Here is a 57,671-nt window from a genome sequence, read left to right on the forward strand (position 1 = left end):
GCATCGCCGCAACCGTCATCTTCTGGCTGCCGCAATGAGTCCTGACCCTACTTGATTATGCCATTTTGGACTAAGTTAAACAAATTTTTTACAGTTTGGCGCAGTTTGCGATTTCTTGCACGAAGAAAGCCGAACCGGTCAGGTCGGGGTGTTCATACGCAAGGTAAAGTTTTCCCGCTTTCTTGGGCAGTTTAGAGGATGAGCCAAGCCAATCCCGGTTGTTGTTTATGCTGTCCAATTGCCCGGTCATGCCAGCGGGGCAAGGCTGCCCAGCACGATACGCACCAGATCTGCCTGTCCCTTGGCGCCAGTTTTGGCGTAGATCCGCTTCGAATAATTGCGGGTCGTCTCGTCGGTCAGGTGCAGGGCGCGGCCCGCTTCGATCAGTGACTGGCCCTCGCTGATCCGCACCGCCAACGCTGCTTCACGAGAAGAAAGGCCGAAGGCTTGCGCCAATACCGCAGCCGCACCCTGCGGCAGTTCGGCAGGGGCCCGGCGAGCGGCGACAAGCGCGCCTTGATGCCCGGGAAGTGCCCTCAACACCGCGATATCCTGCCCAATCGGCGCAACGCATTGTGCGTCAGGCCTGCCAAGGAATTCGGTCACGGCGGGCGTCGGAGGACGCAGTGACTGCCACAGCGGATCGGCCAGCAACACGGCGCCGTCCTCGCCCACCACGGCCTGCGCGATGCCCAGTCTTGCCAATGCGCCTTCTGCGATGTCGGCGCGCAGGCGGAGCAGCCGGGCGCGCTCGATCTGTGCGGCGGCAATGGCGATGGCGGGAACGAGTTTCGCGATGAGCGCGCTATCTGCAGCGCCAAGGGTGCCCTGCGCCGCCAGCAGCACCAGCCACAAGGCAGGCGCGCCTGCTCCGATCCGCACCATGCGCGCGTCGGCAATATCTGCTGCCGCCAGCGCCGCATCCTGCGCGGCGCGCTGTTCGGGTGGCAGTGGCAACAGCTCCTCCAACGCATAGACCCGGCTGGGACGCAGGGAGGACGGGGGACCGCCGATGGCGCGCAGTTCTTCGGCGGCCGCATCGGCGGGGAAGCCGCGCACCGCCACCCGGCGCTGCCAACGCGGTGCAGCGGCGCCGGCGCGCTCGATCAGGTGGACCCGGTCAGCCCCGGTTCGCGCCAGCAGGCGAAGGAGGAAGGTGTCCCACGGCGCATCATCCAGAAACTCCCGGAACAGGGGCAGCACCAGATCGGCCTGATCGGAATCGATGATCGCCACAGAGTTTGCTCCCATATGGGAGTAGGACAGTCAAGCCTACCCCTCCACTCAGCCACTCAAGCCAAAACCGGAGTGCCCTTGTGAGCGATATCCCGCGCCAAACCCTCACCCACCTCGAGCGCCTCGAGGCCGAGGCGATCCATATCATCCGCGAGGTCGTGGCCGAGGCGGGCAAGCCCGTCATGCTCTACTCCGTGGGCAAGGACAGCGCAGTGATGCTGCATCTGGCGCGCAAGGCGTTCTACCCCTCGCCTCCGCCCTTCCCGCTGCTGCATGTCGATACGACCTGGAAGTTTCAGGACATGTATGCACTGCGCGATACCATGGCCGCAGCGTCAGGCATGGAACTGCTGGTCTACCAGAACCCCGAAGCCGCAACACGCGGAATCAATCCCTTCGATCACGGGTCGCTCCACACCGACATGTGGAAGACCGACGGGCTGAAGCAGGCATTGGACAAATATGGCTTCGATGCAGCTTTCGGCGGCGCGCGGCGCGACGAGGAAAAAAGCCGCGCCAAGGAACGCATCTTCAGCTTCCGCACCGCCAGCCACGGATGGGACCCGAAGAACCAACGCCCGGAATTGTGGAACCTTTACAACGCCCGCAAGAACAAGGGCGAAAGCATCCGCATCTTCCCGATCAGCAACTGGACCGAGCTCGACATCTGGCAATATATCCAGCTTAACGACATCCCCATCGTGCCGCTCTATTTCGCGGCCGAACGCCCGACTTACGAGTGGGAAGGCCAACTGTTCATGGCCGATGATATCCCCCGGCTGGAACAGGTGCTGGGCCGCCGTCCGGAGATCACGATGAAATCGGTGCGCTTCCGCACGCTGGGCTGCTTCCCGCTGACCGGCGCAGTGGAAAGCACCGCCGCGACCTTGAGCGAGGTGATCCAGGAAACCCTGCTCACCACCACCAGCGAACGTCAGGGCCGCGTGATCGACAAGGATGCAGGCGGTGCCGGCATGGAGAAAAAGAAGCAGGAGGGATACTTCTGATGGAACCCGTCTACCAGACCGACGCCCTTATCGCCGAGGATATCGACGCCTATCTTGTATCGCACCAGCACAAAACGATGCTGCGCTTCATCACCTGCGGCAGCGTGGATGATGGCAAATCGACCCTGATCGGGCGGCTGCTGTACGATTCCAAGATGATCTTCGAAGATCAGCTCGCCGCGCTGGAAAGCGACAGCAAAAAGGTTGGCACGCAGGGGCAGGAGATCGACTTTGCCCTGCTGGTGGATGGTCTTGCCGCAGAGCGCGAACAGGGCATCACCATCGATGTCGCTTACCGGTTTTTCAACACGGAAAAGCGCAAGTTCATCGTCGCCGATTGTCCGGGGCACGAACAATACACCCGCAACATGGTGACCGGCGCGAGCACGGCCGATCTGGCGGTGATCCTCGTCGATGCGCGCAAGGGTGTGCTGGTGCAGACCCGGCGCCATTCCTACCTTTGCCACCTGATCGGCATCCGCAACATCGTGCTTGCGGTGAACAAGATGGATCTGGTGGACTACGATCAGGCCGTGTTCGACGGGATCGTCGCCGATTACGCTGCCTTTGCCAAAAGCATCGGCATTACAGGCTTCACCGCCATGCCGATTTCGGGCTTCAAGGGCGACAATATCACCGCGCCTTCTGCCAACACCCCGTGGTATTCCGGCCCCAGCCTGATCGAACATCTTGAAAGCGTGGAGGTGCTGTCCGCCGCCGATCAGGCCCAGCCTTTACGGATGCCGGTGCAGTGGGTGAACCGCCCGAATCTTGATTTCCGGGGCTTTTCCGGCCTCATCGCCAGCGGCAGGGTCAAACCCGGCGATGCCATCCGCGTGTTGCCTTCGGGCAAGACCAGCACCGTCAGCCGGATTGTCACCTTCGATGGCGACATTGATCAGGCCGTCGCAGGCCAATCCGTCACGCTCTGCCTGGCAGACGAGATCGATTGTTCGCGCGGCGATGTGATTGCTGCGGCTGACAGCCCGCCGCAGGCCGCCGACCAGTTCGAAACGACATTGGTGTGGCTGAATGACGAAGCGCTGCTGGTGGGCCGCTCCTATTGGCTGAAGCTGGGCACGCAGATGGTTTCTGCGACAGTGCAGGAGCCCAAATATACGATAAACGTCAATACGATGGAGAAGATGGCGGCCAAGACGCTCGATCTCAATGCAATCGGGGTGGCCGAAATCGCCACCGACAAGCCGGTGGTGTTCGAACCTTACAGCGAAGCCCGCGCGCTGGGCGGGTTCATCCTGATCGACAAGATCACCAATGCCACCGTGGCGGCGGGGATGATCAATTTCTCGCTGCGCCGTTCGCAGAACATCCACTGGCAGCCGACGGATATTACCCGCGCCGATCATGCCGCGCTGAAGAACCAGACCCCGCGGGTGCTGTGGTTCACCGGGCTTTCGGGCAGCGGCAAATCGACCATTGCCAACGAGGTGGAAAAACAGCTCAACCTGATGAACCGCCACACCTTTCTGCTGGATGGCGACAATGTGCGCCACGGGCTGAACCGCGATCTGGGTTTTACCGAGGCTGACCGGATCGAGAATATCCGCCGCGTGGGCGAGGTGGCCAAGCTGATGGCGGATGCGGGCCTGATCGTGCTGACCGCCTTCATCAGCCCCTTCCGCGCAGAGCGCGAAATGGTGCGCGCCATGCTGCCCGAAGGCGAGTTTGTGGAAGTCTTCGTCGACACCCCGCTGGAGGTAGCCGAAGCGCGCGATGTGAAGGGGCTTTACAAGAAGGCGCGCAGCGGAGAACTGAAGAACTTCACCGGGATCGACAGCCCCTATGAAGCGCCGGTCAACCCCGAAATCCGCGTCAACACCGTGGAAATGACCCCGCAGGAAGCCGCGGAATTGATTGTCCGCAAGCTGTTGCCGCTGAAGTGAAAGGCGCCGCTGCAATGCCATCTGCAATGACCGACGCCGCGCTTGCCGCGCATCTTGCCGAAGTGGCGGGCCGCCTGCTGCTGACGGTGCGCGATTCCGGCGTCTTCTCGCCTGCGATGCTGGGCAAGGCCGGGGATCAGACCGCCAACCAGTTCCTCGTCCATGCCCTGCGTGATCAGCGGCCCGATGATGGCCTGCTTTCCGAAGAGGAAAAGGACAATCCGGCCCGCCTCGCCAAATCGCGGGTGTGGATTGTCGATCCGGTCGATGGCACCCGCGAATATGGTGAGGCGCGTGATGATTGGGCGGTGCATGTCGCACTGGCGATTGACGGTGTGCCAGCGGTGGGCGCGGTGGCGCTTCCGGGGCCGGGTGTGGTTCTGCGCTCCGATGCGCCCTACCCCGTTCCGCCCGCACCGGAACGCTTGCGCATGGTGGTCAGCCGCACCCGTCCGGCGGCTGAGGCAGTGGCGGTGGCAGAGGTGCTGGGGGCTGATCTCATCCCAATGGGCAGTGCCGGGGCCAAGGCGATGGCGGTTGTCCGGGGAGAGGCCGATATCTACCTCCATTCGGGCGGGCAGTATGAATGGGATTCCTGCGCGCCTGTCGCCGTGGCGCTGGCGCACGGGCTGCATGCCTCGCGCATTGATGGAACCCCGCTGTCCTACAACCAGCGCGACCTTTATATGCCCGATCTGCTGATCTGCCGGAAAGAGCACGCGGCGCGCGTGCTGGCCGAGGTGGCCAAGCTGTAAAATGCCCGGATGTTTCACGTGAAACATCAGGCAACACAGGGGCTGGAGGGGGTCTAACCGGGGTCTGGAAAGGGTCTGGGCCAGCCAGCGCGGGGTGGGCCGCGCCGCCAGCTTTACAGTCAGAAGTAACGCGCGCTGGCGATTTCAGCGCCTTGCGCCAACGCTGCAAGCTTGGCCCAGACGATTTCGGGATCGAGCGCATTGCTGCCCGCGTGGACGGAAAAGCCGCAATCCACGCCCGCCATCACCCGCTCGCGCCCCAGCAAATCGGCATAGCGGCCGATGCGCTGGGCGATCAGTTCGGGGTGTTCGATGTAGGGCGATTGCGGTTCGACCATGCCGGGGCACAGCACCTTGCCGTCGGGCAGCGGGTTTGCCTCAAAGAACGCGAATTCATGCGCGTGGCGCGGGTTGGCGCCTTCGATCAGCACCGTCTGCGGCTTGGCTGTCCAGACGATATCGGCGATTTCTGCCAAGGCCACATCGCAATGGTGCGGCCCGGGGTAATTGCCCCAGCACAGGTGCATACGGAGCTGTTCGGCGGGAATGTTCTGCACCGCATGGTTCAGCGCGGCGATGTTCATGCCGATGCGCTTGCGGAAGTCTTCAAGGCTGAGATGCGTGAACTGCACGTGGCGGCCCATGGCAAGGTCGGGGCAATCGACTTGCAGGGTGATGCCCGCCGCCGCGATCGTTTCGTATTCGTGGCGCAGCCCCTCGGCGAGGGCGAAGACATATTCCTCGTCACTGGCATAGAACTGGTTGGGGAAGAACAGCGCGGTGACGCCGGGCGATGCTGCCGACATGAAGGTGGCGTGGCCATTCGCAAGCCTGACAAGCCGTTCCGCGTCGATGCGCGGCGCTTCCATGTCGATTACTTCGATCGGCGCGGTGCAGGCGGGCGCGGAACGCTTGGCCCGGCCCTTGTTGCCGAACACCTGTGCTTTTGCGCCGGGGAATGCTTCGAGATCGGCGAATTCATACTGCCCCGCCTCGCCGCCGAAGCCCGACAGGCGGTGCTTGATATAGGTGGCGTAGCTGGGCTTGGACTGTTCGCCATCATTGACGATTGCAACGCCCGCTTCGATCTGGCGCTTGATCACATAGGCCGTGGCTTCTTCCACCGCTGCATCGAAATCAACCTCGGGCACAGCCTCCCCGCCCTCGCGCCTGAACACCAGATCGAGCAGGGCTTCGGGGCGCGGCAGGCTGCCGACGTGGGTGGTGAGAAAGCGGGTCTGGGTCATGCGGGCGGGCCTTACTTGGAGTCTGTGCAGGTACGCAGGAACTGGCATACCAGCCGGTTGAAGCGCAGCGGATTATCGGCGCTGGCAAGGTGGCCCGCGCCTTCGATCAGGCCATAGCGCCCGCGCGGTGCGGCTCTGGCAAGCGCCTTGGCACAGGCGCGGCGCCACGCGGTATCGTGTTCTCCCGCCAGCGCCAGCACCGGCACGGCAAGCGCGCGCAGGGCTTCGTCCGGCAGGCCCGGCGGCGCGGAGGGGCTTTGCAGGTCTCGCCCGTCGTAATCGGCCAGCATCGCAGACAGCAGTTTGCGCGCTTCGGGCGAATGGGTCTGCATCAGCGGGTGACGCGACCATTGGCTGCGCAAGGCTGCCATGTCGCCAGCTTCGGCCAGCGTGCGGTAGCGTTCCAGATCCAGCGGCTCGTCACGCTCGACCAGACCGGGCAGCGGCGCGCCCGATACCACCACACCCGTCACGCGCGATGCGAACTTGCGCGCCGCATCCAGCGCCACTACCGCGCCTTGCGACAGGCCGACCAGTGCGAAGCGTTCGAACCCCAGAAAATCGGCAATGGCGATCACGTCATCGGCCTCTTGCGCCAGATCGGCAGGTGCAGTGGCCGCCCCGCAGCCGCGGCGATCCGGCATGACGCAGAAGAATTGCTGAGACAGGGCGGCGATCTGCGACTGCCACATGCGGCGATCCAGCGTCCAGCCGTGCAGCAGGATCACCGGCGGCGCTTCGCCGTCCACTTCGCAGGCCATGGCGATCGGCAGGGTACCGCCCTGCACGGCTACTTCGCCATGCCACACGGAATCATTTTGCGGGGAGCGGGTGGCGAGCCTCATCAACTGCTCCCCCGGCAGATCATGCTGCTTCTTCGGCGCGGAACGGGTTGTTGTTGTGGTGTTGCCCGGCCAGCCAGCGCTTCAACTCGCCATGCGCGGCAGCGCGGCGGCCGGCATCGAGCGGCTGCGCACGCGGATCATCATGGGTAAACTCGATGATCATGCCGTTGGGATCGGTGACATAGAGCGAGCGGCAATAGCCGTGTTCGAGCACATAGGTCTGCGGCTCGGCAATTCCGGCAGCGGTAATGCGGCGCTGCAATTCGGCCTGCGCATCGGCATCGACATCCAGCGCGATGTGGATGAAGGGGCTCGACGGCATTTCGGGGCCGAATTCGGCCTGATCGTCAGGATCAGCGAACTGGAAAAAGGCGAGCGCGCTGCCATCGGCGAGTTCGAAGAACACGTGGCAATAGACGCGTTCCTTGCCGAACAATTCGTCTTTCTCGCAATAGGTCGCCATCAGCGGGAAGCCGAGCACGTCCTCGTAGAAGGCGCGGGTCGCCTCCAGATCCTTGGTCACATAGGCAGTGTGGTGCAGGCGGTTTGCGAGAATCTTTTGCGTCATCGTGCTCTCTCCCTCAGTGCGTCAAACTATCAAGCGGCCAGCTTGCCCGCGATGGTCGCAACATGCGCCCCCTGGAAATGCGCCCCGGCCAGTTCATTGTCGCTCGGCATCCGGCTGCCGTCATTACCAGCCAACGTGGATGCGCCATAGGGGGTGCCGCCGCTGATTTCGCCCATCTCGGAATTGCCCTCGAAGGTATAGGGCAGGCCGACAATCACCATGCCATGATGCAGCAGCGTGGTGTGGAAGGATGTGATGGTGGTTTCCTGCCCGCCGTGCTGGCTGGCGGTGGAAACGAACACGCTGCCCACCTTCCCCACCAGCGCCTTGGCGAACCACAGTCCGCCGGTCTGGTCGAGGAAGTTGCGCATCTGCGCCGCCATGTTGCCAAAGCGGGTGGGTGTGCCGAAGATGATGGCATCGTAATCCGCCAACTCGTCCGGGGTCGCAATCGGAGCGCCTTGGTCGGTCTTCATTCCTGAAGCCTCCGCCACCGCCTCCGGCACCAGTTCGGGGACACGCTTTACGAAAACCTCGGTGCCGGGGACGCTGGCAGCGCCTTCGGCAACCGCAGCGGCCATGGCCTCGATATGGCCATAGCTCGAATAATAGAGCACCAGCACCTTGGTCATCGTCTTACCCCTTAGAACCTGAAGCCGACTTCGACGCCGTAGCGGCGCGGACGGGCGCGGAACACGAACCCGCCGGGCGAAAATTCGGCATTGTAGATTTCGTTGAACAGGTTGCTGGCAAAGGCGGTGATCGACACGCCGTTTTCCAGCTTCACACCCGCGCGCGCATCGACGATGTCGATCGGATCACGCACGGTGGTGTTGAACGGTTCCCACCAGGTCTTGCCGGTGCGGCGGTAATCGATCCGCAGCAGGCCATCTAGCGTGTCCGAAATCGGCCCGGCATATTGCGCGCCGAGGTTGAGCGTATAGTTCGAGACCTGCGGCGCCTTGTTGCCGATCACCGATGGATCGGGGAACTCCTTGATCTCGCTATCGGTCACGCCGATCGCGGCGTTGATATCGAAGAACGGCGCGATGCGGGCGGTGGCTTCCAGTTCGAACCCGGTCAGGCGCGTTTCGGGAATATTGCCGAGGTTTTGGGTCGAGGATTCAGCCAGGAACACGAAGAAATAGCTGTTCTTCGACAGGGTGGTATAGGCCGCCCCTGCCAGACGCACCGGGCCAAGCTGGGCCTTCGCGCCGATTTCAAATGTATCGGCGGTTTCCGCGCGGAAGATATCGCCCACGCCCACGATCCCGTTGTTGACCGCTTCTGCGCCAACGCCGGTCTGGTTGAACCCGCCCGAACGGAAGCCGCGGCTGTATCCGCCGTAGATCGTCAGATCGCGGGTCGGTTCATAGGTGAGGGTAATCTTGGGCTGCCAATCGTCGAAGATCGCGGTGCGCACTTCGCCGCTTTGCGCCACCGGCACGCCCGGCACCACCGGCAGGAAGGCCTGCGGGGTCAGCGTGGTCTGTTCGCGCTTGTCACGGTCGTACCGCAGGCTGGCATCCACGCGCAGCTGATCGGAGAACTCATACCCCGCATTGGCAAACAGCGCCCAGGCGAAGTTATCCTGACCATCGGACAGGAAGCTGAACTGCGGGTTCAAGGGATTGGTCGAAGGGCTGCGGAACACCGGGAACACGCCATTGCCGGTATCGATCATGTTGCCGGTGGAGATGAAGCGCGTGGTATCGATCAGATAGCCGCCCGCCATCCAGTTGAACTTGCGGCCATCCTCGGGCGAGGCAAGGCGCACTTCCTGACTGAACGCCTTGACGTTGAGATACTGGCTCTGGTTGAGGTCAAATCCGTTGCCGGGGCCGAACAGGAATTCGAACAGGTTGAAGAAGAAGCTGTCTTCGATCGGCAGGAAGTCGAAGGCATCGCCGGTCAGCACTTCCTTGACCGTGTCGTAGGATGATACCGAGGTGAACACCGCGTTATCGCCCGCATATTCGATCTTCAGCGCGGCATTGTAGATGTCGCGATCGTTCTGGCCGGGGTTGTTGACCCGCACCGGCGCGACCGTGTTCACGTCGCCGACGATGTTGTAATAGAGCCCCTGCGTGCGCAGCTGATTCATCGAACCGCGCAGGTCGAAGGTCAGCCTGTCGGTCGCCTCCACCAGCAGATTGGCGCGAAGCGAGAAATCCTCGACCGGATCGGCCTTTTCATTGAGGAAAGTATTATCGATGAAGCCATCGGTATCGTAATATGATCCGGCGATGCGGAACTTGACGTTTTCGGCCAGCGGCCCGCTGATCCCGCCGCGCAGGTAATAGCCAAAGCCATTGTCCACGCCTGCGGTGATGTTGCCGGCGAACTCATCGGTCGGCGCCTTGGTGGTGATGATGATCGCCCCGCCGATAGCGTTGCGACCATACAGGCCGCCTTGGGGTCCTTTCAGCACTTCGATCTGCTCGATATCGAACAGTTCCTGGTTGAATTGCGCAGGGTTTACTTGCTGCACCCCGTCTACAATCACTGCGACCGAGGGTTCGGAGTTGCGGTTCTGGGTGATGCCGCGAATGATAACGAAGGCGTTGCCCGCGTTCTGGGTTTCGACCAAATTGACGTTGGGGGTCAGCGCGATGAAATCGGCCGGACGCTCGATCCCGGCATTGGTGATCGTCTGCGCATCAAACGCGGTGACGGCGGCGGGCGTATCCTGAAGGGTCTCGGACCGGCGCAGGCCAGTGACGACGATGCCCTGATCCTCAACCGCGTCTGCAGAAGAAGCATCCTGCGCGGCAAGCGGCGCGGCGGCCAGTGTTGCAGCGGTCAGAGCAGTGGTGCTGACCAGAGCGCGGCCCCAATTCGCACGGCTGGCGCGGTTCATGCCCGAAAACTTCATATCTCTCTCCCCTGTGGGCGCGCAAACGCGCGTCGCTCTTTCTGGCGATCCCTCCCAATAGCGGGTTAGAAACTTCGCAATGCGAAGTCAACTTCGATATGCGAAAATGCAATTGTGTGGCTTCGAGGCCACGCAGCGCGGATTCTGGGCGCGGCTCGGGGTGCGCCTGGCTGGTTCAGGAGCGCGGGCGGCGGGCGCGCCAAACGTTACTCCGGACTTGATCCGGGGTGACGCTTGGGGACTGCGAGTGCCCCTCGCCCATCATTGGCGATTGGTCGGTTGGTGACGCGTGGCTTGTCTGGATTGAGCGCGATCAAGCCACAAAGCTTGCCGGCGAGACCGGGCTAATCCTTGACCTCGGCGGTGCAGGGCAGGCCATCGGGGCCCAGACGGTCTGATGGCATCGGCTGGTCAATCAACTGCGGCGGGCCGGAACAGCGGCGCATCGCAGGCAGATCGTCAGGCAGTTCCTCAAGCCGGTTGCCGCCCCCGGCTTTGACCAGATCGAAGCCGTCATAAAGCACGCCGGTGTTCAGGTATGCGCGCAGGCTCAGGCGACCGGGCGCAATATCGATCACCTGGAACAGGCTGGTATCTTCGGCTGCCCGGTCAGGCTGGGTGTCGGCACGGTCATTGAGGCCATACATCTTCGCGCCCGCGACAGAGACCATGTAAACCGGCCCCTGCATTGCCCCGCCCGCGCGGGCCTCGATCCCCGCATCGCGCCCGGCCTCCGCTGTGAGCCTGCCGTAGCAATGGTCATGGCCCTGCAACACCAGATCAACCTTGTGCTTTTCGAACAAGGGCTTCCACGCCGCCTTCAGAACCGGCGTGTCGCCGGGCCGCGCACAGGTGAAGATCGGCTGGTGGAACAAGACGATTTTCCACGGCCCGGGCGCTTCGGCGAGCCGCGCATCAAGCCACGCCGTCTGGCTTTCCAGACTGCCCAGATCAAGCGCCGATGTGCCGTCCAGCACCACGAACCGCACACCCTGATAATCGGCAAAATATGTCGTCAGCGGCGCTGCCTCTGCGCCATTGCCGGGCAGGTTGAACATGACCGGCCAGTGTTTGCCAAGCTGGCGGGTCTCGCTGCCATCGGGTTGGACCACATCGACATATTCGTGATTGCCTGCCGCCGGAAGCTGCGGGACAGTCGCCAAAGCCCATCCGCCGGTCGCTGTCCATTCGCCCCATTCGTCGTCATGGGTCATGTCATCGCGGCTGGCGACCAGATCGCCCGCGTGCGCCATCAGCGCCGGATTGCCCGCCTGCAGCAGCGCACGCCGCCACCCGATCGAACCGATATCAAGGATGCGGTTCTGGGTATCGCCCATGTAGATGAAACGGAACGGCGCGGTTCCGGCGCTGGCGGTGCGGAACTGGTGCCATTCGGAAAAGCCCGCCGATCCCTTTACGCGGTAGGCATAGGCCGTGCCCGGCTTCAGCCCGGCAAAGCGCACCTTATGATAAAGCGCCGTGCCATTTTCACTCAGCGTGCTGACATTATCGCCGCTTACCTGCTGCGCGCGCAGCCCGAAATTGGGGGCGGGGACAAGCTCGGCCAGCTCGGCCAGAGTTTCTCCGGCTGCCATGTCCGTGCGCCAGGATACGCGCATTTCCGTCGCCGGATCGCTGCCGGGCGACAGGATGATCCGGTCAGGCAGGTTGCGCGCGGCATAGGGCTGGCCGGGCGCTGCGGGGGCGGCCTCGCCGCCAAGATCAATCGGCACGTCAACCGGCGGGTTCTGCGCCCCGCCAGCCGCTGCCAAGGCAGCGGCCAGCACTGGCGCAAGTCCAAGCTTCAAAAAACGGCAGACCGGGCGGCGGCTAGTTATAAACAAGACTACATAACCTTTCTGCTGGCCGCCACCTTTGATTGGTGCCTGCAAGTTACCAGGCAGGCACCGGATCAGAAGTTCACCCGCGCGCCGATGAAGTAGAAGGCACCGAACTTTTCGAATTCGGTCACACGGCCCGGTGCGCCAGCATAGCGCACACCCGCCGTGTTGGTGAGGTTCTTACCTTCGAAGAACACATTGAGATTGCGGTTCACATCGTAGCTGGCCGTGACATCCAGCTGGCCGCGGCCTTCCCAAAAGGTGTCGAGCGCCGGGTCGCCTGCAAATTCATCGATGTAATCGGTGCGCTTGGTCCATGCCAGACGCGTATTGAACCCGCCCTTTTCGTAGAACAGCGACGCATTGTAGGTCCAGTCCGACTGGTTGGGCAACGCGGCGCGGGTGGGGCGGCCATCCAGCGAGGCAGGCAGATCGATACGCGCATCGGCATAGGCAACGTTGCCGAAGAACCCGAAGCCGGACAACAGACCCGGCAGGAAGTCGAACTGCACCTGCACATTGGCTTCGGCCCCCAGGATACGGCCTGTTCTGGCATTGAGCGGTTCGGTGATCACCACATTTCGTCCACCGAGATTAGCGATCTGGCGCAATGTGAATTCGTAGTTCTCAAGGTCCTTGTAGAACACGTTGAAGCCGATCAGGCCCAGCGGGCGGAGGTAATATTCGATCCCGGCATCCAGATTGTTGGCAACGGTCTGGCGCAGGTTCGGGTTGCCGCGTTCGATATTGCCGTCTTCGTCAATCGTCTGACGCGGGACAGCATCGCGGAAGTTCGGACGCGCCGTACCGCGGGTCGCCGCAAAGCGACCGATCAGATCCGGTGTGAACTCATGCCGGATGGTCAGGTTGGGGAAGAAATCGGTATATTTGCGATCGACCTGACCGATGACAAGGGTTTCGGTATCAAGGTCGAAAACGGGTGCGCTGCCGCTGAACTGCGTGTGTTCGACACGCGCGCCGATGATCACATTCGTCTTGGGAAACTGGATACGGGCCATCGCGTAACCGGCGTAGATATCTTCGTTCGCTTCGTAATCGGACGTGATCGAATTTTCGACGCGGCGAGTGCCATCGGTCTGCGCTACACCGCTGATCTGGGCGAAGTAGGGGAGTACGAGATCGGGATCGAGCTTGTTTCCTAGGAAGTAGTCAAAATTCTGCGATTCAGTCGCCGAAAGCAATTGCGCCAGCGGCTGATCGGGGCGGCTTGAAGCGCGGCGATCACGCCATTGTTCGTTATCGGTGGTGATATCGGCAAGTCGTGCCTTGCCGCCGAACTGGAAGGTGGAAGGCGCACCGAACAATTCGGTCGGAATGGTGAGGTTGGCGGTAAGGGCCCACTCGCTTTGAAAAGTGTCCTGCTCGCGGAATGTTACCTGCCGGAAAGCAAAGCGATCGGCCTGCAGATGTTCGCCAGTGGTGAAGATCGAAAATTCGGGCGCTTGCGGGTCGGTGAAATCCTGCGTGATCGCTGGTCGCAGATTGCTGCGGAACAGCAACTGCGCACGGATCGGGAAGGTCTGTTCCGCTTCGGTATAGGCGACCGAATAATCGAGGCTCGCCTTGGTCCAGTCATGCTTGCCGCCGGCACTCACCACAAAGGACTGGTCGCGCACAACGCGGTGACGGAATTCCTTTTCGATCCGGGTATTGTTCCAGGTCGCCTGCGTCTCGGATGAACCGGGCTGCAAGGCGCCGTCGCTGTAGATGATCGCCAGAAGATCGCGGAATTCGTCATCCGTGCGGCGATTGAAATTGCCGCGCACGAAGAAGGTCGAAACATTGTCAGGGCGGATTTCCAGCGCGCCTGACAGCGTCAGACGTTCGCGCTTCGTCTCGTAATCCTTGAACTCCTGTTCAACCACGCGAAGCCCTTCGCCGCCTTCGGGAAGATCGGTGAAGTCCCACACGGATTCGAAGTTATCGACCCGGCGATCGGTTTGCGAAAGGCTGCCCGACAGCGTCAGGCCGACCGGGCCGAACACGTTGGAAAGCGTGGCGCCGCCGCGGTAATCATTGGTGTTGCCGAACTGGTTGAAGCTGAGGCCGCCATTGCCGGTAATCACAAGGCGCGGCTGGTCAAAAGCCGAACGGGTGGTGAGGTTGACCGAACCGGCGATCGAATCCGCGTCCTGCGAGGGCAGCAGCGTCTTGGACACTTCGATCGAGGCGACCAAATCCGACTGGTAGGCCCCAAGATCGATTGCGCGGGTATCCGGGCTGCTGGAACGCAGGGTAATGCCGTCCACCGTCACGGCGGTGAATTCCGAAGGCGCACCGCGGATCGATATGAAATTGCCTTCACCCTGATCGCGCTCGACACCGAATCCGGGGACACGCTGCAAGGCTTCGGCGATGTTGGGATCGGGGAAGCGGCCGATTGCGTCCGATGAAATCACATTGGTGGTCGCATCGGCGTTCTTCTGGCGGTTCAACGCACGGGCGATCGGATCGGTGATCCCGCCCAGAACCACAATCTCCGCATCGCGGCGCAAGGTGATGGTGACATTGTTGCCAGAACCCGGTGCGACCTGCACTGTTTCGGTGGCTTCGCCAATCCCGCGATAGAATATGTTGAGCGTCGCCTGTCCCTCGGCAAGCGAAGGGATGAAAAACCGGCCCTGATTGTCAGTGATGACGCGCTGGCCGGTTTCGACGATATTGACCTGCGCACCGGGCAAAGGATTGCCGTTTTCGTCAACGACATTGCCCGTCACCGCGTTCTGCGCGATTGCTGCAACCGGCGCGATCATGGCGGTGGCCGCCAGCAAAGCGGTGCGGTGCGAAAATTTGATCGAAAGATACTTGGCCAGCGACATAGTGCCCCCCTGTCATGTTGGCATGATCAGGGGCGTTCCCCTGTTGGGGCGGCGTTTAGTGCGGGATCGCTACAGTCTTTTGACGTTTACGTGCGATTTTGATGACAGCAGAATGGCAGTTTCATGACGTTCGCCGGCGCCGGCGGACAGTTGATTTTTTTCGTTCCGGATCATGCTGTTGCATGAGTGTGATCGCCAAGATCCGGATGGACGGAATTCTCACACCAGTTCGCGACCATGCATTAATGGCTTTGTGGCCGGACCAGTGATGGTTTTGTCACACTTCGCCCGCCACCAACGCGGCCGTCGGGCACGATCGCCCCTCAAGGCCGTAAGCTTGCCTCCAGCGCAGGCCAGCGCTTCAGCGCAGCCTCGATCTCCCCTGCCGCATTGCGCAGCAGTGGCAGGCGTGTGCGCACCAGCTCGTCCTGCGAGATGCGGGTGGTGGAAGTGGAGCAGTTGATGGCGGCAACCACCCGCCCGCCGCGCCCGAAAATCGGCACCGCGACCGAGACGATGCCGTAGTCCAGTTCGTCCAGCGCCGAATCGTAACCGCGTGTCGCCACCAGCGCGAGGCGCTCGGTCATCGCTGCGCTGTCTGTAACGGTGCGTTCGGTAAAGCGCTGGAACGGTGCGCCTGCCAGCAATGCATCACGCTCGTCATCGGGCAGATTGGCCGCCAGCGCCTTGCCCAGCGATGTCGCGTGGAAGGGAAAGCGCGTGCCCACCCCTGCCGCGACACGGAAGCGCCGGTCGGTCGAAACGTGGGCCACGTAAAGAATATCCGCGCCCGACAGCACGGCAAGGCTGGCGCTGTCGCCGGTCTGGTCACGCAGCCCTTGCAGCGGAGGCAGCACCACCTGTTCGATCTGCATCGAGGCGAGGAAGGCCGAACCGATCGTCAGCACCGCCGGGCGCAGCAGGAACTTGCGTTCATGCTGGCCGACATAGCCCAGTTCCACCAGCGTGATCAGGCAGCGCCGCGCCACGGCTGGCGGCAGGGCGGTACGGGCCGCGACTTCCGACAGGGTCATTTCGGGGTGATCCTCGTCAAACGCCTTCAGCACGCGCAGGCCGCGTTCCAGCGTCGAGAGGTATTCAGGGTTCTTGTGCCCCCCCTCTTTGTCAGGCGTTTCAGCCCCTGCGGATCCCATGCACCGGCCTTTCGATGGAGCGGCGGACAGCCGCGTCGTCCGCTCCCAATAGGGGCGGCGCGGTGACGCTGTCCATCCGTTCGCCATCGAAGGATAGGGGGAAACGGATCGTGCGGAATTCCCCCTTCGGCCCGTCCGGATCGGTGACTTCGATGCCGAGCACCTTGGCCTGCTCGGTCGCCAGCACTTCGGCGCTGTCGTAAACTGGCGAATTGGGCACTTCGAGGCGGGTCAGTTCCGCCGTCCAGTGATCGCGTGGCTGGCCGGCGAAGATCGGGGCGAGGAAGGCCACCACATCTTCGTAATGGCTGATGCGTGCGTCCCGGCTTTCGAATGCGGGCAGGCTCAGCATGTCGGGCTGGCCGACGGCGGTGGCAAGGTTCTCCCAGAACTTGGGCGGCGATGACATGTGCAGCGCCAGCCACTTGCCGTCGGCGCACTGGAACACGTAGCTCTGGCTGACGTGGGGGCGCGAATACGGCCCCATCACCTGATCGGCGGACAGCAGGTGGGTGAAATCATCGAGGTTGAAATGGCACATGGCCTCGAACATCGAGGTTTCGACCACGCGGCCCCGCCCCGTGGTGTGGCGTTCATTGAGCGCGGCGAGGATGCCGAGCGCGGTGTAAAACCCGGTCATGGCATCGGCGATGGCGGGGCCAACCACGCGCGGGTGCTGCGGGTTGACCAGCAGGCGCAGAAAGCCGGATGCGGCCTGCGCGACGGTATCGAAAGCGGGGCGATCCCGCTCTGGCCCCTCGCTGCCGAAGCCGGAGATCGAGGCATAGACCAGCGCGGGGTTGATCGCCTGCAATCGCTTGGCATCGACATTCAAACGGTCTGCCACGCCGGGGCGGAAATTCTGGATGAAGACATCGGCGCCTGCCACCAGTTGATCGAGGGTCGCCAGATCATCGGGGTTCTTGGGATCGATGGTGATCGACCGCTTGTTGCGGTTATAGGTCTGGAAATGCGGCGAATAAAGCTCGCCCTTGAAGCTGCGGAACGGATCGCCGGTGCCGGGCTGTTCCACCTTGATCACATCGGCGCCCATATCGGCCAGCAGCATCCCGGCGGCGGGGCCGGTGATGAAGGTGCCCATTTCGAGCACGGTAACACCTGCGAGGGGTTTGGCCGTCATCCGCTTGATCCCACCTTGTATCTTGACAATGGGACGTTAGTATATTCTTCGCATAACGAAATCAACTTCGAATATCGAAAAAGGAACGCCCATGCGCATCGGCAAGCAGGATAACGCCGTCACCTCGATCTGCACCTCCGATGCGACGAGCATCACGGTGCGCGGGATGGATCTGTGCAGCGAAGTGATCGGTCATGTCGATTTCACCAGCTATTTCTGGCTGCTGGTGACGGGCACGATGCCCAGCCCGCCGCAAAAGGCACTGGCCGATGCGGTGCTGTGCGCGATTGCCGAACACGGTCTGGTGCCGAGTGTCGTCGCCACCCGCATGACCTATGCCGCCGCGCCCGAGGCGTTTCACGGCGCGGTCGCCGCGGGGCTGCTGGGCTGCGGTTCTGTGGTGCTGGGCAGCGCGGAAGTGGCGGGCAAGTTCTATGCGCATGTGGTGGCCGAGGGCGGTGATCCGGCCGCCGCCGCGATTGCCGCCATCAAGGCCTTGCGCGCCGAAAAGAAGGCGATCCCCGGCTTCGGCCACCCGCAGCATTCCGGCGGCGATCCTCGCGCGCACCGTCTGCTGGCGCTGGCCAAGGAACACGGCATGGAAGGCCCGCACATCGCCATGCTGCGCACCATCGAAACCGTGCTGCCCGAAGCGATTGGCCGCCCGCTGCCGATCAACGTCAACGGCGCGATCCCGGCGGTGATGCTGGACGCAGGCTTCCCGCTGGCGGCGCTGAAGGGCATTTCGCTGCTCGCCCGTACCGCCAGCCTGATCGCGCACCTGCAGGAGGAAACCGAGCGGCCCATCGGCTTCATCATGAGCGGCGCTGCGGCGGAGCGGATCGGATTTGACGACGGCTCGGAATAAGCCTGCTTGATCCCCCGGCAATGCCGCGCCACTGTCGGCGCGGCAACCAAGGGGACAGGCATGATCGGGCGGACATTGATGGCATTGGCGGCAGCGCTGACAGCGGCGCCAGCGCTCGCCGACACGCCCCTGCCCATGAGCCAGACCGAACAGGCCGCCCCCGCCCTGCCCAGCATCCTTGCTCCGCGCGAGCGGGCCGACACCGAAAACCGCATTCTGGCGCAGCGGCTCGATACTGTGCTGCCCGCGATCATGCGCGAACAGGGGATCGACCTGTGGCTGCTGGTGACGCGTGAGTATTTCGAAGAGCCGGTGGTCGCTTCGATGCTCGATGCCGAGAACATGCACGCGCGCAGGCGCACCATCCTGATCCTGCACGATCCGGGCGAAGGCCAACCGATCGAACGCCTTACTGTCAGCCGCTATGGCCTTGGCGGATTGTTCGAGCCCGCTTGGAACCCGGATGAACAGCCCAATCAGTGGCAGGCGGTGGCCGACATCATTGCCGCGCGCAATCCGGCCAAGATCGCAATCAATTCGTCAGACCTCACCCAATTCGCCGATGGCATGACGCTGAGCCAGTATGATCGCTTCATGGCGAAGCTGCCGCCCGCGCTGCACGAACGGCTCGTCAGCGGGGAGGGGCTGGCAATCCGCTGGCTCGAAACCCGCACCCCTGCTGAAATGGACCTGTACCCCAGCATCGTGCGCACCGCCCACGCAGTGATCGCCGAGGCGTTTTCGCGGCAAGTGATCACGCCGGGCGTCACCAAGGCCGAGGACGTGCAATGGTGGTACCGTGACCGGCTGATGCAGCTGGGCCTTGAACCGTGGTTCCACCCCTCGGTTGCAATCCAGCGGCAGGGTACAAAGGGAATGCTGGAAGGCGCAGAAGTGATCCAGCCGGGCGATCTGCTGTGGACCGATTTCGGGATCACCTACCTGCGGCTCAATACCGATACGCAGCACCTGGCCTATGTGCTAAAGCCGGGCGAGACCGAGGCTCCGGCGGGCCTCCGCGCGGGCCTGGCGAACAGCAACCGGGTGCAGGATTTCCTCACCCGCGCCTTCAAAGTCGGGCGGTCTGGCAACGAGGTGCTGGCGATCGCGCGCGCAGATAGCATTGCTGCGGACCTCGATCCGTCGATCTACACCCACCCCATCGGCAGCCACGGCCACGGTGCGGGACCGAGCATCGGGTTCTGGGACAACCAGAACGCCGACCCGCGCGGCGGCGGGTTGATCAATGCGAACACGGCGTGGTCAATCGAGCTGACGTCCTATGCGGCAGTGCCCGAATGGGGCGGGCAGCGGGTCGATTTCCGCACGGAAGAGGACGCCTTCTTCGACGGCGAAACCGTGCGCTTCATCGACGGCCGCCAGACGGAGATCACGCTGATCGCGTCGGATTAGCGGCTGGAAGAACCAGAGCCGCGCGCATTGGTCTTCACGTGATACACGTCGGTCAGCGCGCTGATGTAAAGCTCCGACAGGTCAGCCCCGCCCCACGCAAGATTGGTGGCGCGTTTGGGCGTGGCGAGCCGTTCAATCACCGCGCCCTTGGCCGGATCGATCACACAGATACCGCCCGGACAAGTGGTGTAGACACGTCCCTCTGTATCGACCCGCACCCCGTCAACCCGTCCCGGCGTGCTGTCGTCAGTCACATCGACCACCAGCCGCTTGCCCGATGCGGTGCCATCGGCGGCAAGGTCATAGGCCCACAGCGTCTGGGTCGCGGTGTCGCCAACATACAGCACCGTTTCATCGGGCGAGAGCGCGAGGCCGTTGGGGCGGGACAGGGCATCGTCGATCAACACCATCTTGCCCGTCGCCTCATCAAGCGCGAACACCCCTGAAAAACCTACCTCGCTTGTCCGCTCGCCAAGGCCATAGGGCGGGTCGGTGAACAGGATCAGCCCGTCGCTGCGCACCACCACATCATTGGGGCTGTTGAGGCGCTTGCCCCGATACGTGTCCACGATCACCTGCCGCCCGCCTTCCGGCGTCCAGCGGGTAATCGCGCCGCTGCCGTGTTCGGCGTTGATGAGGCGGCCTTGCAGATCGAAGGTGTGGCCATTGGCATTCGCGCTGGGGGTGTAGAGCACCTGCGGCGCGGCATCGCCGGGCGTCATGACATAGACCGTATCGCCCGGAATATCGCTGAAAATGATCCGCGCTCCGTCCCACGCCGGGCCTTCGGTAAAGGTGTATCCGGTGGCGGCCAGTTCGAGGCTGTCGGGGATTAGGATGGTGTCAGCCGCAGCAGTCTCGTCCTGCGCCATCAACGAAGCGCCGATCATCGCGCAGGCCACAGCCACTGCCGCGATCAGAGCGACCTGCACCACCCTGCCCTTGCTACTGCCCATCATCCGTCCCTTGTCCATCTCGTCGCAAGCACACCGTGCCCCGTCGCGCCTGCCGATGCCAGCACTTTTGAGGGGAGCCACAAGGGTTGCATGAGGCCCGCTCGGGGGGCATTGGGGCGGCAGAGACAGGAGACCTATTTCCATGCGCCAGATCGACCACTTCATCGTCGGCGACAGCCCCGTGCCCACCCGCAAGCACGCCATCTGGAACCCCTCGACCGGCGAAGTGCAGGCCGAAGTTGCCCTGGGCGATGCTGCGCTGCTGGCCCGCGCGGTGGAAACGGCCAAGCGCGTCCAGCCCGCGTGGGCCGCCACCAACCCCCAGCGCCGCGCACGGGTGATGTTCGCTTTCAAGGAATTGGTCGAAGCGAACATGCAGAGCCTTGCCGAAATGCTCTCGTCCGAGCACGGCAAGACCGTGCCCGATGCGCGCGGCGATGTGCAGCGCGGGCTGGAAGTGATCGAATATGCCTGCGGGTTGCCGCAGATCATGAAGGGTGAATATACCCACGGCGCCGGGCCGGGCATTGATGTTTACTCGGTGCGCCAGCCGCTCGGCATCGGGGTCGGCATCACGCCGTTCAACTTTCCGGCGATGATCCCGATGTGGATGTTCGGCATGGCGTGTGCTGCGGGCAATGCCTTCATCCTCAAGCCTTCGGAACGCGATCCTTCAGTGCCGGTGCGGCTGGCCGAACTGTTCCTTGAAGCCGGCGCGCCCGAGGGGCTGCTGCAAGTCGTCCACGGTGACAAGGAAATGGTCGACGCAATCCTCGATCACCCCGATATCGCCGCGATCAGCTTCGTCGGAAGCTCCGACATCGCGCAATATATCTACGCGCGCGGCACGGCGAACAACAAGCGGGTGCAGGCGTTTGGCGGGGCGAAGAACCACGGGATCGTGCTGCCCGATGCCGATCTCGATCAGGTGGTCAACGACTTGACCGGCGCGGCCTTCGGCTCGGCAGGCGAACGCTGCATGGCGCTGCCGGTGGTGGTGCCGGTGGGCGAGGAGACGGCGGAGCGGCTGAAGGAAAAGCTGCTCAAGTCGATCGCCGCCCTGCGCATCGGCGTGTCGAACGATCCCGACGCGGATTACGGCCCGGTGGTCACGCCCGAACACAAGGCGCGGATCGAACAGTGGATCACCACCGCCGAGGAAGAGGGCGCAGAGATCGTCGTCGACGGGCGCGGCTTCACGTTGCAGGGCCACGAGAAAGGCTTCTTCGTCGGCCCGACGCTGATCGATCATGTCACCCCGCAGATGACATCCTATCAGGAAGAAATCTTCGGCCCCGTGCTTCAGATCGTGCGGGCCAAGGACTTCGAGGAAGCCGTGCGCCTGCCGAGCGAGCATCAATATGGCAACGGCGTCGCGATCTTCACCCGCAACGGCCACGCCGCGCGCGAATTTGCCGCGCGGGTCAATGTCGGCATGGTCGGCATCAACGTGCCGATCCCCGTGCCGGTCGCCTATCACTCCTTCGGCGGGTGGAAGCGTTCCGGCTTCGGCGATATCGACCAGTATGGCACCGAGGGCCTGCGGTTCTGGACCAAGAACAAGAAGATCACCCAGCGCTGGCCCGATGGCGGCGGAGACGGATCGAACGCCTTCGTCATCCCGACGATGGGGTAAGGCGGCGCAAAACGCCCGCCCTGCATCAACGACAATACTGCAACACCTTCAGCTTATCTTGCGCAAAGCACGTTCTGGCGACTTGGAAATGTCATAAAGTCTCGCCTATGTGTCGAAACCATGGAGAGTTGCAGAAAAGTCACCGCGCTCGTCCTCGCGGGTAAGCGCGCGGGCGTGCTGGATCCACTGGCAGCGCGCGCAGGGGTGGCGCAAAAGGCGGTCGTGCCGATCAACGGTGTCCCGATGATCGAGCGGGTGGTGCGGCAGGTCGCTGCTTGCGACGCGGTAGATGCGATCCGGATCGTCGCGCATGAACGGGATGAAATCGCCGCGCTGCCCACGATTGCCGCGCTGGCGCAGAAAAACCGTCTGACAATTGTCGAGGGACGTCACAATCTGGTCGACAGTGTGGTCGGCGCAGTCGACGGTGCGGCCTTTCCGGTGATGATCACCACCGCTGACAACTGCCTTGTCACCCCCGATGGCTATGCCGAGTTCATTGCGGGGTGTCTTGCCGCCGGGGCAGAGGGCGCCGCTGGCCTTGCCCGCAAGGAAGATGTGCAAGCCGCCGATCCGCAGGGGCAACAGCGCTTTTACAAGTTCCGCGACGGCGGCTATTCCAATTGCAACCTGTATTGGCTGGGCAACACCAAGGCCGTGTCGGCGGCCGAGATCTGGCGCGAAGGCGGGCAGTTCGTGAAATTCCCGCGCCGCATCATCAAGGCGTTTGGCCTGCTCAACCTGCTGCGGTTCTGGCTTGGTAATGGCACCAAGGAAAAGCTGTTCGCGCAGATTTCCCGCCGGTTCGGCCTGCGGCTGGTGCCGGTGGTGCTGTCGGACGGGCATTTTGCCATCGACGTGGACAATGAAACGACCTATGCGGTGACCGAGAAAATCCTCAAGCAACGCGAAGGCGACGGGGCAACCGCGCCATTGCGCGCAGCCCGATAGGCTACCGACAGCACGCGCTATCCGATGAAGCAGATATTTGCCAATATGGGCTGGCTGCTCGGAGGCCGCGGGTTCAACGCAGTGTTAAGCCTGGTGTATCTCGCCATCGCCGCGCGCACGCTGGGCACCGAAGGCTTTGGCCACTTTGCGCTGATCATCGCGCTGGGGCAGGCGATCACCGGCTTTTCCAGCTTCCAGACCTGGCAGTTCATCGTACGCTGGGGAGCCGATCCCGATCAGCCCGGCGTCGATCTCCAGCGGGCGCGCGAGGCGACCGGGTTTGCGGTTGCGCTTGACGGGGTCTCGATCATCGTCGGCACGTTCGCCTCGGTGGCGCTGGTGCTGACGGCGCCCCTATGGCTCGATGTGCCGACCGATCTGATGTGGCTGACCTTCGGCTATTGCGTGATCTCCTTGCTGTCGATCCGCACCACACCGACAGGGATGCTGCGGCTTCATTCCGAATATGGCAAGGCGACCTGGGCCGAAGCCGTGCAGCCGATCATCCGCACCACCGGCGCGGGATTGGCGCTGTGGCTAATGCCCGATGTGACCGGTTTCATCCTGGCCTTCGCCGCGTCAGAGATCGCCACCGCGATCGCCCTGTGGATCGTCGCCGCGCGCGTGCAGCCGGTGCCGCTGTCCTCGGTCAGCCTGCGCGCCATTCCGTCGCGCCACAAGGATGCCTGGAAGTTTGTGCTGTCCACCAATATGTCTGGCAGCCTTGCGGTGGCGGGCAAGCAGGTGATGATCCTGCTGGTGGGCACCTTCGGCGGGGCCTATCTTGCAGGCGGCTTCCGCATCGCCAACCAGCTGGGCGTGGCGCTGATTGCGCTGGCGCAGACGATCTCCAAGGCGATCCTGCCCGAACTGGTGCAATCGCGCGAAACCGCGGTCGATATCGCCCGGCGGATGGCGAACATCGCCGCGATTGCCGGGGTGACGGCGGTGGTCACCGCGATCCTGTTCGGCCGCCCCGGCCTTGCCCTTGTCGCCGGCGAACAGTTCACCGGATTTTACTGGGCGATGATCATTCTCAGCATCGCTGGCGCGGTGGAACTGGTCGGCGCGAGTCTTGAATCGCTGTTGATCTCGGCCGGCAAGGCGCACGTCGCCTTCCTCGTCCGGCTATTCCCGACAGTGCTTGCGCTGGTGATGCTGGAAGCGGCGATCGGCTGGAAGGGCGCGCAGGGGGCAGGGTTTGCATTGCTGGGATCGAGCGTGCTGACCGTGGTCGGGTTCTATCTGGCGATTTTGAACCTGAAGCAGTTCCGGATCGTGGTGGTGCCGGACGAACAGGGGGCGGACACGGGGCCCGCCCCTCCCAAGAAATAGGTCAGTCCCGTTCGCCCTGAGCTTGTCGAAGGACTGCACTTCTTTTCTGCGGTCAGCGTTGACCTCAAGAAAAGACGGCCCTTCGACAAGCTCAGGGCGAACGGGGAACGTTGTCGCCTACCCCTCGTAAGCCAGCTTGGGCTTCCGCGCCGCGGCCGTTTCATCAAGCCTGCGCCGGGGTGCATAGTAAGGCGCCTGCTTCAGCGCCTCGTCCCCTGCCAGTGCCCGTTCCACCACCGCGCGGAAGGCAGTGATGAACTGGTCGATCGCCGCCTTGCTCTCCGTCTCGGTCGGCTCGACCAGCATTGCGCCGTGGACGACCAGCGGGAAATACACCGTCATCGGGTGGTAGCCTTCGTCGATCAGGCCCTTGGCGACATCCAGCGTCGACAAGCCTCCGCCGAAATCCTTGTCGCCGAACAGTGCCTCGTGCATGCACGGGCCGCTGTCAGCGAAGGGCGCGTGGAGAATGTCTTCCATGGAACGCAGGATGTAATTGGCGTTGAGCACCGCGTCCTCGGCCACCTGCTTCAGCCCGTCCGCGCCGTGGCTGAGCATATAGGTGAGCGCGCGGGTGAACATGCCCATCTGCCCGTGGAACGCGGTCATCCGCCCGAAAGTCGGCCCGCGTTCCTCGCGGTTTTCTTCCTCGACAAGATAAAATTCGCCCGCATCATTCTTGCGTACGAAAGGCAGCGGGGCATAGGGCGCCAGCGCTTCGGACAAGACCACCGGCCCAGACCCCGGTCCGCCGCCGCCGTGCGGGGTGGAGAAGGTCTTGTGCAGGTTGATATGCATCGCATCCACACCCAGATCGCCGGGGCGCACCTTGCCGACGATGGCGTTGAAGTTCGCCCCGTCGCAATAGACATATCCGCCCGCCGCGTGGACCGCATCGGCGATTTCGCGGAAGTCCTTTTCGAACAAGCCGCAGGTGTTGGGATTGGTGATCATCACCGCCGCGACATCGGGGCCAAGGCGGGCCTTCAGCGCCGCCACATCGACGCGGCCTTCGGGCGTGGCGGGAATATCCTCCACGCGGTAGTTGGCGAAAGCTGCAGTGGCAGGGTTGGTGCCGTGGGCGCTCTCGGGCACCAGCACCACCTCGCGCGCATCGCCGCGGGCTTCGTGCGCGGCGCGGATCGCAAGGATGCCGCACAGCTCGCCATGCGCGCCGGCCTTGGGGCTCATCGCCACAGCGGGCATCCCGGTGAGCGTGCACAGCCAATGGCCAAGCTGGTGGACGACTTCCAGCGCGCCCTGCACCGTCGATTGCGGCGCGAGCGGGTGGATATCGGCAAAGCCCGGCAGCCGTGCGACCTTCTCATTGAGGCGCGGGTTGTGCTTCATCGTGCAGCTGCCCAGCGGGAAAAAGCCGAGGTCGATCCCGTAGTTCTGGCGGCTGAGGCGCGTGTAATGGCGCACGGTTTCCGGCTCGGTCAGTCCGACGAGGCCGATGGGTTCGCTGCGCGCCAAGCCACCGAGGCGCGAGGGCGCAGCGGGATCAAGCGGCGGCAGATCGACACCGGTCACATCCTTGCGGCCGATTTCGAACAGCAGCGGTTCTTCCAGCATCAGCGCGCGGTTGCCGGTGGTGGTGGCGGGGCCGTTGTGCATCCCGTCTTCGGAGAGTTCCATTGCGGGCTTCCAGCCGCTCTTGTTGGGGGCGTTCATTGGACGGACTCCTTGATGCTGGCTTCAAGCTCGCAGGCGAGGCGCTCGATATCATCCTCGGTGGTGGTTTCTGTCACGGCGACAAGCAGTGCGTGTTCCAGCGCTGCGACACCGGGATAAAGCCTGCCCAGCGATACGCCGCCCAGCACGCCGCGATCCGCCAAATCGCGCACGATTTCGCGCGCAGGCTTGCCGCCGAGCATCAGGGTAAACTCGTTGAAAAAGCTGTTGTTGAGCACTTCCACACCGGGCACATTGGCAAGCCGGTCGGCAGCAAGGCAGGCCAGACGGTGGTTTTCAGCGGCAAGTTCGCGCAGGCCGCGCTCGCCCAGCAGCGTCATGTGAACGCTGAAGGCCAGCGCGCACAGGCCGGAATTGGTGCAGATGTTGCTGGTCGCCTTTTCGCGCCGGATGTGCTGTTCGCGGGTGGAAAGCGTGAGCACGAAGCCGCGCTTGCCCTCGGCATCGGTGGTCTCACCGCACAGCCGCCCCGGCATCTGGCGCACATGCTTGGGATCGCGCACCGCGAACAGGCCGAGGTATGGCCCGCCGAATTGCAGGCCGACGCCCAGCGATTGCCCTTCGCCCACCACGATATCGGCGCCCATCTCTCCGGGCGATTTGCACGCGCCCAGGGCCACAGGTTCGGTGTTCACCACCACCAGTAACGCGCCCCTGGCGTGGGCGGCTTCGGCCACCGGGGTCAGATCGCTGATGCGGCCCAGAATATCGGGATATTGCACCACCACGCAGGCGGTATCATCATCGATGCGGGCGATCAGACCACCCAGATCGGGCTCGGCGGTGATTGCGGGCATGGCATCGGCAATGGTGTCACCGGTGAATTTAGCCATGGTCTTGACCACTTCGGCATAATGCGGATGCAGCGCGCCCGACAGCACGGCGCGGCTGCGGCGGGTAACGCGGGTGGCCATCGCCACCGCCTCCCAGCACGCGGTCGACCCATCATAGAGCGAGGCATTCGCCACCGCGCAGCCATACAGACGCGCAACCTGCGTCTGGAACTCGAACAGCATCTGCAAGGTGCCCTGCGCGATTTCCGGCTGGTACGGCGTGTAGGCGGTCAGAAACTCGCCGCGCTGGATAATCGTATCGACGCTGGCGGGCACGTGATGGCGGTAAGCGCCTGCACCGAGGAAGAACGGCACATCGCCCGCCGCCATGTTCTTCGCAGCCAATGCCTTCATGTGACGTTCGACGGCCATCTCGCCTGCGTGCATCGGCAGGCCGCGGATCGGGCCATCCAGCCGGGCGACTTCGGGAACGTCGACAAAAAGATCGTCCACTGTGGCCGCGCCGATTTTCGCCAGCATGGCTTGCCGGTCGGTGTCTGTGAGAGGAAGGTAGCGCATGGGTCTGGGTTGTCCGTGGCTGGTGGTGGTAAGGTCAGGCGGGAGAGGGTGCGGCGCGCAATTGCGCCAGATCGGCAAGCGCCCCGGCAAAACGCGCAGGGCCAGTGTGGGTGGTGCGCAGCCACGGGGCGAGCCAGATGCGATAGCCCGCATCGCGCACGCGGCGGCAGAAGGCATAATCATCGGACAGCAGGTGCCCGGTGTCAGGATCGATCATCGGCTGGAACAGCGCGGTCAGATGATCGCCGGAAATCCCGCTGTCGCGGTCAAGCTGGTCGGCGGCGTAACGCAGTTCTGGATGGGCCGTACACAACGCCTCGATCACATCGCGGCGGATGATCATGAGGCCTGTGCCAACCCGCGCCAGTTCCAGCGGTTCATCCAGCCGGAAGCCCGCCTGCGGATCGAGCGCGTCCAATGTGAACACGCCCGAATAGCGCTCCAGCGCCGCCGCATCGCTCTGCCCCAGCCCCTTTGCCGCCGCCGCAGCGACTGTGCCCCAGTTGATCCGCCGCTTGGGACACGGCGCGCCGACCACGGCGAGGCGATCATCGCCCTGCATCCGGGCCACAAGATCAAGCAGCGCCTCCGGCTCGAACCCGATATCGCCATCGATGAACACCAGATGGGTCGCATCCGATTGCAGGAAGGCGGCGGCCAGCACATTGCGCGCCCGGTCAATCGCGGCATTGTTGCTGAGCCAGGCGAAGCTGCACGCCACATTGGCACGCTCCGCCGCGCCCGTCAGGCCCACCACGCTGCGCAGGTAATCGGCCTCGGCCCCGCCATACAGCGGGGTCGCGACCATCAACCGGCACACGCGCGTGATCGTGACGGGCGGCGTCTGCGTCATAGTGCTTCGATGAATGCCTTGTAGGCTTCTTCGTCCATCAGCTTGTCCAGCTCGGATTCGGCGGCGATGGTCATCTTGAAGAACCAGCCATCTTCCTCGGGGCTGGAATTGACCAGCGAGGGGTCTTCTTCCAGCGCGGGGTTCACCTCGGTGATCTCGCCGGTGATCGGGGCGTAGACATCGGACGCGGCCTTGACGCTTTCGACCACGGCAGCATCCTTGCCCTGCTCGATCATCGCGCCGACTTCGGGCAGTTCGACGAACACGATGTCGCCCAACTGGCCTTGCGCAAAATCGGTGATCCCGACGGTGGCGATATCGTCTTCGACATCGATCCATTCATGTTCTTCGGTGAAATAGCGCGTCATGGTTCAGCTCCCTCTGAAATAGCGGTGGGGGACAAAAGGTGTGGGGGTGACGGTGGCGGAAAGGCGCTTGCCCCGCACTTCGACTTCGATCGCAGTGCCGGGCGCGGCGTGGGCGGCGGCGACATAGGCCATGGCGATGGGCGCGCCCAATGTGGGCGAAAACCCGCCGCTGGTGACGGTTCCGATGTGGTCATCGCCTGCGAAAACTTCCGCGCCTTCGCGGGCGGGCAGGCGGCCATCGAGCCTGAGTCCGACCCATTTGCGCCGGGTACCTTCAGCGATCTCGCGGATGATCCGGTCTGCGCCGGGGAAGCCGCCTTCACTGCGGCGGCGCTTGTTGATGCCGAAGATCAGCCCCGCCTCGATGGGCGAGGTTTCGGGCGACATGTCGTGGCCATAAAGCGGCAGCCCGGCTTCGAGCCGCAGCGAATCCCGCGCACCAAGGCCGATGGGCTTCACTTCGGGTTCGCCGCAAAGCAGGTCAGCGATTTCGGCGGCGGCTGCGGCGGGAAGCGAGATTTCGAACCCGTCCTCGCCGGTGTAGCCCGCCCGCGCAATCGTGACCTCGTGGCCAGCGATCGTAAACAGTCCGAACCGCATAAAGGTCAAAGCACTCAACGGATACTTGCCGTCAGCATGGCGCGCCAGTGCGTCCGCCGCCTTCGGCCCCTGCAAGGCCAGCAGCGCACGATCATCAAGATGGTTGAGCGTGATATCATCGGGCAGCGCTTCACGCAGCGTGCCGATATCATCCCACTTGGTTGCGCCATTGACCACCAGATAAAGTGCATCGGGCCAGCGCGAGACCATCAGATCATCCAGCACGCCCCCGTCTTCATCCAGCAGCAGCGAATAACGCTGCTGGCCGAGTTTCAGCGTGGAAAGGTCAATCGGCAGCACCGCTTCGACCGCAGCATCCAGACCGGGGCCGGACAGCAGCAACTGGCCCATGTGGCTGACATCGAACAGGCCCACATTCTCCCGCGTCCACGTGTGCTCGGCCACGATCCCCTCGTATTGAATGGGCATTTCGTAGCCTGCGAAAGGCACCATCCGCGCACCCTTCGCCCGGTGCCACGCATCCAGCGGCAAGGGATCGAGCGGCAGGTCTTCGAGGTGGTCTTCGGTGTCGTGGTCGGTCATCAGGGGCACCCGGCAAGCAGAAACAGCAGTCCAGCGATGCGCGATGGCACCGCCACGATACTGCCCCCTCTGTCGGGTGGACCTGAGAGCTTCGGTGCAATCGCCAACGCGGCGCGGCACCTCCCCTTCGGTGGCCCCGGACTTTCATCCGGGACGCTTTCCAGAGTGTCATGCAGCCGAGCGGTCCGTTGGCCTGAGAGTTTCCGGGGCGGTTGCTCCTTCGGCGCCTTTGCCCCCTTGCGAAGGCATCGGGCTCTCCCGCTCGCCTGCCCGCCGCAGAATCGCTCCTGCGGTGGAAGACATCGCCGCGATGCTTGATTTGCTGCACCGCGTCAATCGGGCGAAGCGCGCAAGGACGGGGGAAAACGCATTTGCACTCGCCTGCGCGGCTGAATAGACACGGCAGCGGGCATGAACCTCACCGAAATCTATCTGATCGCACTAACGATCATCTTTGCCGCGCCGTGGCTGGTGTGGCGCGTGCTGCGCACCGATTACTGGGCGCCGCTGGTGGTGGTGCAGATCGTGGGTGGCATTCTGCTCGGCCCCGGCGTGCTGGGGGCGGTGTTCCCCGACTATTATGCCTTCGTGTTCCGCCCCGATGTGATCATCGCACTGAACGGCGTCGCATGGTGGGCGGTAATGCTGTTCGTGTGGATCGCGGGGATCGAGCTTGATCTGTCCGCTGCGTGGAAGAACCGCGGCGAGACGGGGCTGACAGCGGGGCTGGCTTTGGGCATGCCTCTGCTGGCAGGCACTATCGCCGCCGCGATCATCCTGCAATTCCCCGGCTGGCGCGGTGCGGAGGGCCAATATTGGCAGGTGCTGCTCGGCATCGGCATGGCCTGCGCGGTGACGGCGCTTCCCATCCTTGTCCTGTTGATGGAAAAGCTTGGCATCCTGCGCGAGGCGATCGGCCAGCGCATCCTGCGCTACGCCAGCTTGGATGATATTGCGATCTGGGGCGTGCTGGCGATCATCCTGCTCGATTGGGAGCGGATCGGGCGGCAGGCGGTGTTCCTTGTGGGTTTTGCACTGGCGGCTTGGGCGGTGCGCTGGCTGATGGCTCGGCTATCTGAGAATGACCGTTGGCCGGTCGGTCTGATCTGGCTGGCGCTGTGCGGGCTGGCGGGTGACTGGTCGGGTCTGCACTACATGGTCGGCGCGTTTCTGGCGGGCGTGGTGCTGGATGCCAAGTGGTTCGGGCACGAGGCGATGGACCGGTTCCGCAACGTGGTGCTGCTGACGGTGATGCCGGTGTTCTTCCTTTCCACCGGCCTGCGCACCCAATGGGAGGGCGGCGGGCTGGCGGTGTTCGCGGTGGCAGCGCTGCTGCTGCTTGCGGCAGTGGGGGGCAAGCTGATCGGCGTCCATATCGCCGGACGGTTGCTCGGATGGAGCCGCTCCGAGGCGAGCCTGATCGGCTGGCTGCTCCAGACCAAGGCGCTGATCATGATCATCTTTGCAAACATCCTGCTCGACAAGACGATCATCACCCCGACGACCTTCACCGCGCTGTTGCTGATGGCGGTGGGCAGCACCATGCTGACCGTGCCGCTGGCAACGCCCTTACTGAAGAAGCTGGGGGAGCGGGTGCAGGCGGAGGCTTAATTCTCGGTCGGCAGGTGAATGTTGGCCAGCCACGGGAACGCGCGCCGCATCAATGCCACCTCGCGCGGGTCGGCAGCGGCGGTTTCGACCTCACCCTGTGGCGGCGGAACCTGCGTGGTGAAATAGGCCACGCCCTGACCGTCCTCCATCGAAAACCACAGGCCGGAACGCAGGCCATAGGCCTCGCCCCCGTGGCCGATGCGCTCGCGGCCATCCCCGAACAGGTCATCACGGCAAGGCGGCGCATCAACCAGCCCATAGGTTCCAAGGCCATACCCGCAGAAGTCCGGCGATGTCTGTTCCGGCGACGAATGGTTCGCATTGTTGATCATGGCATAAATCCAGACCTCGAACGCACGGTCGGACAGAAATTGGTTGCGCTCCAATTGCACGAGCGCCTGCCCGATCTTCGCCAGATCGACCATCCCGATCCGCACGCCGCCCTGCGGGCTGAAGATCGAGGCATTGGTGCCGGGGACATAGGCATCGAGATCGCACGCCTGCCCGTCCGCCACAGGCATCGTACAGGCGGGCGGCAGGTCGTCCGGACTATCGCGGGCGATTTCGCCCGTATCGCGGTAGAGCGTCACCGCCCGCGCCTGCATATCGGCATCGCAGACGATCCAGTTGAGGCACGCCTTGACCCCCAGCGGCGCGAACACCAGCCGTTCGACCAGCCGGTCATACCGCTCGCCCGAAGCCCTCTCAAGCACCGTCGCCACCAGCGGCGAGCCGAGATTGGCATATTCGAACGCCGCCCGGCCCGATGGCCCGGCATCGCGCCACGCTGCCGGGTCGGCGAATTTCGCCGCGAGGCTTTCACCCAGCGGGATGATGTAACCCGCCTTGTCGCTCAGCCCTGCGCGGTGTGACAGCAGGTGCGCCAGCGTCACCGGCGCATCGGGGTGGTGAGGCGATCGCACCTGCCAGCCGAGATAGTCCGATACATCGCGGCTCAGATCAACCTTGCCTTCGTCCATCAGCCTGAGCGCGGTCAGCGCCATGATCAGCTTGGAAATGCTGGCGATCCGCACCGGATCATTGGCCTCGACAGGGCGGCCCGAATTCCTGCTCGCCAGCCCCTCGACGATCAGCGGCTCGATGCTCTCGCGGTCGAAGAAGACCACAACCGTCGCGGGCGGAGGCGCTGATTCCTGCGCGGCGGCGGGCGCGGCAACGAGCACAAGGGCTGCGGCGAGGCGGCGGATCATGCCGCGCATCATCGCTTTTGCGGCGCTGGCGTCAATCGAGATTCGGCCGCAGCCAGCGTTCTGCCGTGGCAATATCGATCCCGCGCCGCGCCGCGTAATCCTCAAGCTGGTCGCGGCCCACGCGGGCGACGCCGAAATACTGGCTTTCGGGGTGGCCGAAATAGAAGCCCGAAACCGCCGCCGTCGGCCACATTGCGAAGCTTTCGGTCAGTGTCAGGCCGGTGTTGGTCGGCGCATCAAGCAGGTCGAACAGGATCGGCTTCAACGAGTGATCGGGGCACGCCGGGTATCCCGGCGCGGGGCGAATACCGCGATATTGCTCCTTGATCAGCGCTTCGCAGGTCAGTTGCTCACCGGGAGCATAGCCCCACAAAGTGGTGCGGACGTGTTGGTGCAGCGCCTCGGCAAAGGCCTCGGCAAAACGGTCGGCCAGCGCTTTCAGCAAGATATCGGAATAATCGTCCTTGTCGGCCTGAAAGCGCGCCGAGTGCGGGTCGATCCCGTGAATGCCAACCGCAAAGCCGCCGATCCAGTCACCGTTCGGGTCAATGAAATCGGCAAGGCACATATTGGCGCGGTCGCGGCTTTTCTTCACCTGCTGGCGCAGGAACGGCAAGCGGATGTGCTCTTCGGTCTCGGGCAGGTGGATGGTCACATCATCCCCGTCCCGCGCGCAGGGCCACAGACCTGCCACGCCGCGTGCGGTCAGCCATTTTTCGGCGATGATCTGGTCGAGCATCGCGTTGGCATCGGCGAAAAGCTGGGTCGCGGTCTCGCCCACCACCTCGTCTGTCAGGATCGCGGGATAATTGCCGTGGAGTTCCCAGGCGCGGAAGAACGGCGTCCAGTCGATGAAGGTGCGCAGGTGCGCCAGATCCCAGTCGGGGAATACGTGCACGCCGGGCTGTTCGGGCGGGGCGGGCTTGTCGGACAGATAAGCGTCGTAAAAATTCGCCCGCGCATCATCAATGCTGAGCAGCACGCTCTGCGACTTGCCGGCCCGCGCATCGCGGACGTGGATGTATTCGTCCTCGACCTGCGCGACATATTCGTCGCGCTGGGTATCGGACAACAGCTTTGACGCCACGCCGACAGCGCGGCTCGCATCAAGCACGTGGATCACCGGGCCTTCATAAGCCGGATCGATGCGCAGCGCGGTGTGCACCTTGGACGTGGTCGCCCCGCCGATCAGCAGCGGCATGGTCATGCCGGCTCGCTGCATTTCCTCGGCGACGGTCACCATTTCATCCAGCGAGGGGGTGATGAGGCCCGACAGCCCGATCATGTCGGCCTTGTTGTCATTGGCGGAGGCGAGGATCGTGGGCCACGGCACCATGACGCCCAGATCGATCACGTCATAGCCATTGCACTGGAGCACCACGCCGACGATGTTCTTGCCGATGTCGTGCACATCGCCCTTCACCGTCGCCATGATGATCTTGCCCTTGGCCTTGCGCTCTTCCTCGGGCAGCAGGTCTTTCTCAGCCTCGATATAGGGGATGAGGTGGGCGACCGCCTTCTTCATCACGCGGGCGGATTTGACCACCTGCGGCAGGAACATCTTGCCAGAACCGAACAGGTCTCCGACGACGTTCATGCCGTCCATCAGCGGGCCCTCGATCACCTCGATCGGGCGGCCACCGGCTTCGGCGATGGCGGCGCGCATGATTTCGGTGTCATCCACGATATGCGCGTCGATGCCCTTGACCAGCGCATGTTCGAGCCGCTTTTCCACCGCCCAGCCGCGCCATTCCTCGGCAGCCTTCTCGTCAGCGACCGATTTGCCCTTGAAGCTTTCGGCCAGCGTGATCAGGCGTTCCGTCGCTTCAGGATCGCGGTTGAGGATTACGTCCTCGCAGGCATCGCGCAGCGCGGGGTCGATCTGGTCGTAAACGTCGAGTTGCCCAGCGTTGACGATCGCCATGTCGAGCCCGGCGGGGATCGCGTGGTAGAGGAAAACCGAATGCATCGCGCGGCGCACGGTTTCGTTGCCGCGGAAGCTGAAGCTGAGGTTCGAAAGTCCGCCCGAATAATGCGCGTGGGGGCACAGCTCGCGCAGTTCCTTCACCGCTTCGATGAAGTCGACGCCGTAATTATTGTGTTCCTCGATGCCCGTCGCCACCGCGAAGATGTTGGGGTCGAAGATGATATCTTCGGGCGGGAATCCCTCTGCCACCAGCAAATCATAGGCGCGCTTGCAGATTTCGACCTTGCGCTGCTTGGTATCGGCCTGCCCGACCGTATCGAAGGCCATCACCACCACCGCTGCGCCATAATCCATGCAGATGCGGGCGTGTTCGAGAAAGGCTTCCTCGCCTTCCTTCATGCTGATCGAGTTCACAATCGGCTTGCCGGAAACGCATTTCAGCCCGGCCTCGATCACATGGAATTTCGATGAGTCGATCATCACCGGCACGCGGGCGATGTCCGGCTCGGCCGCGATCAGTTTCAGGAACGTCGTCATCGCGTGGACCGCGTCGAGCAGCCCTTCGTCCATGTTGACATCGATCACCTGCGCGCCGTTTTCGACCTGCTGGCGCGCGACCTCGACCGCTGCCGGGTAATCGCCCGCCATGATCAGCTTCTTGAACGCGGCGCTGCCGGTGACGTTGGTGCGTTCACCGATGTTGATGAAGCGCGCGGAGGTGGAGGGTTGGGTCACGGTTTCAGTTCTCTGTTTCCGTTCGCCTCGAGCGAAGTCGAGAGGTCTTGCACAAGTGTCTCGACTTCGCTCGACACGAACGGGATTGGGTTCTTTACGCAGCGATGAACGCCTCAAGCCCGGCCAGCCGCATGGCAGGCTCGGGCGAAGGCACAACGCGCGGCGCGGACTTGGATACCGCATTGGCAATCGCCGCGATGTGGTCGGGGGTCGATCCGCAGCATCCGCCGAGGATGTTGACCTGCCCGTGATCGGCCCAGTCGGCGACCAGCCCCGCAGTCGTCTCGGGCGCTTCGTCATATTCGCCGAGTTCGTTGGGGAGCCCTGCGTTGGGGTAAATCATCAGCAGCGCGTCCGCGATCTGCGAGAGCACCTTCACGTGCGGACGCAATTGTTCTGCGCCGAAGCTGCAATTCAGCCCGATGGTCAGCGGCCTGGCATGGCGCACCGCGTACCAAAAGGCTTCTACCGTGTGGCCCGAAAGGTTGCGGCCCGAAAGATCGGTCAGCGTCATCGAGATCATCAACGGGATATCCTTGCCCGTTTCTCGCTCCAGCTGCTTGACCGCCATGATCCCGGCCTTGGCGTTCAGGGTATCGAACACCGTTTCGATCAGGATAAAATCGCAGCCACCTTCGATCAGCGCTTCGGCCTGTTCCTTGTACACCGCGACAAGTTCGTCGAAGTCGATCTCGCGGAAGCCCGGGTCTTCGACATCGGGACTGAGGGACAGCGTCTTGTTGGTCGGCCCGATCGCGCCCGCAACGAAGCGCGGACGACCGTCCTTTGCCTCATATTCTTCGGCAAGCTTGCGCGCGATCTGGCCGCTGGCGACGTTGATATCGCGCACCAGACCTTCGGCATCGTAATCGGCCTGGCTGATGCGGTTGGCGGAGAAGGTGTTGGTCGACACCACATCCGATCCTGCGTCGAAATAGGCGCGAGTGATGTCGGTGATCACGTCCGGGCGGGTCAGCGCCAGAATATCATTGTTGCCCTTCTGGTCGGCCGGCAGCCCCAGATTACCCGCGTAATCCGCTTCGCTCAGCTTGCGGTTCTGGATCTGCGTGCCGAACGCGCCATCGAAAATCAGCACGCGCTTGGCTGCTGCATCGAGCAATTGCTGGCGCGCGTTCATGCGGTTTCTCCGACGGGACGCTTGCCCAGCAGGTGGCAGATTGCATAGGCCAGATCAGGGCGGTTCAAGGTGTAAAAGTGGAAATCGCGCACCCCGCCTGCATACAACCGGCGGCACAGTTCCGCGGCGATGGTCGCGGCAACCAGCTGGCGTGCGGCAGGCTGTTCATCCAACCCTTCGAACAAACCGTCCATCCATGCCGGGATTGCAGCTCCGCAAGCACCTGCAAATTTCCGCGCCTGCGCCACATTGGTGACAGGCAATATACCGGGCAGGATCGGCGCATCGATCCCTGCCGCAGCGCACTTGTCGCGAAACGCGAAGAAGGTTTCGGCCGAGAAGAAGAACTGGCTGATCGCGCGGCTGGCGCCTGCATCCAGCTTGCGCTTGAGATTGTCGATGTCCGCCTGCGGGCAATCGGCATCGGGGTGGGTTTCGGGATAGGCGGCCACCGAGATATCGAAATCGGCAATGCCTTTCAGCCCGGCGACCAGTTCAGCAGCGCTGGCATAGCCATCGGGGTGCGGCGTGAAGGGCGCGCCGGGCTCGCCCGCGTCCCCGCGCAGGGCGACGATGTGGCGCACGCCTGCTTCCCAGTATTGTTCGGCCACCTCGCGGATTTCCGCCTTGGATGCCGCGACACAGGTGAGGTGCGCGGCGGCAGGCAGGCCCGCCTCGCCAATGATCCGCGCAACCGTAGCGTGGGTGCGTTCCCGCGTCGATCCGCCCGCACCATATGTAACCGAGACAAAGCTGGGCCCAAGCGGCTTCAGCCGCGTCACCGCATCCCACAATTGCGCTTCCATCTTTTCCGACTTCGGCGGGAAAAATTCGAAACTCACCGCAACATCGCCCGGCAAGCCGGAAAACAGCGGCGTGTCGGTGGCGGTGCGGTATTCGTGGAGTTGGTCAAGCGTCGGGGTCATCGGGCAGTTTCCAGAGCGGGGGTCTTGGCGGGGGTGGCTGGACTGGCGCGGCGTTTGCCGATCCAGATCTTGACGATCAGCTCTCCGCCTTCGAGCGCGATTGGCGCGCTGGCGGTAAACCCGGCGGCGCGCAGCAGTTCGGCCATCTGGCGGTCAGTAAAGCCGAGGCGCGCATGCTGATGGCGGGTGCGCAGTTCCTCGCGATCATGGCTGGCGAAATCGACAATCGCGATCCGCCCGCCGCCGCGCAGCACCCGGGCCGCCTCGGCCAGTGCCGGCGCGGGATCGGGTGCGAAGTGCAAGACCTGATGCAGCAGCACCGTATCGAAACTGGCGGGCGCGAAGGGCAGATCGGCAAAATCGCCCTGCACCAGTTCGATCCGGGCGGTGGGCAGATGTTGCAGTTTGGCCCGCGCCACGCGCAGCATTTCGAGGTTCTTGTCGAGCGCAACCACCCGTTCGGCGGTGCCGGCAAACAGTTCCGCCATGCGCCCGGTGCCGGTGCCGATATCCAGCACCGCGCCCAGCGGGCTATCGGCCAAAGCATCGGAAAGGCGGCGTTCAACCTCGGCATCAGGGCTGTGCAGCAGTCGCAATTCGTCCCATTCGCCGGCGTGACGGGCAAAGTAATGCTCCGCCGCGGTTACCCGCGCATCACGGATCGCGGCGAGTTTGCGCCGGTCGGCTTCGCAAACGGCGGCAAAGTCAGGCTCGGTCTGTTCGGCAATGGCGAGCAGGCGCTGGGTTGCATCGATCACCGGCGCCGCGCGTTCATCCGCTTCGGCCTGGCGCAGGAACACCCAGCTGCCTTCGCGGCGGCGCTCGGCAAGGCCAGCATCGCACAGGATGCCGACATGGCGCGACACGCGCGGCTGGCTTTGCCCCAGCACCTGCGCCAATTCGCCCACCGCCAGCTCCATCGTGCCCAGCAACCGCGCAATGCGCAGCCTGGTCGGATCGCCCAGCGCCTTGAAGATGTCCTCGATCACCATGGCTGGCATCATATAAAGATATTTTTATATGTGTAAATCGCCCGTGGCAGAAAGGCGTTCTATTCCAGCGCCAAGGCTTGCGCATAGTGATCGCGCAAAGTCTCGCTGCCGTATTCCGGGGTGAGATCAGCCGCGTATGCGCCGGTTGCAGGATCCAGCACCAGCATCGATTCGGTGGCGTAATAATGCGCAATGCGGGCGTACTCGGCCTTCTCGGCACACCAGCCCGAAATCCCGGCGCCAAGACCCAGTATGCGCCCCGCCCAGGTGAACATTTCGGGAGAAACGGATTTGAAGTGCGGCTCCTTGCCTGCCGCCGCGAACAGTAACAGCCCGGCATCGCGCAGGGAAATCGCCGGGCCGGGGCCGCCGATCGGCAGAATGCGGTTGGCAGCTTCGGGATTATCAATGCACCCGGCGACAAAGCGCGCCAGATCGCCATCGCTGATCGGCTTGCAGCGGGTACGGTTGCCGTCACCGAAGATCAGGAACGGCTTGCCCGCCTTGACCCGCTTTACCTGACCCGAAAGCGATTTAAAAAAGGCGGTTGGGCGGACGATGGTGTAGCCGATCCCGCTCGCCGCCAGTGCGGCTTCGAACTTGAGCTTGGCGTGCTGGAAGGCAAGCAAGGGCTTCTGCACGCAGATCGCGGAGAGCAGGATGAACTGCTGCGCACCTGCGGCCTGCGCCGCTTCCAGCAGGGCAAGGTTGGCACGGTAATCCACCGCCTCGGCATCCCTGGGCGCGCCGCTGCGCGATGCGATGCAGGATATCACCACCTCGGGCTGCGCCTTTGCGGCCATCATCGCAAGCTGCGCCGGATCGGCCAGCGCCGCGCGGGTCAGTGCGGTGACCGTGTGGCCATCAGCCCCCAATTGCCGCGCCACCGCCGCACCGATTGTCCCGCTCGCTCCGGCAAGCAGGATACGGCGCGGGCGGATTGGGGCGTGTGTCATGCCCGCACCCTAGCGCGCGCAGAGTGGAGGCAAAAGTAGGAGTTGCCGCTGCGCCCCTTCTCGGCCAGCGTTACGCCCGGCTGATGATGGGAGAGCACAGCAATGCAGGCCGATTTTGATCTGGTGATCCGCGGCGGCACGATTGCCGACGGGACAGGGCGCGATCTGATCGATGGCGACATTGCGATTGCCGGCGGGCGGGTTGCCGCCATCGGCAAGGTCAGCGGGCGCGGGGCCGAGGAGATCGACGCCAAAGGCCGCATCGTCACCCCGGGCTTCATCGATGTTCACACCCACTACGACGGCCAATGCATCTGGGCCGAGGAGCTTTCCCCTTCATCCTCGCACGGCGTCACCACCGCCGTGATGGGCAATTGCGGCGTCGGCTTTGCGCCCTGCCGCAAGGCCGATCACGACATGCTGATCAACGTGATGGAGGGGGTGGAAGACATCCCCGGCATCGTCATGACCGAAGGCCTGCCGTGGGACTGGGAAACCTTCCCCGAATATCTCGACACGGTCGCCGCCGGAAAGCGCGATATCGATATCGCCGCCTATCTGCCGCATTCACCCTTGAGGGTCTATGCGATGGGGGAACGCGGCGGGGCCCGCGAGGTTGCCACCCAAGACGATCTCGCGCTGATGCGCCGCCTCACGGCAGAGGCGATGCGCGCGGGGGCAATCGGCTTTGCGACCTCGCGGCTCAGCATCCACAAGACTGCCGATGGCGATGCCATCCCGACTTTCGATACCGATATTGCCGAACTGGAAGCGATCACCCGCGGCATGGCCGATGCGGGCGCGGGTACATTCCAGGTGGTGCTCGATGCCTTTGTCGGTTGGGACAAGGAATACCGCGTGATCGAGCGGGTGATCGCAGCCAGCGGCCGCCCGGCGACCTTCACGCTTGCTTCGGGCAACGACGCGCCCCCGCGCTGGCGGCGGGTGCTGGAAATGCTGGAGGCGACCAATGCGGCAGGCGGCATCGCCAACGCGCAGGTGATGCCGCGCCCGATCGGATTGATCGCGGGGCTGGAACTGACGGTGCACCCGTTCGTGCTGTGCCCGAGCTGGGCCAAGATCGCGCACCTCTCCATCCCCGAACAGGTCGCCGCGATGCGCGATCCCGCTTTGCGCGCTGCCCTGATCACCGAAGATTTCGCCCCCGGTCATCCCTTCAACGAGCTGGCGCGAAACTGGCGCTGGTTGTTCCCGCTCGACAATCCGCCCGATTACGCCCCGCCCGCGCACATGAGCATGGCAGGCCAAGCCGAGGCACGCGGCTGCACCCCGCAGGAAATCGCCTATGACCGGCTGCTGGAAACCGAAGGGCGCGGGCTGTTCCTCGCCGCGCTGGGCAATTATGAAAACGCCAGCCTGGCCAGCGCGCACGAAATGCTGCGTCATCCGCACTGCGTGCCCGGCCTGGGCGATGGCGGCGCGCATTACGGCGCGATCTGCGATGCCAGCTATTCGACCTATCTGCTGACCCAGTTCGTGCAGAAGCAGGGCGAATTGTCGCTGGGCCTTGCCGAGGCGGTGCATATGCTCGGGGCGAAGGCCGCGCGGGCGGTGGGCCTGAATGATCGCGGGACACTGCACGTCGGCGGGCGGGCCGATTGCAACGTGATCGACCTCGGTGGCCTGACGCTGCACCTGCCCGAAGTGGTGCGCGATCTGCCCGCCGGCGGCCGCCGCCTGCACCAGCGCGCCACCGGCTACGAGGCGACGATCGTGGCGGGCGAAGTCATCCGCCGCTTCGACCAGTCAACCGGAGCGCGGCCCGGCAAACTGATCCGCGGTGCGGGTTACCAGACGGCAGCCTAACGCCCGCCCGTCACGTACAGACACTGCCCCGTGATCCAGCTGGCCGCAGGCGAAGCCATGAAGACGACCGCGGCGGCGATATCCTCGGGCGCGCCATAGCGGCCCAGCGGAATGCCGATCATGCCCAGCAGTTTCTCGCGCTTCTCGTCGGTGTCGGTGCCCATGCATTCATCAAAATTCTCGGTCGGCACCGGGCCGGGCGCGACCGCATTGACTCTGATCTTCGGCGCCACCTCGACCGCGAGCGTGGTGGTCAGGCTGTTCACCGCTGCCTTGGCCGCGCCATAGGGCCCGTTCTTGACCTGCGGGCCAAAGGCGGACCGCGACGAGATATTGACGATCGCCCCGCCCGCATCGGCCATATGCCGCGCGGCGACGCTCGATCCCATCCACACCGCCTTGAGGTTGAGCGCGATCTGCGCGTCAAAATTCTCCTCCGGCGTGCGGGTGAGATAGCGCGGGGTTGCATCGGGGATGCCGCCGGCATTGTTGACCCAGATGGTCAGCTTGCCGAATGCGGCAATGGTTGCCTGCGCCAGCTGTTCCAGCGCAGCGCCATCGGTCGCATCGGTCGCCAGCGGCAGGGCGCGGCGGCCCAGTGCCTCGATTTCCTGCGCCACGCCATCAAGATCAGCCTGCGTGCGCGCGGCCAGTGCGACATCGGCACCTGCCTCGGCCAGAGCAATCGCAATCGCCCGCCCGATCCCCTTGCCCGCGCCGGTGACCACCGCCACTTCGCCATCGAGCCGAAACCGATCCAGAATCGCCATAAGGCCCCCTTGCGCCGCATGATTGCCACCCGGAACCTAAGGCCAGCACGCCGGGGCAACACTGACGCTTCAGATAGGCTGTCGCCGCAGCGCCATACCCGCTGCAATCAGACACAGGCTGCCCACTGCGGTATTGCATCACAAGGCGCAAAGCCAACCGGTTCCTTGAGTTTTTCATGGAAATTTGCTGGTGCCGCTTACAGGATTCGAACCTGTGACCCCATCATTACGAATGATGTGCTCTACCGACTGAGCTAAAGCGGCACTCTGCCCGCTGCCCTAATTCGCGTGGGAAGCGTGCGCAATGCAAAGGTGGAGGCCCGAGCCGGAATCGAACCGGCGTGCAAGGATTTGCAGTCCTCTGCGTAACCACTCCGCCATCGGGCCGAGCCATCCTGAACCCAAGGGCCCCGGACAGAGCGCGCGCACTAGCGATTCGGCGCGGGCTTGGCAATGAATGTTTGGCAGGGAGAGTTTGGCAGGCCGGGTTGACGTAACGTCAATCTGGACGACCCCTTCGCGGCGGGGCATGGCAGCAGGCATGACCATTGCCAGCTTGCTCGAACCCGTTACCGGCCAGCCCGGCCCCGCCCGCCTTGCCCATGCGCAGGATTGGTTACAGGGCCGCACACTGTATGGCGGCGCTTCTGCGCTGGTGGCCTACACCATGGCCACCCGCGCCTTTACCGGCCTGCCGCCCCTGCGCGCCGGGCAGGTCGCATTTGTCGCGCCGGTGGGTGAGGAGATTTCCCTGTCGGCCGAAATCGTGCGGCAGGGCCGCAACGTCACCCAGGTGCGCAGTGAAATCCACAGCGATGGCAAAGTGGCGCTCAGCGCTTTCTGGCTGTTCGGCGAAGGGCGCGAGCCCAATGCGGTGCATCCTGCCGCGCCGCCTGAAAGCTGGCCCGGCGCGCCCGAGGATAACGAGGTCGTGACCCACAGTTTCGCGCCGAGCTTCGTCGCCAAGAATTTCGAGCTGCGCTACGGCCAGCCCAAGGGGGATGATCGCGGCGCAACGGTGCGGCGCTGGGCGCGGCTGATCGAAGAGCATGATCTCGATCCGGTATCGAAGCTGGTGCTGATGGGCGATGTAATGCCGCCCGGCGCAATGCGTGCCATGCAGCGCACCGGCCCGATCAGTTCGGTCAACTGGTCGTTCAACGTGCTCGACACCGAAAGCCGCTCGCCCGGGGGCTGGTATCTGGCGGAAAACGCCAGCCAGCACGCCGATGGCGGCTATTCTTCGGAACGGCTCAGGCTGTGGGATGCCGATGGCAAGCAGGTGCTTGACGGGATCCAGTGCGTGGCGGTGTTCGGCTAGGCCCGCGGCTACAAATCGCCGAAGTTGGGCTTGCGACGCTCCATTTCAGACATCACGGCTTCGACCTGATTGGGTGTGCGCATGATGCCGTGCTGTTCGATGCTCTCTTCCAGCAAAATCGCATCGGTTTCCCGGTCGATCATCGCTGCGTTCAGGCGCTTGGCGGCGCGAATGGCGTGCGGGTTCTTGCCGGCGATGGTGCGGGCGATCGCAAGCGCACGTTCACGCGGGTTTTCGTCGATATAGGTGGCAAGCCCGAGGGTCTGCGCCTCGGCGCCTGTAAATTCGCGGTTGGTGTAGATCAATTCGCGCAGCACGTCATCGCGCACCAGCCCGCGCCACAGCGCATAGCCGCCCATATCAGGCACCAGCCCCCACTTCATCTCCATGATCGACATGCGGGTATCAGGGTGGGCGATGCGGATATCGGCGCCACTGGCAATCGCCAGACCGCCGCCGAAGCACACGCCGTGCAGCGCCGCGATTACCGGCACGGGCAGTTTGCGCCACTGCATCGAAACCTGCTGGAACTTGTTGGCGTTACCATAGGTGCGCTCGGTCAGGCTTGGCTCGTCCTCCGCCGGTTTGCGCGAAAAATTCGATAGGTCGAGCCCGGCGCAAAACGCCCGTCCCTCACCGGAAAGCACCACCGCACGCAGGCCCTTCATCCGCTGCAAGATGCTGCCAGCTTCGATGATGCGCTGAAACATCTCCGGATCGAGTGCGTTCATCTTGTCGGCGCGGACAAAGCGCACTTCGGCCACGCCGTCCTCCCCCAGTTCGATGGCGACGCGGTCATTGGCAGTCATGGTGGCTGTGGCGGACATCAGAAGGGCACCCTCTCAAGGCAAAGTTGTTGCGCGCAAGATTGGCCCAAGGCCCGCGCCAAGTCCAGCGCGGGGCGCGCTATCAAACGTGATCAGCGCCAAGAATCCGGAAATCATCAGAAGCGGGCGGCGTATCGAGATAATAGCCGCCATCAGGGTGGGTCGCGATCAGGCGGGCGAGGCCGAAAGCGTCAAGTTTGACCCGCAGCCGCGCGACGTGCACGGCAAGGCTGTTGGTCTCCGGTTCGATGTGGATGCGCCAGACATCGGCCAGCAGGGCGCGCCGGGTCATCCGCTCTCCCGGACTTTCGGCCAGCCGCCACATCAGCGCAAACTCGCGCGGGTGCAGTCCCAGCCAGCGATCTTCCACCCGCGCATCGCGGTGAAACAGATCAAGCGTGACATCACCCGCCTCGCGGAAGCGGGGCATCATCGCGTCGCCGCCGGGCAGCCGCGTTGGCCTGACAGGTGCGTTCACAGCATCCCTCCCGCCCGCATCGAATAGACCGCATCGGTGGTAAAGATCAGGTGGTCGATGAGTTCGATATCGAGCGCCCCTGCGACTTCGGCCAGACGGCGAGTGGCAGCGATATCGGAGCTGCTCGGACGACAATCGCCCGAAGGGTGGTTATGGGCGAGGATCATGCCCCGCGCACCCAGCCGCAATGCTTCGCCAAACACCTCGCGCATACGCAGCGAGAGCGCGCCGATGCTTCCCATGCCGATGCCGGAATCACCCAGAAAGGAGCGGCCCCCGTCGACGAAAATCACATGGGCGCGTTCGTGCTTTCCCTCCGGGCTGAGCACAACCTTGCCGAGGTGAGCGACCAGCGCGGACAGGCGCTCGTGCTGCGGGGTATAGGCTGAAGGCCGGGACTGGAGCGCCGCAGTCACCACGATACGACGCCTGCGGCAGAGGGGTGGGACATACGCGGCATCAACGGTCTCCCGCAGCACGGTCAGGTCTGGAACAGCGGCTTGTGATTGCCGGTGGTCCGCCAATCCCGGTACTGGCCGAACTTTTGCTGGCGGCGGACATGGCGGACGAAACCCGCAAAGATCAGCACCAACTGGCAATAGGCCGGGCCTGCCGACAGCACCAAAAAGGCCAGCAGCGAAACCGAATCGATCAACCCGTGCGCAGCATAAGCGCCGATTGCCACGAGCTGTAAGCCTGCGATCCACAAGGGGTAATTGCGGTTGGCGTTAAGCGCCACCACAACGAAGGCCGCCAAGGCGACCACATCGATGCTGACCGCCACCCAGGCATATTGACCGACGTGCAGATTGCCGAGGCCTAAGGCACGGAACACGTAAACCGGCGCCACCATGGTCGCGATGAAGAGCCCGATCAGCCAGCGTTCGGGCGCTGCCCCGCGGCGCCATATCGCCAGTGCCAGAAGGACACTGGCGATATGCTGCGCCAGGACACGGTACTCGTTATAAAACTCGAGGAGTACGGCGCCCATTATCAGGCTGCGAGGGCCGCGTTCTGATGGGCCGGGGCAGCAACAGCAGCGGCGGGGATCTCGGTCGGCATGCCGCCGTCGGGACCAGCATGAACGATGGCGACCTTGCTGAGTTCGTCATGGACGCGCAGCAGGTTGGTCGACATTGACAGCGCCTGCGCTTCAGCCTCGGTCAGGCGCATCAGCGCCCGCTGGCCGGTGTGCACTTCGACTGCGGGATTTTGCCGGGCGCTGAGCATTGCCTGCTTCAGGCGCGCCATCGCGATGATCGCTTCATCGGCCAGCGCTTCGGCTTCACGGATCAGCTTCTTCATGTTGTGAGCATCATTCAGGATACGGTCGGTCATTGCAGTTCCTTCGCCCCGTCGCGGCGCTCAACCTGCGACATTCATTTGGTCCACGGAGACGGTCGCCCTGCCTTCTGTCGCTTCGCTGAGGGTAACCGCCGCAGTGACTGTCAGCACCACGGCAGCGAGAACCCCCGAAGCAATCCCCACGATTGCCCCCAGCCGGAACAGAACGGCATGCTCTCCGTCGAGCACTCCGGGGACAACCCTCGGTTCGCCCGGCCTGAGCCACGGTGCCTGTTCAATCAGTGGCATCGCATCGCTCAGGACCAGTCGGCCCGGGTCATCCCGAACCGGTTCGTCAGCCAAATCAGCTGCCGGGTTAATCTGAGTTTTTGTGTATGCAGATTGACTGAAGGGGTTGAGCGAACCTTCATCCGTAGGGATGCCGATGTCGAACTCTACGAAATCATCGGCCTCTGAAGGCCAATCAGGCAGCCCCTCGGGCGGCGCTTCCGAGGCGACAGAAGTACGATAGTTTTCAACCAGTTCACCTAGGCTTCCTGCCTCGTAAACGTCCTTCAGCGCACGGATATGCTGGTTGATCCGGGTTTCGGACACGCCCAGTTCCAGCGCGATCACCTTGATGGGCACGCGCCGGTCAATACGCTCCATAACGGCGTGTTGCCTGTCGGTTAGCCGTCGCGCGGCTCCAGACGCCATGGTCTCTCCTCCAAAATCGGAACCCCTGTGTAAACCCAGGTTAACGCAAATTGGTCCGGATTTCCTCCAAATTGGACGAGAAAGCGTTGCGTTCCGTCAAACAGCTAGGGTTGGCACGGGCTTAACCGGCCGAACTGTTGACCCCCTTGGATTGCAGGTATCGCTTGATATTGCGGGCCGCCTGCCGAAGCCGCTGCTCGTTCTCGACCATAGCGATGCGGACATAACCCTCGCCGTTTTCGCCATAACCGACACCGGGCGCGACTGCGACCTCCGCCTCGGTCAGCAACTGTTTGGAAAATTCGAGACTGCCCATCGACTTGAGCGCCGGGGGCAGCGGCGCCCAGGCAAACATCGATGCGCGCGGCGCGGGAATATCCCAGCCGGCCCGGCCGAATGCTTCAACCATTACGTCGCGGCGCTTGTGATACAGCGCGCGGTTGGCATCGACAATATCTTGCGGGCCGTTCAACGCTGCACAGGCCGCAGCCTGCACCGGAGTGAAGGCGCCGTAATCAAGATAGGATTTCACCCGCGTCAGGGCTGCGATCAGCTGCTTGTTGCCAACCGCAAAGCCCATCCGCCAGCCCGCCATCGAATAAGTCTTGGACATCGAAGTGAATTCGATCGCGACATCCTTTGCACCCGGCACCTGCATGATCGAAGGCGTGGGATTGCCATCGTAATAGAGCTCGGAATAGGCGAGGTCGCTCACGACCCAAACCTGGTTCTCCTTCGCCCAGGCGACCAGCCTTTCGTAAAATGCCAGGTCGACCACCTCGGCGGTGGGGTTTGATGGATAGCTGACCACCAGCACACTGGGACGCGGCACAGTGAAGTTCATCGCCCGTTCCAGCGATTCCCAATAAAGATCGTCCGGCGTTGCCGGCACCGAACGGATTGTTGCGCCGGCGATAATGAAGCCGAAGGTATGGATCGGATAAGACGGGTTGGGCGCCAGCACCACATCGCCGGGAGCGATGATCGCTGTGGCGAGGCTCGACAGCCCCTCCTTCGAGCCCATCGTTACCACCACTTCCGTTTCGGGATCGAGATCGACGCCGAAGCGGCGCGCGTAATAGCCTGCCTGTGCGCGGCGCAGGCCGGGGATACCCTTGGACTGCGAATAGCCGTGCGCATCGGGTTTGGCCGCAACCTCGCACAGCTTGTCGATGACATGCTGCGGCGGCGGTTGATCGGGGTTACCCATGCCAAGGTCGATAATGTCCTGCCCGGCAAGCCTTGCGGCATGGCGCATGGAATTGACCTCCGCGATCACATACGGGGGCATCCGCTTCATGCGATAGAACTGGTCATTCATCGTCTGTCATCACCTTGTCTTGCGCGAGGTCTGGTGAGGCGCCGCGCGATTTTCTCCCTAGGCGAAGACCGCGGGCGGTGGGAAGGCGTTTTCGCCAATTGCGGCGCGCACCGAATGGCGGCACTAGGGAATGCAACAGCGATCAGGGAAACTTCAGGCCATGGCAGACGACAGCAATCCGATGACGGCGGCCGCAGGAAGCCTCAAGGACTTTTTCGCCATGCAGGGCGAGGCGATGCGCGGGATGATGTCCGGGCAAGGGGTTGAATCGCTTGCGCCGCAGGGCATGGATGCAGGCGAACTGGCCGAATGGGCGGCCACCAATGCGCAGCTGCAGCAATTGTGGCTCGATTTCGCCACGCATCAGGCCACAGCCGCGGCGCAAAAGGCTGCCAAGGGCGCCAATCCGATCGATCCGGCGCAATGGCTGGTGATCTCGCAATCGATGCTTGGCCAGTTGCCCAAGGGCATGTTCGAGGCATCGGCCAAACTGGCGCAGGATCAGATGCAGCTTTGGTCCGGCATGATGGAGCGCTTCGTCGCGGGCGCGACCGGCGGGAAACTCACCGAAGCGCCCGAAGCCGCGGCCCTGCCGAAGAGCGACCGGCGCTTTGCCGATCCGGCATGGCGTGAACATCCCGCCTTCCTGCTGCTGCACCAGACCTATCTGATGCTGGCGGATTACTTCCGGCAATCGGTCAAAGGCATGGACGGGCTTGATCGTGCAAAGCGCCAGCAGCTCGATTTTGCAGTCAGCGCGCTGGCCGAGGCGATGAGCCCGGACAATTTCCTCGCTCTGAACCCCGTGGTGCTGAAGCGCACTATGGAATCGCGCGGGCAAAATCTGGTGCGCGGGATGCAGCACCTCATCAACGACATGAAGCGCGGGCAGCTGACCCATACCGATCCCGATGCCTTCCGGCTCGGCGAAAATCTTGCCGCGACGCCGGGCAAGGTGGTGCACGAAACCGCGCTGTATCAGCTGATCCAGTATTCGCCTTCGACCGACACCGTGCTGGAAGTGCCGCTGATCATCTTCCCGCCGTGGATCAACCGGTTCTACATCCTCGACCTGACGCCGAAGAAAAGCTTCATCAAATGGGCGGTTGATCAGGGGCTTTCGGTGTTTGTGGTCAGCTGGAAATCGGCTGACGAAAGCATGGGCGATGTGGTTTGGGATGATTACATCCGCGCGCAGATGGACGCGATCGACCACGTCCGTGCCCGGCTGGATGTGCCTGCCGTTCACACCATCGGCTATTGCGTGGCCGGAACCACACTCGCGGCAACACTGGCGATCCTGTCGCGGCGGGGCGAGGCCGAAAAGGTCAAATCTGCCACCTTCTTCACCGCGCAGGTGGATTTCGAGAAGAGCGGCGATCTGAAAAACTTCATCGATGATGGGCAGCTGGAGATGATCGGGAAACTGTCATCGCAGCAGGGCTATCTTGACGGGCGCTATCTCGCCGCCGCTTTCAATGCGCTGCGCGGGCGCGATCTGATCTGGAACTATGTCGTCAACAATTACCTGCTGGGCGAGGATTATCCGGCCTTCGATCTGCTGCACTGGAATGGCGACGTGACCAACCTGCCGGCAAAGTGGCACGGCGCCTATCTGCGGGACCTGTATCGCGACAACAAGCTGGTCGTGCCCGATGCGCTGGAGGCCGACGGGACACCGATCGATCTGACCTGCGTGGCTACTCCCAGCTTTGTGCAGGCCGGACGCGAGGATCATATTGCACCGGCTGAAAGCGTGTGGCGCATCACGCAGCATTTTACCGGCCCGATGGATTTCCTGCTGGCAGGATCAGGCCACATCGCAGGCGTCGTCAATCCTCCCGCTGCGGGGAAATACCAGTACTGGGTGGGCGATAGCACCGCGCCATCGCTCAAGGCCTTTGTCGAGGGCGCGACCGAACATCCCGGCAGCTGGTGGCCGCATTGGCTCGAATGGCTGCACAGGCAATCCGATTCACGCGTGCCAGCACAGGGCAAACGCGTTCCCGGCAGCAAGGGAGACCGCGTGATTGAAGACGCGCCAGGGCGTTACGTAAAGACGCGATAAATCAGGGCCGGTTCCGCAGCCTTCCGACTTCCCGCATTGAATGGGCTTGTTTTTACAGGTTTTTCAGGATTATTGTGCAGTGCACAAAAAGACTTGACTTCGCAGCCGCAATGCCTATTTTGTGCAGTGCAACATGAAGCGAGGTCGTCATGTCCGAAGTTGAGAACAAAGCCGTCGAAGTCAAGCCTGCCGTAACCAGCGCACCGGTCGCCAAGATCGATGCTGCGATGGAAAAGGTTCAGGCCGAAGCTGTCGCCAAGGCAGTTGCGGCTCCGGCTGCCAAGACAACCGCAGCGCCCAAGAAGGCCCCGGCCGCCAAGAAGGCTACCCCGGCCCGCAAGGCCGCTGCCAAGACCGTCCGCAAGACGGCAACGAAGAAAACTGCCACCAAAACCGCTCCGGTCAAAAAGCCCGCGCTGGCCAAGAAGGCTGCAAAAGCCGCCGCGCCCAAGGCGATCGGGCCCAAGACCAATCCCGTCACCAAGCTGAAGGATACCATCATGGCCACTGCCAAGAACACCGACATCACCGCCACCGCCAAGGAGATGCTGGCCGACGTCCAGACCCGCGCCAAGACTGCTGCTGCCAAGGGCACCGTGATCGCTAGCGAAGCGACCGAGTTCACCAAGGCGAACGTCGAAGCTGTCGTGGAAAGCGGCAAGATCTTCTTCAGCGGCGCGCAGGAACTGCTCAAGGACAACGTCGAAACCGGCAAGACCGTGATCGAAACCGTCACCGAAGATGCCAAGAAGGTTGCCGCTGTGAAGTCGCCGACCGAACTGATGCAGCTTCAGGGCGAAATCGCCCGTCGCAATTTTGATGCGATGGTGTCCTACGGCTCGAAGCGCACCGAAGCATGGGTGAAGCTCTACAACGAAGCTTTCGCTCCGATCTCGAACCGTGTCAGCGTCGCCGCCGAGAAGATCTCGAAGGCTGCGTAAGCGAAAAAGTTTCTGAACCGGGCCTCTCTCCTCTCTCCCAAACCCGGTTCACGAAAGCGCGCTGAAAAGCGCCGGGCCGGTCAGACCAGCGTCTGGCCGGCCCTTTTCTTTGTCCGGCATGGCGTTGGCGCGCAGCAAGCGCTTGCGATTACGCCAACGAATCCCATAATGGAGGCTCATGATCGTATCGTCCCTCCCCGCCCTGCCCGCTCTTGCCGCGCCGCTTGCCCATGGCGTGCGCGCGTCTGACGAAGATGGCGGCAAGGATGGCGACGATTCAGGCGACAGCCAGGTAGGCATTGCCACCAAGACCCGATCCAAGCCCAAAAAGCCGAGCCAGTACAAGGTGCTGATGCTGAATGATGATTACACCCCGATGGAATTCGTGGTGCTCGTTTTGAAGCGTTTTTTCAGCATGGATCTGGAACAGGCCACCCGCGTGATGCTGCATGTTCACCAGCGCGGCGTGGGGGTGTGCGGCATCTTCCCCTACGAAATCGCCGAAACCAAGGTGAATCAGGTGATGGATTTCGCCAAGCAGAACCAGCACCCGCTGCAATGCACGCTGGAAAAGGCGTGAGCGGGCCGGCGTGACGCGCCATCCGCACCATCCCGAACCCGATCCGGTCGCGCCAGAGCAGGAAAGCGTGTGGGATTACCCCCGCCCCGCTATTGCCGAGCCCACTGGGCGCCACATCCGCATCATTCACAAGGGCATTGTGCTGGCTGACAGCCGCGCCGCGTGGCGCACGCTCGAAACCTCGCATCCGCCGACTTACTATATCCCGCAGTCCGACATTGCGATGGCGCATCTGGCGCCCAACCCGGCCCGATCAATCTGCGAATGGAAGGGTCAGGCTGCCTATTGGGATGTCGTGGCCGGCGGTGAACGGATCGCGCAAGCAGGCTGGAGCTACCCTTCTCCCACCGCGCCTTTTGCGGGCATCGCCAACCACATCGCCTTTTACGCCGCGCCGTTCGACCTGGCCGAAGTGGACGGCGAACAGGTTACGCCCCAGCCCGGCGGATTTTACGGCGGCTGGATCAGCCGCCACGAAGCCGGGCCGTTCAAAGGTATTCCCGGCAGCCGCTTCTGGTAAAGCCCCGGCTCGTCCGCGGGGTTGCAGGCTTTGCCGCAAGCACGGAAATTGGGGGCATGACGCGCAGGCCTTCACACGCTAGGGCGGGAAGGCAATCGACGGAAAATCCCCAGTGTCCACCCTGATCCCCAGCATTGACCGGTATATCCTGCGGCTAACGCTTGTGCCGATGATCGGGGTGTTTGCGCTCGCCGCCAGCCTGCTGACGCTCGACAAGATGCTGCGCCTGTTCGATTTCGTCGCGGTTGAAGGCGGGCCGGTGGGGGTTGTCTTCAAGATGCTGGGCGCGCTGATCCCGGAATATGCCAGCCTGGCGATCCCGCTCGGCCTGCTGCTGGGCGTGCTGCTGGCTTTCCGCAAACTCGCCACATCTTCGGAACTGGATACGATGCGGGCGGTGGGGCTGTCGTACAACCGGCTGCTCAGGATGCCCTACATCATCACGCTGGCGCTGCTGGCGGTGAACGTCGCGCTGGTGTTCTACATCCAGCCGATCAGCCGCTATTATTACGAACAGATGGAATATGATCTGCGATCGGGTGCGCTGGGCGCTTCGATCAAGGTCGGCGAATTCACCACGCTGGCGGATCGCATGGCCTTGCGGATCGAGGAAAGCGAGGATGACGGGCGCAAGCTGATCGGGATCTTCGCCCGTGTGTCCAACACCCGGGGGCAGGTGCTTTCGATCAGCGCGCGCGAGGGGGCGTTTCTGGCGACCCGCGACAATCCCGATACGATCATCCTGCGCCTGACCGAAGGCACGATCATTCAGGATACCGGCAGCAACACTCCGCGCGTGCTCAGCTTCAGCCGCCATGATCTGCCGATCGATCTGCCCGCGATCGAAGCTTTTCGCGCGCGCGGCGATGCGACCCGCGAATATATCCTGCCCGAACTGCTGCGGATCGGCTGGAACCGCGAAAGCCCCGCCACTGCCCGTGATGCCAGCCTTGCCAGTTTCAATTTCCGGCTGGTCGAGATTGTGATGATGCTGCTGATGCCGCTGCTGGCGGTGGCGCTGGCGATCCCGCCCAAGCGGTCGACCAGCGCGCTGGGGGTGTTCGTTTCGATCGTGATGGTGGTCGCCTATCACAAGGTGAACCAGTACGGCGAGGATGTGGCGGCGCTGGGCCGGGTTGATCCGGTGCTGGCGCTGTGGGTGCCTTTCATGCTGTTCGCGGCGCTGATCCTGTGGATGTATTACCGCGTCGCCTATGTGCCGGGCGGGCAGGCGATCGGCGCACTGGAGACGATGTTCGCGCGGATTTCCAAACTCGTGGGCAAGCTGTTCAAGCGCCGCACGCCGCGCGCCCACCGCGCCGGGGCCGAACCGGCAGCACAGGCCGCTGCGGCGGAATAGGGCAATATGCAGCTCGACTTTTTCCCTTCGCGTACACTGACGCTTTACCTCGCCAAGATGTTTGTGGTGCGCATCTTTGCGGTGCTGGTGATGCTGGTGCTGGTGCTGCTTGCGCTCGACCTGCTGTCGGCCACAGGCGATATCCTTGCCGTGCCGGGCAACGGACAGGCGGAGATCCTGCAATATGCCGGTTTGCGGATGCCGCAGCTGGTCTCGCGGTTCCTGCCCTATTCGGTGCTGCTCGCAACGCTGATCACGCTGGTGACGCTGAACCAGAACAGCGAAGTGGTGGCGATGAAGGCGGCCGGGCTTTCCGCCCATCAGGTGCTATCGCCGCTGCTGCTGACCGCTGCTGTGGTCTCGCTGGTCAGCTTCGGCTTTAATGAACGCATCGTCACCCGCGCCAACGCAACGCTGAAGGCTTGGGATTCGGCCGGCTACGGCCCGATCCCCGAAGTCGATGCGAGCCTTGGCGGTGTGCGATCGAGTGTTTACCTGACCGATGGCGACAATATCCTGTCAGCCGCTACCCTGAGCGGCTCCGGCGAAAACATCGTCCTGTCAGGGGTCACTTGGTATGCCCGCGCGCCGGGCGGGATCATCCGCGAACAGGTGCGCAGCCCCAGAGCCACCTATGCCGCGCCGGGTTGGCAATTGGAAAGCCCGGTGCGCTTTGATGTGGCTGGTGCGATCACTGAAAACCTGCCCGTCCTGGTGGTTGGCGAGGACCTGACCCCTGACCGGATCATGCTGCAATCGATCGATGCGGATGCGCAAAGCTTCTGGGAATTGTCCGACAGCATTGATGCCTTCGAGGCCGCAGGCCGCAACACCGATGAAATGCGGGCCAAGTGGTGGCACCGCCTGTCGGGGCCGCTATCGGCGCTGCTGATGCCGTTGCTGGGTTCGATCGCCGCCTTCGGACTGGCGCGATCCGGCCAGTTGTTCGTCCGCGCGATCATCGGCATGGCGCTGGGCTTTGCCTATTTCGTGATCGATAATGCCGCCCTGGCGATGGGCAGTTTCGGCGGCTACCCGCCATTTCTGGCCGCCTGGGCGCCGTTTTTCCTGTTCCTGCTGCTGGGCGAAACGGTGCTAATCCGGACGGAAGAATGAACGACTGGTCTCTGAGGCTCGCCCGGCCCGATGATGCCGAAGCGATGCCGGGGATCGAGTCCGCTGCCGCCCGCATCTTTGCAGACCTGCCCGGCTATGCTCACCTTGATCTTGGCGGCACGCGCAGCGCCGATGGCTTCCGCCGCCTGATCCGCAAGGGACATTGTCTGGTCGTCTTTGTTGGCGAAGCGATGGCAGGCTATCTGGTCGCCGAACCCTTCAGCCGCGAACTGCATATCTGGCAGATGGACGTCCTGCCGCAATTCCAGCGGCGCGGGATCGGGGCTGGACTGGTGCGCGCTGCGCAGATCGATGCGCGCAACACGGGCTTCAGAGCGCTGACGCTCACGACCTTTCGCAACGTGGCGTGGAACGAGCCGTTTTACGCGCGACTGGGTTTTGACGAAGTTACCGCGCTGGATGCACATCCGCGCCTGGCAGGCGAACTGGCCCACGAAGCCAACGATGGACTGCCGCCCGAACTGCGCTGCGCGATGATCTGCTTTCTGGATTGAGGATGTGGGCGCTTAGGCCCGCGTCCCCATCGTGCTTCGCGCAATCCGTGCCACCAGCACTGTCATGCCCGGATGGTTCGCCCCTTCGTAAGTTGATCCGGTGCCCAGTTCCCGCGCCAGCCTGCGATGGGCTTCGGGCAGATCGTGATAGGGCATCGACGGCATCAGGTGATGCAGCGCGTGATAACGCAGCCCGACCGGTGCCCAAATCTCGGCGGCAATGCCCGGCGGGGGCACGTTGACGCTGTCGAGGAACTGCGCCGTCACCGTCATCGCGTCGCCCTCGTTCTCCCACAAATGTGCCACCAGCGTGCGCAACTGGTTGAGCAATGCGGTCAGCGAAAGGATCACCAGCGCCGTCAACAGCGGCTGCCAGCCGATCACAAACACACTACCGATCAGCGCCCACGACCAGACGAACACGCCCGCCTCCTGCCAGCGAACGCGCCCGACAAAATCGCCTTCGGGCGGCTTGCGGCGGAAATCGGGGTTGATTGAAAGCGCCGAAAAACGCTCCCACGTGAAGGTGCGCACAGCCGGGACCACCGCCCCCAGCGGCACCAACACCGCCGCGCGCACGATCAGCGCGATCGGCGCAAGCAACGCGACCACCACGAACAGCGGCAGGCTCCATGGCTTCATCAACGCCAGCGGCAGATATTCCGGATCTTCCACCGTGCCATATTGCGTGCGCTTGTGATGAATGGTGTGCACGCCTTCGTACATGAAACTGGGCATCAGCAGCGGGATGCCGACCAACAGGTTCCAGCCCGTGCGAAAGCCGGGCAGCGCATCGCGGTGGATATGGGTGAGTTCGTGGATGAACATCAACGCGCGGTACAGCGCCAATGCGGCCACCAGCCCGGCAGCAATCTGCACGGCCGGGTTGCTGTTCAGGATCGCGATTGCAATCCCGACATAGCCAACGCCAGCCGAAAGCAGCATGTCGGGCCAGTAGATGCCCGGCTTTGCCTGCCCCAACCCCTTGGTCAGATCGCGCGCAGCGCGCAGCATCGTCTTGTCATCCTCGGCCATGAACTGGACGCGGGTCGCCTTGACGGGGCCGGTCATACCGGCATGGGCAGGATCGATGGACTGGTGCATGGTCATTTCGGCAATTTCCTGTCGGCTCCCCTACGCGAAATCGGGTGGCAAGCCAAACGCGTGTTATCGGTGACTGTGATCGATTGTCTTGCGTCGATGGCAATGGCGAGACACAGACGCCTTGATTGAAAACAAATACGGGATGTGCGGCGTGACGGATGTGGCAGGGCGCGGGGCAGAGATAAGTATCGAGCCGGTGAGCGACAAGCGCGGGCGGAAGGCTTTCGTCGATCTGGGACGGGCATTCTCCGACCGATTGGAACACTTCGTCCCGCAAATCCGCTCCGAACAGATCGAACTTGTCGATCCGGCGAAAAACCCGTTCTTCGGCCATGCACGGGTGCAATTGTTCATCGCCATGCGCAGCGGCCAACCGGTGGGACGTATATCGGCGCATATAGATGAACTGGCGCTGGCTATGCCTGCCAATCAGGGTTTTGGCCCCGGCACCGGCTTCTTCGGCTATTTCGATGCCGAAGACGAAGCTGTCGCGCGCGCGCTGCTGGCCACGGCGGAAGGGTGGTTGGCCGGGCAAGGCATGCAGCGTGTGCTTGGCCCCATCTCGCTTTCGATCTGGGAAGAACCGGGCCTGCTGATCCGCGGGCAGGATCACCCGCCGATGATGATGATGGGGCACCACCCTGCGCATTATGCCGGCTGGATCGAGGCTGCAGGCTATGCGCGCGCCAAGACGTTATACACCTATGACCTTGATATCACGAACGGATTTGGTCCGCTTGTGCAACGTCTTGTCCAGTCGGGGCTGCGCAATGAACGGATCAATGTCCGCCGGGTGGACAAAAGCCGTTGGGATCAAGAGGTCGCGACCATTCTGGCGATCCTCAACGATGCCTGGTCGGACAATTGGGGATTTGTGCCCTTCACCCCTGCCGAAGTGGCCTATGCCGGCAAGAAATTGCGACCCATCATCCACGAAGAACTCAACATGATCGCCGAGGTCGATGGGCGCCCGGTTGCCTTCATGCTGACCTGGCCCGATGCGAACAGCGCGTTGGAGAAAATCAAGGGCAAGCTGTTCCCGTTTGGCTGGATCCACATGCTGCGCTGGCTGCGCCACCCCAAGGGTGCAGGCATGCGGGTACCGCTGATGGGAGTGCTGAAAGAACTGCACAATACCCGTATGGCCGGAACGCTTGCCTTCATGATGATCGAGGCGATCCGGATCGAGGCCATCACCAAGTTCCAGTCGACCCGCGGGGAACTGGGCTGGGTGCTTGAAGACAATCAGGGCATGGTTGCGATTGCCGATACGATCCGCAGCACCGTCAACCGCGAATACGCGATCTATGAACGGGCGCTGGGTTGATCCCGAGCCGCCAGAGATGGTGAGGGGCCGAAAGGAACAAAAAAGCCCTCCATCCCACGAACAGGATGGAGGGCTTTCGGGATCGTATCACCAGCCGCTTGGACGGGAGGGGGGTC

General features: G+C 63.2%; 50 protein-coding genes, 2 tRNA genes and 1 riboswitch. Of the genes, 19 read left to right on the forward strand and 33 right to left on the reverse strand.

The features are described 5' to 3' along the window. Positions 1-246: 246 nt before the first annotated feature. On the reverse strand, positions 247-1,251 hold the full coding sequence (locus IP79_RS04215) for a helix-turn-helix transcriptional regulator (RefSeq protein WP_156318093.1): 1,005 nt from the start codon (positions 1,249-1,251) through the stop codon (positions 247-249). Between the two features lie 65 nt (positions 1,252-1,316). Between IP79_RS04215 and cysD the strand changes: the two genes are divergently transcribed. Genes cysD through IP79_RS04230 form a run of 3 tightly spaced genes read left to right on the forward strand, consistent with a single transcriptional unit; the run spans position 1,317 to position 4,902 of the window. Beyond that, positions 1,317-2,243, forward strand: a complete 927-nt coding sequence (gene cysD, locus IP79_RS04220) for a sulfate adenylyltransferase subunit CysD (RefSeq protein ID WP_420705617.1) — start codon at positions 1,317-1,319, stop codon at positions 2,241-2,243. Then, positions 2,243-4,147 (forward strand): sulfate adenylyltransferase subunit CysN, encoded by a 1,905-nt coding sequence (gene cysN, locus IP79_RS04225; RefSeq protein ID WP_054118037.1) that lies wholly within the window; start codon positions 2,243-2,245, stop codon positions 4,145-4,147. The genes cysD and cysN overlap by 1 nt, the downstream gene beginning before the upstream one ends. A gap of 14 nt (positions 4,148-4,161) precedes the next feature. Beyond that, complete coding sequence (locus IP79_RS04230) at positions 4,162-4,902, forward strand: 3'(2'),5'-bisphosphate nucleotidase CysQ (protein WP_054118109.1); 741 nt, start codon at positions 4,162-4,164, stop codon at positions 4,900-4,902. A 119-nt stretch (positions 4,903-5,021) separates the two neighbouring features. On the opposite strand, the gene IP79_RS04235 is transcribed toward IP79_RS04230, so the two are convergent. From IP79_RS04235 to IP79_RS04275, 9 genes are all read right to left on the reverse strand, one after another. Beyond that, positions 5,022-6,149: a cobalamin-independent methionine synthase II family protein gene (locus IP79_RS04235; RefSeq protein WP_054118038.1), complete on the reverse strand. Its 1,128-nt coding sequence runs from the start codon at positions 6,147-6,149 to the stop codon at positions 5,022-5,024. Positions 6,150-6,160: 11 nt separating this feature from the next. Beyond that, entirely contained in the window at positions 6,161-6,994 is an 834-nt protein-coding gene (locus IP79_RS04240; RefSeq protein ID WP_054118039.1) for an alpha/beta fold hydrolase, read from the reverse strand. Between the two features lie 19 nt (positions 6,995-7,013). After that, positions 7,014-7,562, reverse strand: coding sequence for a VOC family protein (locus IP79_RS04245; protein ID WP_054118040.1), 549 nt, complete (start codon positions 7,560-7,562; stop codon positions 7,014-7,016). A gap of 29 nt (positions 7,563-7,591) precedes the next feature. Beyond that, complete coding sequence (wrbA, locus tag IP79_RS04250; protein ID WP_054118041.1) at positions 7,592-8,194, reverse strand: NAD(P)H:quinone oxidoreductase; 603 nt, start codon at positions 8,192-8,194, stop codon at positions 7,592-7,594. Between the two features lie 11 nt (positions 8,195-8,205). Beyond that, positions 8,206-10,437, reverse strand: coding sequence for a TonB-dependent receptor (locus tag IP79_RS04255; RefSeq protein WP_233994081.1), 2,232 nt, complete (start codon positions 10,435-10,437; stop codon positions 8,206-8,208). A 344-nt stretch (positions 10,438-10,781) separates the two neighbouring features. Further along, on the reverse strand, positions 10,782-12,245 hold the full coding sequence (locus tag IP79_RS04260) for a purple acid phosphatase family protein (protein WP_082337012.1): 1,464 nt from the start codon (positions 12,243-12,245) through the stop codon (positions 10,782-10,784). Positions 12,246-12,349: 104 nt separating this feature from the next. Beyond that, positions 12,350-15,118: a TonB-dependent receptor gene (locus tag IP79_RS04265; protein WP_054118042.1), complete on the reverse strand. Its 2,769-nt coding sequence runs from the start codon at positions 15,116-15,118 to the stop codon at positions 12,350-12,352. A 323-nt stretch (positions 15,119-15,441) separates the two neighbouring features. Next, positions 15,442-16,272: an IclR family transcriptional regulator domain-containing protein gene (locus IP79_RS04270; RefSeq protein WP_054118043.1), complete on the reverse strand. Its 831-nt coding sequence runs from the start codon at positions 16,270-16,272 to the stop codon at positions 15,442-15,444. Next, positions 16,253-17,413, reverse strand: a complete 1,161-nt coding sequence (locus IP79_RS04275; RefSeq protein WP_054118044.1) for a CaiB/BaiF CoA transferase family protein — start codon at positions 17,411-17,413, stop codon at positions 16,253-16,255. The genes IP79_RS04270 and IP79_RS04275 overlap by 20 nt, the downstream gene beginning before the upstream one ends. Positions 17,414-17,504: 91 nt before the next feature. Between IP79_RS04275 and IP79_RS04280 the strand changes: the two genes are divergently transcribed. Then, positions 17,505-18,281 (forward strand): citryl-CoA lyase, encoded by a 777-nt coding sequence (locus tag IP79_RS04280; RefSeq protein WP_054118045.1) that lies wholly within the window; start codon positions 17,505-17,507, stop codon positions 18,279-18,281. 60 nt (positions 18,282-18,341) lie between these two features. Continuing rightward, entirely contained in the window at positions 18,342-19,694 is a 1,353-nt protein-coding gene (locus IP79_RS04285) for a M24 family metallopeptidase (protein WP_054118111.1), read from the forward strand. Here the strand turns inward: IP79_RS04285 and IP79_RS04290 are convergent. Further along, positions 19,691-20,653 (reverse strand): SMP-30/gluconolactonase/LRE family protein, encoded by a 963-nt coding sequence (locus IP79_RS04290; RefSeq protein ID WP_197273739.1) that lies wholly within the window; start codon positions 20,651-20,653, stop codon positions 19,691-19,693. The genes IP79_RS04285 and IP79_RS04290 overlap by 4 nt on opposite strands. A 139-nt stretch (positions 20,654-20,792) precedes the next feature. Here IP79_RS04290 and IP79_RS04295 point away from each other — a divergent pair, with 139 nt between their 5' ends. The 3 genes from IP79_RS04295 (at position 20,793) to IP79_RS04305 (ending at position 24,572) form a co-directional block, all read left to right on the forward strand. Further along, entirely contained in the window at positions 20,793-22,286 is a 1,494-nt protein-coding gene (locus IP79_RS04295; protein ID WP_054118047.1) for a CoA-acylating methylmalonate-semialdehyde dehydrogenase, read from the forward strand. A gap of 120 nt (positions 22,287-22,406) precedes the next feature. Further along, positions 22,407-23,237, forward strand: a complete 831-nt coding sequence (locus IP79_RS04300; RefSeq protein WP_054118048.1) for an NTP transferase domain-containing protein — start codon at positions 22,407-22,409, stop codon at positions 23,235-23,237. A gap of 24 nt (positions 23,238-23,261) precedes the next feature. Continuing rightward, a complete protein-coding gene (locus tag IP79_RS04305) occupies positions 23,262-24,572 on the forward strand; it encodes a lipopolysaccharide biosynthesis protein (protein WP_054118049.1) in 1,311 nt (436 codons plus the stop codon). A 117-nt stretch (positions 24,573-24,689) separates the two neighbouring features. On the opposite strand, the gene gcvPB is transcribed toward IP79_RS04305, so the two are convergent. Genes gcvPB through gcvT form a run of 5 tightly spaced genes read right to left on the reverse strand, consistent with a single transcriptional unit; the run spans position 24,690 to position 29,983 of the window. Continuing rightward, the gene (gene gcvPB, locus IP79_RS04310) at positions 24,690-26,246 is read right to left on the reverse strand and encodes an aminomethyl-transferring glycine dehydrogenase subunit GcvPB (protein WP_054118050.1); all 1,557 of its coding nucleotides are present in this window, start codon (positions 26,244-26,246) and stop codon (positions 24,690-24,692) included. Continuing rightward, on the reverse strand, positions 26,243-27,619 hold the full coding sequence (gene gcvPA / locus IP79_RS04315) for an aminomethyl-transferring glycine dehydrogenase subunit GcvPA (RefSeq protein WP_054118051.1): 1,377 nt from the start codon (positions 27,617-27,619) through the stop codon (positions 26,243-26,245). Before gcvPA ends, gcvPB begins: the two co-directional genes overlap by 4 nt. Positions 27,620-27,653: 34 nt before the next feature. Then, positions 27,654-28,472 (reverse strand): hypothetical protein, encoded by an 819-nt coding sequence (locus IP79_RS04320; RefSeq protein ID WP_054118052.1) that lies wholly within the window; start codon positions 28,470-28,472, stop codon positions 27,654-27,656. Beyond that, positions 28,469-28,840, reverse strand: coding sequence for a glycine cleavage system protein GcvH (gene gcvH, locus IP79_RS04325; RefSeq protein ID WP_054118053.1), 372 nt, complete (start codon positions 28,838-28,840; stop codon positions 28,469-28,471). The genes IP79_RS04320 and gcvH overlap by 4 nt, the downstream gene beginning before the upstream one ends. A 3-nt stretch (positions 28,841-28,843) precedes the next feature. Then, positions 28,844-29,983 (reverse strand): glycine cleavage system aminomethyltransferase GcvT, encoded by a 1,140-nt coding sequence (gene gcvT / locus IP79_RS04330; RefSeq protein WP_054118054.1) that lies wholly within the window; start codon positions 29,981-29,983, stop codon positions 28,844-28,846. Between the two features lie 171 nt (positions 29,984-30,154). Continuing rightward, a riboswitch (glycine riboswitch) is annotated at positions 30,155-30,254 on the reverse strand. 140 nt (positions 30,255-30,394) lie between these two features. Here gcvT and IP79_RS04335 point away from each other — a divergent pair. Further along, positions 30,395-31,594, forward strand: a complete 1,200-nt coding sequence (locus IP79_RS04335) for a cation:proton antiporter (RefSeq protein WP_054118055.1) — start codon at positions 30,395-30,397, stop codon at positions 31,592-31,594. Here IP79_RS04335 and IP79_RS04340 read toward each other — a convergent pair. The 6 genes from IP79_RS04340 to IP79_RS04365 form a co-directional block, all read right to left on the reverse strand. Then, complete coding sequence (locus IP79_RS04340; RefSeq protein WP_082337017.1) at positions 31,591-32,805, reverse strand: serine hydrolase domain-containing protein; 1,215 nt, start codon at positions 32,803-32,805, stop codon at positions 31,591-31,593. The two genes, IP79_RS04335 and IP79_RS04340, sit on opposite strands and share 4 nt — an antisense overlap. Positions 32,806-32,836: 31 nt before the next feature. Beyond that, positions 32,837-35,467, reverse strand: a complete 2,631-nt coding sequence (metH, locus tag IP79_RS04345; protein ID WP_054118056.1) for a methionine synthase — start codon at positions 35,465-35,467, stop codon at positions 32,837-32,839. A 94-nt stretch (positions 35,468-35,561) separates the two neighbouring features. Continuing rightward, complete coding sequence (locus tag IP79_RS04350) at positions 35,562-36,605, reverse strand: homocysteine S-methyltransferase family protein (RefSeq protein ID WP_054118057.1); 1,044 nt, start codon at positions 36,603-36,605, stop codon at positions 35,562-35,564. Continuing rightward, positions 36,602-37,531 (reverse strand): methylenetetrahydrofolate reductase [NAD(P)H], encoded by a 930-nt coding sequence (metF, locus tag IP79_RS04355; protein ID WP_054118058.1) that lies wholly within the window; start codon positions 37,529-37,531, stop codon positions 36,602-36,604. Before metF ends, IP79_RS04350 begins: the two co-directional genes overlap by 4 nt. Then, complete coding sequence (locus IP79_RS04360; protein WP_082337018.1) at positions 37,528-38,523, reverse strand: ArsR/SmtB family transcription factor; 996 nt, start codon at positions 38,521-38,523, stop codon at positions 37,528-37,530. Before IP79_RS04360 ends, metF begins: the two co-directional genes overlap by 4 nt. 59 nt (positions 38,524-38,582) lie before the next feature. Next, entirely contained in the window at positions 38,583-39,479 is an 897-nt protein-coding gene (locus tag IP79_RS04365) for an NAD(P)H-binding protein (RefSeq protein WP_054118060.1), read from the reverse strand. A gap of 102 nt (positions 39,480-39,581) precedes the next feature. Between IP79_RS04365 and IP79_RS04370 the strand changes: the two genes are divergently transcribed. Further along, complete coding sequence (locus IP79_RS04370; RefSeq protein WP_054118061.1) at positions 39,582-41,306, forward strand: N-acyl-D-amino-acid deacylase family protein; 1,725 nt, start codon at positions 39,582-39,584, stop codon at positions 41,304-41,306. Here IP79_RS04370 and IP79_RS04375 read toward each other — a convergent pair. The 3 genes from IP79_RS04375 to IP79_RS04385 form a co-directional block, all read right to left on the reverse strand. Further along, on the reverse strand, positions 41,303-42,076 hold the full coding sequence (locus IP79_RS04375; RefSeq protein WP_054118062.1) for an SDR family NAD(P)-dependent oxidoreductase: 774 nt from the start codon (positions 42,074-42,076) through the stop codon (positions 41,303-41,305). The genes IP79_RS04370 and IP79_RS04375 overlap by 4 nt on opposite strands. A gap of 188 nt (positions 42,077-42,264) precedes the next feature. Next, positions 42,265-42,340 (reverse strand) — tRNA-Thr (locus tag IP79_RS04380). Between the two features lie 49 nt (positions 42,341-42,389). Further along, a tRNA-Cys gene (locus IP79_RS04385) sits at positions 42,390-42,463 on the reverse strand. A 154-nt stretch (positions 42,464-42,617) separates the two neighbouring features. Here IP79_RS04385 and IP79_RS04390 point away from each other — a divergent pair. Further along, entirely contained in the window at positions 42,618-43,397 is a 780-nt protein-coding gene (locus IP79_RS04390; protein ID WP_054118113.1) for an acyl-CoA thioesterase, read from the forward strand. Between the two features lie 8 nt (positions 43,398-43,405). On the opposite strand, the gene IP79_RS04395 is transcribed toward IP79_RS04390, so the two are convergent. The 7 genes from IP79_RS04395 to IP79_RS04425 form a co-directional block, all read right to left on the reverse strand. Then, positions 43,406-44,224: a crotonase/enoyl-CoA hydratase family protein gene (locus tag IP79_RS04395; protein WP_054118063.1), complete on the reverse strand. Its 819-nt coding sequence runs from the start codon at positions 44,222-44,224 to the stop codon at positions 43,406-43,408. Between the two features lie 82 nt (positions 44,225-44,306). Then, complete coding sequence (locus tag IP79_RS04400) at positions 44,307-44,702, reverse strand: winged helix-turn-helix domain-containing protein (RefSeq protein WP_054118064.1); 396 nt, start codon at positions 44,700-44,702, stop codon at positions 44,307-44,309. After that, complete coding sequence (locus IP79_RS04405) at positions 44,699-45,118, reverse strand: JAB domain-containing protein (RefSeq protein ID WP_233994082.1); 420 nt, start codon at positions 45,116-45,118, stop codon at positions 44,699-44,701. Before IP79_RS04405 ends, IP79_RS04400 begins: the two co-directional genes overlap by 4 nt. Before the next feature lie 65 nt (positions 45,119-45,183). After that, positions 45,184-45,693: a hypothetical protein gene (locus IP79_RS04410; protein ID WP_054118066.1), complete on the reverse strand. Its 510-nt coding sequence runs from the start codon at positions 45,691-45,693 to the stop codon at positions 45,184-45,186. 2 nt (positions 45,694-45,695) lie between these two features. After that, on the reverse strand, positions 45,696-46,040 hold the full coding sequence (locus IP79_RS04415) for a hypothetical protein (RefSeq protein ID WP_054118067.1): 345 nt from the start codon (positions 46,038-46,040) through the stop codon (positions 45,696-45,698). A 27-nt stretch (positions 46,041-46,067) separates the two neighbouring features. Continuing rightward, entirely contained in the window at positions 46,068-46,634 is a 567-nt protein-coding gene (locus tag IP79_RS04420; protein WP_233994083.1) for a hypothetical protein, read from the reverse strand. Positions 46,635-46,824: 190 nt separating this feature from the next. Further along, positions 46,825-48,024, reverse strand: coding sequence for an LL-diaminopimelate aminotransferase (locus tag IP79_RS04425; RefSeq protein WP_054118069.1), 1,200 nt, complete (start codon positions 48,022-48,024; stop codon positions 46,825-46,827). Between the two features lie 160 nt (positions 48,025-48,184). Here IP79_RS04425 and IP79_RS04430 point away from each other — a divergent pair, with 160 nt between their 5' ends. The 7 genes from IP79_RS04430 to IP79_RS04460 all read left to right on the forward strand — a co-directional run bounded on the left by IP79_RS04430 (position 48,185) and on the right by IP79_RS04460 (position 55,124). Beyond that, a complete protein-coding gene (locus IP79_RS04430; RefSeq protein ID WP_054118070.1) occupies positions 48,185-50,092 on the forward strand; it encodes a PHA/PHB synthase family protein in 1,908 nt (635 codons plus the stop codon). 149 nt (positions 50,093-50,241) lie between these two features. Continuing rightward, complete coding sequence (locus IP79_RS04435) at positions 50,242-51,033, forward strand: phasin family protein (RefSeq protein WP_054118071.1); 792 nt, start codon at positions 50,242-50,244, stop codon at positions 51,031-51,033. A gap of 178 nt (positions 51,034-51,211) precedes the next feature. Further along, complete coding sequence (clpS, locus tag IP79_RS04440) at positions 51,212-51,613, forward strand: ATP-dependent Clp protease adapter ClpS (protein ID WP_233994084.1); 402 nt, start codon at positions 51,212-51,214, stop codon at positions 51,611-51,613. Between the two features lie 10 nt (positions 51,614-51,623). Next, a complete protein-coding gene (locus IP79_RS04445; RefSeq protein ID WP_054118072.1) occupies positions 51,624-52,133 on the forward strand; it encodes a DUF427 domain-containing protein in 510 nt (169 codons plus the stop codon). A 169-nt stretch (positions 52,134-52,302) separates the two neighbouring features. Beyond that, positions 52,303-53,493 carry an LptF/LptG family permease gene (locus IP79_RS04450; RefSeq protein WP_054118115.1) on the forward strand — a complete coding sequence of 397 codons (1,191 nt, stop codon included), beginning with the start codon at positions 52,303-52,305 and terminating at the stop codon, positions 53,491-53,493. Between the two features lie 6 nt (positions 53,494-53,499). Next, positions 53,500-54,609 carry an LPS export ABC transporter permease LptG gene (lptG, locus tag IP79_RS04455; protein ID WP_054118073.1) on the forward strand — a complete coding sequence of 370 codons (1,110 nt, stop codon included), beginning with the start codon at positions 53,500-53,502 and terminating at the stop codon, positions 54,607-54,609. Beyond that, entirely contained in the window at positions 54,606-55,124 is a 519-nt protein-coding gene (locus IP79_RS04460) for a GNAT family N-acetyltransferase (protein ID WP_054118074.1), read from the forward strand. Before lptG ends, IP79_RS04460 begins: the two co-directional genes overlap by 4 nt. Before the next feature lie 12 nt (positions 55,125-55,136). On the opposite strand, the gene IP79_RS04465 is transcribed toward IP79_RS04460, so the two are convergent. Next, on the reverse strand, positions 55,137-56,234 hold the full coding sequence (locus tag IP79_RS04465; RefSeq protein WP_054118075.1) for a fatty acid desaturase family protein: 1,098 nt from the start codon (positions 56,232-56,234) through the stop codon (positions 55,137-55,139). Between the two features lie 136 nt (positions 56,235-56,370). Here IP79_RS04465 and IP79_RS04470 point away from each other — a divergent pair, with 136 nt between their 5' ends. Next, complete coding sequence (locus tag IP79_RS04470) at positions 56,371-57,555, forward strand: hypothetical protein (RefSeq protein ID WP_054118116.1); 1,185 nt, start codon at positions 56,371-56,373, stop codon at positions 57,553-57,555. Positions 57,556-57,671: the final 116 nt, after the last annotated feature.

This window comes from Porphyrobacter sp. AAP60 (genome assembly GCF_001296025.1).
Taxonomy (GTDB): Bacteria; Pseudomonadota; Alphaproteobacteria; order Sphingomonadales; family Sphingomonadaceae; genus Erythrobacter.

Excerpts from the sequence above, each read along its gene's own strand:
- IP79_RS04275 (WP_054118044.1), bottom strand. The coding sequence starts at position 17,413 with ATGACGGCCAAACCCCTCGCAGGTGTTACCGTGCTCGAAATGGGCACC.
- IP79_RS04245 (WP_054118040.1), bottom strand. The coding sequence starts at position 7,562 with ATGACGCAAAAGATTCTCGCAAACCGCCTGCACCACACTGCCTATGTG.
- gcvPA (WP_054118051.1), bottom strand. The coding sequence starts at position 27,619 with ATGCGCTACCTTCCTCTCACAGACACCGACCGGCAAGCCATGCTGGCG.
- IP79_RS04465 (WP_054118075.1), bottom strand. The coding sequence starts at position 56,234 with ATGACCATGCACCAGTCCATCGATCCTGCCCATGCCGGTATGACCGGC.
- IP79_RS04300 (WP_054118048.1), top strand. The coding sequence starts at position 22,407 with ATGGAGAGTTGCAGAAAAGTCACCGCGCTCGTCCTCGCGGGTAAGCGC.
- IP79_RS04365 (WP_054118060.1), bottom strand. The coding sequence starts at position 39,479 with ATGACACACGCCCCAATCCGCCCGCGCCGTATCCTGCTTGCCGGAGCG.
- IP79_RS04360 (WP_082337018.1), bottom strand. The coding sequence starts at position 38,523 with ATGGTGATCGAGGACATCTTCAAGGCGCTGGGCGATCCGACCAGGCTG.
- IP79_RS04265 (WP_054118042.1), bottom strand. The coding sequence starts at position 15,118 with ATGTCGCTGGCCAAGTATCTTTCGATCAAATTTTCGCACCGCACCGCT.
- IP79_RS04255 (WP_233994081.1), bottom strand. The coding sequence starts at position 10,437 with ATGAAGTTTTCGGGCATGAACCGCGCCAGCCGTGCGAATTGGGGCCGC.
- IP79_RS04415 (WP_054118067.1), bottom strand. The coding sequence starts at position 46,040 with ATGACCGACCGTATCCTGAATGATGCTCACAACATGAAGAAGCTGATC.
- metF (WP_054118058.1), bottom strand. The coding sequence starts at position 37,531 with ATGACCCCGACGCTTGACCAACTCCACGAATACCGCACCGCCACCGAC.
- clpS (WP_233994084.1), top strand. The coding sequence starts at position 51,212 with ATGATCGTATCGTCCCTCCCCGCCCTGCCCGCTCTTGCCGCGCCGCTT.
- IP79_RS04395 (WP_054118063.1), bottom strand. The coding sequence starts at position 44,224 with ATGTCCGCCACAGCCACCATGACTGCCAATGACCGCGTCGCCATCGAA.
- gcvT (WP_054118054.1), bottom strand. The coding sequence starts at position 29,983 with ATGACCGACCACGACACCGAAGACCACCTCGAAGACCTGCCGCTCGAT.
- IP79_RS04270 (WP_054118043.1), bottom strand. The coding sequence starts at position 16,272 with ATGGGATCCGCAGGGGCTGAAACGCCTGACAAAGAGGGGGGGCACAAG.
- IP79_RS04470 (WP_054118116.1), top strand. The coding sequence starts at position 56,371 with ATGTGCGGCGTGACGGATGTGGCAGGGCGCGGGGCAGAGATAAGTATC.
- cysN (WP_054118037.1), top strand. The coding sequence starts at position 2,243 with ATGGAACCCGTCTACCAGACCGACGCCCTTATCGCCGAGGATATCGAC.
- IP79_RS04340 (WP_082337017.1), bottom strand. The coding sequence starts at position 32,805 with ATGATCCGCCGCCTCGCCGCAGCCCTTGTGCTCGTTGCCGCGCCCGCC.
- IP79_RS04235 (WP_054118038.1), bottom strand. The coding sequence starts at position 6,149 with ATGACCCAGACCCGCTTTCTCACCACCCACGTCGGCAGCCTGCCGCGC.
- IP79_RS04370 (WP_054118061.1), top strand. The coding sequence starts at position 39,582 with ATGCAGGCCGATTTTGATCTGGTGATCCGCGGCGGCACGATTGCCGAC.
- IP79_RS04350 (WP_054118057.1), bottom strand. The coding sequence starts at position 36,605 with ATGAACGCGCGCCAGCAATTGCTCGATGCAGCAGCCAAGCGCGTGCTG.
- IP79_RS04375 (WP_054118062.1), bottom strand. The coding sequence starts at position 42,076 with ATGGCGATTCTGGATCGGTTTCGGCTCGATGGCGAAGTGGCGGTGGTC.
- IP79_RS04295 (WP_054118047.1), top strand. The coding sequence starts at position 20,793 with ATGCGCCAGATCGACCACTTCATCGTCGGCGACAGCCCCGTGCCCACC.
- IP79_RS04280 (WP_054118045.1), top strand. The coding sequence starts at position 17,505 with ATGCGCATCGGCAAGCAGGATAACGCCGTCACCTCGATCTGCACCTCC.
- IP79_RS04290 (WP_197273739.1), bottom strand. The coding sequence starts at position 20,653 with ATGATGGGCAGTAGCAAGGGCAGGGTGGTGCAGGTCGCTCTGATCGCG.
- lptG (WP_054118073.1), top strand. The coding sequence starts at position 53,500 with ATGCAGCTCGACTTTTTCCCTTCGCGTACACTGACGCTTTACCTCGCC.
- IP79_RS04305 (WP_054118049.1), top strand. The coding sequence starts at position 23,262 with ATGAAGCAGATATTTGCCAATATGGGCTGGCTGCTCGGAGGCCGCGGG.
- IP79_RS04240 (WP_054118039.1), bottom strand. The coding sequence starts at position 6,994 with ATGAGGCTCGCCACCCGCTCCCCGCAAAATGATTCCGTGTGGCATGGC.
- IP79_RS04335 (WP_054118055.1), top strand. The coding sequence starts at position 30,395 with ATGAACCTCACCGAAATCTATCTGATCGCACTAACGATCATCTTTGCC.
- IP79_RS04285 (WP_054118111.1), top strand. The coding sequence starts at position 18,342 with ATGATCGGGCGGACATTGATGGCATTGGCGGCAGCGCTGACAGCGGCG.
- IP79_RS04215 (WP_156318093.1), bottom strand. The coding sequence starts at position 1,251 with ATGGGAGCAAACTCTGTGGCGATCATCGATTCCGATCAGGCCGATCTG.
- IP79_RS04430 (WP_054118070.1), top strand. The coding sequence starts at position 48,185 with ATGGCAGACGACAGCAATCCGATGACGGCGGCCGCAGGAAGCCTCAAG.
- IP79_RS04390 (WP_054118113.1), top strand. The coding sequence starts at position 42,618 with ATGACCATTGCCAGCTTGCTCGAACCCGTTACCGGCCAGCCCGGCCCC.
- IP79_RS04320 (WP_054118052.1), bottom strand. The coding sequence starts at position 28,472 with ATGACGCAGACGCCGCCCGTCACGATCACGCGCGTGTGCCGGTTGATG.
- IP79_RS04460 (WP_054118074.1), top strand. The coding sequence starts at position 54,606 with ATGAACGACTGGTCTCTGAGGCTCGCCCGGCCCGATGATGCCGAAGCG.
- IP79_RS04425 (WP_054118069.1), bottom strand. The coding sequence starts at position 48,024 with ATGAATGACCAGTTCTATCGCATGAAGCGGATGCCCCCGTATGTGATC.
- IP79_RS04435 (WP_054118071.1), top strand. The coding sequence starts at position 50,242 with ATGTCCGAAGTTGAGAACAAAGCCGTCGAAGTCAAGCCTGCCGTAACC.
- IP79_RS04450 (WP_054118115.1), top strand. The coding sequence starts at position 52,303 with ATGATCGGGGTGTTTGCGCTCGCCGCCAGCCTGCTGACGCTCGACAAG.
- gcvPB (WP_054118050.1), bottom strand. The coding sequence starts at position 26,246 with ATGAACGCCCCCAACAAGAGCGGCTGGAAGCCCGCAATGGAACTCTCC.
- IP79_RS04230 (WP_054118109.1), top strand. The coding sequence starts at position 4,162 with ATGCCATCTGCAATGACCGACGCCGCGCTTGCCGCGCATCTTGCCGAA.
- wrbA (WP_054118041.1), bottom strand. The coding sequence starts at position 8,194 with ATGACCAAGGTGCTGGTGCTCTATTATTCGAGCTATGGCCATATCGAG.
- gcvH (WP_054118053.1), bottom strand. The coding sequence starts at position 28,840 with ATGACGCGCTATTTCACCGAAGAACATGAATGGATCGATGTCGAAGAC.
- IP79_RS04410 (WP_054118066.1), bottom strand. The coding sequence starts at position 45,693 with ATGGGCGCCGTACTCCTCGAGTTTTATAACGAGTACCGTGTCCTGGCG.